At 68.2% G+C, this 57,671-nt stretch carries 48 protein-coding genes (2 of these 48 cut by a window edge); 23 read left to right on the top strand and 25 right to left on the bottom strand.

From position 1 onward, the window contains the following. On the bottom strand, positions 1 to 1,036 hold the 5' end (the start) of the coding sequence (gene gyrA, locus OHA21_RS39545) for a DNA gyrase subunit A (protein ID WP_442874971.1). The gene continues 1,478 nt to the left of window position 1, outside the view; the window shows 1,036 of its 2,514 coding nt (coding positions 1-1,036); it begins with the start codon at positions 1,034 to 1,036; its stop codon lies off the left edge, out of view. A gap of 108 nt (positions 1,037 to 1,144) precedes the next feature. Beyond that, positions 1,145 to 3,097, bottom strand: coding sequence for a DNA topoisomerase (ATP-hydrolyzing) subunit B (gyrB, locus tag OHA21_RS39540; protein WP_328464023.1), 1,953 nt, complete (start codon positions 3,095 to 3,097; stop codon positions 1,145 to 1,147). 534 nt (positions 3,098 to 3,631) lie between these two features. Between gyrB and OHA21_RS39535 the strand changes: the two genes are divergently transcribed. After that, positions 3,632 to 4,198 (top strand): hypothetical protein, encoded by a 567-nt coding sequence (locus tag OHA21_RS39535; RefSeq protein WP_328464021.1) that lies wholly within the window; start codon positions 3,632 to 3,634, stop codon positions 4,196 to 4,198. Between the two features lie 7 nt (positions 4,199 to 4,205). Here OHA21_RS39535 and OHA21_RS39530 read toward each other — a convergent pair whose 3' ends face one another. From OHA21_RS39530 to dnaA, 6 genes are all read right to left on the bottom strand, one after another. Beyond that, entirely contained in the window at positions 4,206 to 4,469 is a 264-nt protein-coding gene (locus tag OHA21_RS39530; protein WP_328464019.1) for a hypothetical protein, read from the bottom strand. Between the two features lie 33 nt (positions 4,470 to 4,502). Beyond that, the gene (locus tag OHA21_RS39525) at positions 4,503 to 5,117 is read right to left on the bottom strand and encodes a DUF721 domain-containing protein (protein WP_442874969.1); all 615 of its coding nucleotides are present in this window, start codon (positions 5,115 to 5,117) and stop codon (positions 4,503 to 4,505) included. Positions 5,118 to 5,145: 28 nt separating this feature from the next. Beyond that, the gene (gene recF, locus OHA21_RS39520; RefSeq protein ID WP_328464015.1) at positions 5,146 to 6,273 is read right to left on the bottom strand and encodes a DNA replication/repair protein RecF; all 1,128 of its coding nucleotides are present in this window, start codon (positions 6,271 to 6,273) and stop codon (positions 5,146 to 5,148) included. 3 nt (positions 6,274 to 6,276) lie between these two features. Beyond that, on the bottom strand, positions 6,277 to 7,149 hold the full coding sequence (gnd, locus tag OHA21_RS39515) for a phosphogluconate dehydrogenase (NAD(+)-dependent, decarboxylating) (protein WP_328464013.1): 873 nt from the start codon (positions 7,147 to 7,149) through the stop codon (positions 6,277 to 6,279). 39 nt (positions 7,150 to 7,188) lie between these two features. Next, positions 7,189 to 8,322: a DNA polymerase III subunit beta gene (gene dnaN, locus OHA21_RS39510; RefSeq protein WP_328464011.1), complete on the bottom strand. Its 1,134-nt coding sequence runs from the start codon at positions 8,320 to 8,322 to the stop codon at positions 7,189 to 7,191. 1,225 nt (positions 8,323 to 9,547) lie between these two features. Continuing rightward, positions 9,548 to 11,395, bottom strand: a complete 1,848-nt coding sequence (gene dnaA / locus OHA21_RS39505) for a chromosomal replication initiator protein DnaA (RefSeq protein WP_328464009.1) — start codon at positions 11,393 to 11,395, stop codon at positions 9,548 to 9,550. A 589-nt stretch (positions 11,396 to 11,984) separates the two neighbouring features. Here dnaA and rpmH point away from each other — a divergent pair. The 11 genes from rpmH to OHA21_RS39450 all read left to right on the top strand — a co-directional run bounded on the left by rpmH (position 11,985) and on the right by OHA21_RS39450 (position 27,871). Next, on the top strand, positions 11,985 to 12,122 hold the full coding sequence (gene rpmH / locus OHA21_RS39500; RefSeq protein ID WP_014695313.1) for a 50S ribosomal protein L34: 138 nt from the start codon (positions 11,985 to 11,987) through the stop codon (positions 12,120 to 12,122). Positions 12,123 to 12,158: 36 nt separating this feature from the next. Further along, positions 12,159 to 12,515: a ribonuclease P protein component gene (gene rnpA / locus OHA21_RS39495; RefSeq protein WP_328464005.1), complete on the top strand. Its 357-nt coding sequence runs from the start codon at positions 12,159 to 12,161 to the stop codon at positions 12,513 to 12,515. Continuing rightward, positions 12,512 to 12,769 carry a membrane protein insertion efficiency factor YidD gene (gene yidD / locus OHA21_RS39490; RefSeq protein WP_328464003.1) on the top strand — a complete coding sequence of 86 codons (258 nt, stop codon included), beginning with the start codon at positions 12,512 to 12,514 and terminating at the stop codon, positions 12,767 to 12,769. The genes rnpA and yidD overlap by 4 nt, the downstream gene beginning before the upstream one ends. Before the next feature lies 1 nt (position 12,770). Continuing rightward, positions 12,771 to 13,799: a membrane protein insertase YidC gene (gene yidC / locus OHA21_RS39485; RefSeq protein ID WP_328464001.1), complete on the top strand. Its 1,029-nt coding sequence runs from the start codon at positions 12,771 to 12,773 to the stop codon at positions 13,797 to 13,799. Positions 13,800 to 13,979: 180 nt separating this feature from the next. Beyond that, complete coding sequence (locus OHA21_RS39480) at positions 13,980 to 14,684, top strand: Jag family protein (RefSeq protein WP_328463999.1); 705 nt, start codon at positions 13,980 to 13,982, stop codon at positions 14,682 to 14,684. Between the two features lie 2 nt (positions 14,685 to 14,686). After that, positions 14,687 to 15,712 (top strand): 16S rRNA (guanine(527)-N(7))-methyltransferase RsmG, encoded by a 1,026-nt coding sequence (gene rsmG / locus OHA21_RS39475; RefSeq protein WP_328463997.1) that lies wholly within the window; start codon positions 14,687 to 14,689, stop codon positions 15,710 to 15,712. Between the two features lie 1,167 nt (positions 15,713 to 16,879). Further along, positions 16,880 to 18,277, top strand: coding sequence for an AAA family ATPase (locus OHA21_RS39470; protein ID WP_328463995.1), 1,398 nt, complete (start codon positions 16,880 to 16,882; stop codon positions 18,275 to 18,277). After that, positions 18,274 to 19,326: a ParB/RepB/Spo0J family partition protein gene (locus OHA21_RS39465; protein ID WP_328463993.1), complete on the top strand. Its 1,053-nt coding sequence runs from the start codon at positions 18,274 to 18,276 to the stop codon at positions 19,324 to 19,326. Before OHA21_RS39470 ends, OHA21_RS39465 begins: the two co-directional genes overlap by 4 nt. Positions 19,327 to 24,025: 4,699 nt before the next feature. Beyond that, positions 24,026 to 25,006: a hypothetical protein gene (locus tag OHA21_RS39460; protein WP_442874968.1), complete on the top strand. Its 981-nt coding sequence runs from the start codon at positions 24,026 to 24,028 to the stop codon at positions 25,004 to 25,006. A gap of 1,681 nt (positions 25,007 to 26,687) precedes the next feature. Next, on the top strand, positions 26,688 to 26,987 hold the full coding sequence (locus OHA21_RS39455; RefSeq protein ID WP_328463991.1) for a transposase: 300 nt from the start codon (positions 26,688 to 26,690) through the stop codon (positions 26,985 to 26,987). Positions 26,988 to 26,989: 2 nt separating this feature from the next. Then, a complete protein-coding gene (locus OHA21_RS39450) occupies positions 26,990 to 27,871 on the top strand; it encodes an IS3 family transposase (RefSeq protein WP_328463989.1) in 882 nt (293 codons plus the stop codon). A gap of 256 nt (positions 27,872 to 28,127) precedes the next feature. Here OHA21_RS39450 and OHA21_RS39445 read toward each other — a convergent pair whose 3' ends face one another. Next, a complete protein-coding gene (locus tag OHA21_RS39445) occupies positions 28,128 to 29,102 on the bottom strand; it encodes a D-alanine--D-alanine ligase family protein (protein ID WP_328463984.1) in 975 nt (324 codons plus the stop codon). After that, the gene (locus OHA21_RS39440; protein ID WP_328463982.1) at positions 29,099 to 30,409 is read right to left on the bottom strand and encodes an aminotransferase-like domain-containing protein; all 1,311 of its coding nucleotides are present in this window, start codon (positions 30,407 to 30,409) and stop codon (positions 29,099 to 29,101) included. The genes OHA21_RS39445 and OHA21_RS39440 overlap by 4 nt, the downstream gene beginning before the upstream one ends. Positions 30,410 to 30,619: 210 nt before the next feature. On the opposite strand from OHA21_RS39440, the gene OHA21_RS39435 reads away from it, so the two are divergent. Next, a complete protein-coding gene (locus OHA21_RS39435; RefSeq protein ID WP_328463980.1) occupies positions 30,620 to 31,294 on the top strand; it encodes a GNAT family N-acetyltransferase in 675 nt (224 codons plus the stop codon). Here the strand turns inward: OHA21_RS39435 and OHA21_RS39430 are convergent. The 8 genes from OHA21_RS39430 to OHA21_RS39395 all read right to left on the bottom strand — a co-directional run bounded on the left by OHA21_RS39430 (position 31,291) and on the right by OHA21_RS39395 (position 40,006). Next, entirely contained in the window at positions 31,291 to 32,442 is a 1,152-nt protein-coding gene (locus OHA21_RS39430) for an N-acetylmuramoyl-L-alanine amidase (protein WP_328463978.1), read from the bottom strand. The two genes, OHA21_RS39435 and OHA21_RS39430, sit on opposite strands and share 4 nt — an antisense overlap. Positions 32,443 to 32,538: 96 nt before the next feature. After that, a complete protein-coding gene (gene trxA / locus OHA21_RS39425; protein WP_328463976.1) occupies positions 32,539 to 32,862 on the bottom strand; it encodes a thioredoxin in 324 nt (107 codons plus the stop codon). Between the two features lie 16 nt (positions 32,863 to 32,878). After that, positions 32,879 to 33,838, bottom strand: coding sequence for a thioredoxin-disulfide reductase (gene trxB / locus OHA21_RS39420; RefSeq protein ID WP_328463974.1), 960 nt, complete (start codon positions 33,836 to 33,838; stop codon positions 32,879 to 32,881). 124 nt (positions 33,839 to 33,962) lie between these two features. Beyond that, the gene (locus OHA21_RS39415; protein ID WP_328463972.1) at positions 33,963 to 34,844 is read right to left on the bottom strand and encodes a hypothetical protein; all 882 of its coding nucleotides are present in this window, start codon (positions 34,842 to 34,844) and stop codon (positions 33,963 to 33,965) included. After that, positions 34,841 to 35,530 (bottom strand): RNA polymerase sigma factor SigM, encoded by a 690-nt coding sequence (gene sigM, locus OHA21_RS39410; RefSeq protein WP_328463970.1) that lies wholly within the window; start codon positions 35,528 to 35,530, stop codon positions 34,841 to 34,843. Before sigM ends, OHA21_RS39415 begins: the two co-directional genes overlap by 4 nt. 47 nt (positions 35,531 to 35,577) lie before the next feature. After that, positions 35,578 to 37,119 (bottom strand): protein kinase family protein, encoded by a 1,542-nt coding sequence (locus OHA21_RS39405; RefSeq protein ID WP_328463968.1) that lies wholly within the window; start codon positions 37,117 to 37,119, stop codon positions 35,578 to 35,580. Positions 37,120 to 37,333: 214 nt separating this feature from the next. Beyond that, positions 37,334 to 39,088: a murein biosynthesis integral membrane protein MurJ gene (gene murJ / locus OHA21_RS39400; RefSeq protein WP_328463966.1), complete on the bottom strand. Its 1,755-nt coding sequence runs from the start codon at positions 39,086 to 39,088 to the stop codon at positions 37,334 to 37,336. Between the two features lie 51 nt (positions 39,089 to 39,139). After that, a complete protein-coding gene (locus OHA21_RS39395) occupies positions 39,140 to 40,006 on the bottom strand; it encodes a hypothetical protein (protein ID WP_328463964.1) in 867 nt (288 codons plus the stop codon). A 57-nt stretch (positions 40,007 to 40,063) separates the two neighbouring features. On the opposite strand from OHA21_RS39395, the gene OHA21_RS39390 reads away from it, so the two are divergent. Then, complete coding sequence (locus tag OHA21_RS39390; protein WP_328463962.1) at positions 40,064 to 41,494, top strand: CCA tRNA nucleotidyltransferase; 1,431 nt, start codon at positions 40,064 to 40,066, stop codon at positions 41,492 to 41,494. On the opposite strand, the gene OHA21_RS39385 is transcribed toward OHA21_RS39390, so the two are convergent. Next, positions 41,491 to 42,594, bottom strand: a complete 1,104-nt coding sequence (locus tag OHA21_RS39385; protein WP_328463960.1) for a hypothetical protein — start codon at positions 42,592 to 42,594, stop codon at positions 41,491 to 41,493. The genes OHA21_RS39390 and OHA21_RS39385 overlap by 4 nt on opposite strands. Then, the gene (locus OHA21_RS39380) at positions 42,591 to 43,112 is read right to left on the bottom strand and encodes a SigE family RNA polymerase sigma factor (RefSeq protein ID WP_328463958.1); all 522 of its coding nucleotides are present in this window, start codon (positions 43,110 to 43,112) and stop codon (positions 42,591 to 42,593) included. Before OHA21_RS39380 ends, OHA21_RS39385 begins: the two co-directional genes overlap by 4 nt. 103 nt (positions 43,113 to 43,215) lie before the next feature. Here OHA21_RS39380 and OHA21_RS39375 point away from each other — a divergent pair, with 103 nt between their 5' ends. Continuing rightward, complete coding sequence (locus OHA21_RS39375; protein ID WP_328463956.1) at positions 43,216 to 43,671, top strand: methylated-DNA--[protein]-cysteine S-methyltransferase; 456 nt, start codon at positions 43,216 to 43,218, stop codon at positions 43,669 to 43,671. Positions 43,672 to 43,728: 57 nt separating this feature from the next. Here OHA21_RS39375 and OHA21_RS39370 read toward each other — a convergent pair whose 3' ends face one another. Continuing rightward, on the bottom strand, positions 43,729 to 44,808 hold the full coding sequence (locus tag OHA21_RS39370; protein ID WP_328463954.1) for an inositol-3-phosphate synthase: 1,080 nt from the start codon (positions 44,806 to 44,808) through the stop codon (positions 43,729 to 43,731). A 20-nt stretch (positions 44,809 to 44,828) separates the two neighbouring features. Then, positions 44,829 to 45,434 carry a PadR family transcriptional regulator gene (locus tag OHA21_RS39365; protein WP_328463952.1) on the bottom strand — a complete coding sequence of 202 codons (606 nt, stop codon included), beginning with the start codon at positions 45,432 to 45,434 and terminating at the stop codon, positions 44,829 to 44,831. A gap of 161 nt (positions 45,435 to 45,595) precedes the next feature. Here OHA21_RS39365 and OHA21_RS39360 point away from each other — a divergent pair, with 161 nt between their 5' ends. The 3 genes from OHA21_RS39360 (at position 45,596) to OHA21_RS39350 (ending at position 50,531) form a co-directional block, all read left to right on the top strand. Beyond that, complete coding sequence (locus OHA21_RS39360) at positions 45,596 to 46,018, top strand: DUF5318 domain-containing protein (protein ID WP_328463950.1); 423 nt, start codon at positions 45,596 to 45,598, stop codon at positions 46,016 to 46,018. Between the two features lie 409 nt (positions 46,019 to 46,427). Continuing rightward, positions 46,428 to 48,854, top strand: coding sequence for a transglycosylase domain-containing protein (locus OHA21_RS39355; protein ID WP_328463948.1), 2,427 nt, complete (start codon positions 46,428 to 46,430; stop codon positions 48,852 to 48,854). Between the two features lie 135 nt (positions 48,855 to 48,989). Then, on the top strand, positions 48,990 to 50,531 hold the full coding sequence (locus tag OHA21_RS39350) for a glycosyltransferase family 87 protein (protein ID WP_328463947.1): 1,542 nt from the start codon (positions 48,990 to 48,992) through the stop codon (positions 50,529 to 50,531). A 343-nt stretch (positions 50,532 to 50,874) separates the two neighbouring features. On the opposite strand, the gene OHA21_RS39345 is transcribed toward OHA21_RS39350, so the two are convergent. After that, positions 50,875 to 53,313 carry a hypothetical protein gene (locus OHA21_RS39345; RefSeq protein WP_328463945.1) on the bottom strand — a complete coding sequence of 813 codons (2,439 nt, stop codon included), beginning with the start codon at positions 53,311 to 53,313 and terminating at the stop codon, positions 50,875 to 50,877. A 22-nt stretch (positions 53,314 to 53,335) separates the two neighbouring features. Further along, the gene (locus tag OHA21_RS39340; RefSeq protein WP_328463943.1) at positions 53,336 to 54,112 is read right to left on the bottom strand and encodes a deoxyribonuclease IV; all 777 of its coding nucleotides are present in this window, start codon (positions 54,110 to 54,112) and stop codon (positions 53,336 to 53,338) included. A 128-nt stretch (positions 54,113 to 54,240) separates the two neighbouring features. Here OHA21_RS39340 and OHA21_RS39335 point away from each other — a divergent pair, with 128 nt between their 5' ends. From OHA21_RS39335 to rplI, 5 genes are all read left to right on the top strand, one after another. Next, the gene (locus OHA21_RS39335; RefSeq protein ID WP_328463941.1) at positions 54,241 to 55,224 is read left to right on the top strand and encodes a hypothetical protein; all 984 of its coding nucleotides are present in this window, start codon (positions 54,241 to 54,243) and stop codon (positions 55,222 to 55,224) included. A 299-nt stretch (positions 55,225 to 55,523) separates the two neighbouring features. Then, complete coding sequence (gene rpsF / locus OHA21_RS39330; RefSeq protein ID WP_014448192.1) at positions 55,524 to 55,814, top strand: 30S ribosomal protein S6; 291 nt, start codon at positions 55,524 to 55,526, stop codon at positions 55,812 to 55,814. Between the two features lie 65 nt (positions 55,815 to 55,879). Further along, positions 55,880 to 56,455, top strand: coding sequence for a single-stranded DNA-binding protein (locus OHA21_RS39325; protein WP_328463939.1), 576 nt, complete (start codon positions 55,880 to 55,882; stop codon positions 56,453 to 56,455). Positions 56,456 to 56,491: 36 nt separating this feature from the next. Next, on the top strand, positions 56,492 to 56,731 hold the full coding sequence (gene rpsR, locus OHA21_RS39320) for a 30S ribosomal protein S18 (RefSeq protein ID WP_007073789.1): 240 nt from the start codon (positions 56,492 to 56,494) through the stop codon (positions 56,729 to 56,731). A 14-nt stretch (positions 56,732 to 56,745) separates the two neighbouring features. Further along, complete coding sequence (rplI, locus tag OHA21_RS39315) at positions 56,746 to 57,195, top strand: 50S ribosomal protein L9 (RefSeq protein ID WP_328463937.1); 450 nt, start codon at positions 56,746 to 56,748, stop codon at positions 57,193 to 57,195. A 165-nt stretch (positions 57,196 to 57,360) separates the two neighbouring features. Here the strand turns inward: rplI and OHA21_RS39310 are convergent, their stop codons facing one another. After that, positions 57,361 to 57,671: the end of a hypothetical protein gene (locus tag OHA21_RS39310; protein WP_328463935.1), read on the bottom strand. It continues 3,847 nt past the right edge of the window; only the last 311 of its 4,158 coding nucleotides appear in the window; its start codon lies beyond the right edge, outside the window; the stop codon is at positions 57,361 to 57,363.

Here is a 57,671-nt window from a genome sequence, read left to right as displayed (position 1 = left end):
GGGTGTGCTTGTAGAGGTTGTTCAGCACGACCTTGGCGACCGCGTCGCGCTTCAGAACCAGGATCAACCGCATTCCGGTACGCCCGGACGACTCATCCCGGATGTCCGCGATGCCGGTGAGCTTGCCCTCCTTGACCAGCTCGGCGACCCGCTCGGCGAGGTTGTCCGGATTCACCTGGTACGGCAGCTCGGTGACCACGAGACACGGCCGGCCGCGCTGGTCCTCCTCGACCTCGACCACCGCGCGCATCCGGATGGACCCACGGCCCGTGCGGTAGGCGTCCGTGATCGCCGACTGACCGACGATCAGGCCCTTGGTCGGGAAGTCCGGCCCCTTGACGATCTCGAGCATCGCCTCGAGCGCGGTCGCCTCGTCCGACTCGGGGTTGTCGAGCTGCCACTGCACGGCAGCCGCGATCTCCCGCAGGTTGTGCGGTGGGATCTTGGTCGCCATCCCGACCGCAATGCCCTCGGAGCCGTTGACCAACAGGTTCGGGAACCGGGCCGGCAGGATCGTCGGCTCCTTGGTACGCCCGTCGTAGTTGTCCTGCATGTCGACGGTGTCCTCGTCGATGTCCCGCAGCATCTCCATGGCGAGCGGGGACAGCTTCGACTCGGTGTACCGCATGGCGGCCGGCGGGTCGTTACCCGGCGAACCGAAGTTGCCGTTGCCGTCGATCAACGGGTACCGCAGCGACCAGACCTGGCCCATCCGGACCAGGGCGTCGTAGATCGACGAGTCGCCGTGCGGGTGGTAGTTGCCCATCACGTCGCCGACGACACGGGCGCACTTGACGTAACCCCGGTCCGGGCGGAACCCGGCGTCGTACATCGCATACAGGATCTTGCGGTGTACGGGCTTGAGACCGTCACGGACGTCGGGCAGCGCACGGCCCACGATCACGCTCATCGCGTAGTCGAGGTAGGAGCGCTGCATCTCGACCTCGAGGCCGACCGGCTCGACGCGCTGGGTCACACCGCCGCCGGCCTCGTCCTGAGGTTCGTCGCCGTCCGGGGGTTCGGGAGTGTCAGTCACTTTTAACCCTTACTCAAGGTGAAACCAGACAAGTGCGTCCAAAGCACGCATTATGCTGTGGATAACGTTGTGGAAATAAGGTGCACGCTGTGGATACGGCGTGCCGGACTAGATGTCCAGGAAGCGAACGTCCTTCGCGTTGCGCTGGATGAACGACCGCCGGGCCTCGACGTCCTCACCCATCAGCACGCTGAACAGCTCGTCCGCGACGGCCGCGTCGTCCAGCGTGACCTGACGCAACGTCCGGGTGTCCGGGTTCATCGTGGTGTCCCACAGCTCGTGGAAGTTCATCTCGCCGAGACCCTTGAACCGCTGGATGTCGTCGGGCTTCGCGTTCGCCTTCTTCTGCTGGCGCAGCGCGATCAGCCCGTCCCGCTCGCGGTCCGAGTACGCGTACTGAGCGTCATCGCCGCGCTTGTTCCACTTGATCTTGTAGAGCGGCGGCGACGCCAGGTAGACGTGGCCCTGCTCGACGAGTGGCCGCATGAAGCGGAACAGCAGGGTGAGCAGCAGCGTCTGGATGTGCTGGCCGTCGACGTCGGCGTCGGCCATCAGGATGATCTTGTGGTATCGCAGCTTCGAGATGTCGAATTCGTCGTGGATACCGGTGCCCATCGCCGTGATCAGCGCCTGGACCTCGTTGTTCTTCAGCACCCGGTCGATCCGGGCCTTCTCCACGTTGAGGATCTTGCCGCGGATCGGCAGGATCGCCTGGATCCGGCTCTCCCGGCCGGACTTGGCCGAACCGCCGGCCGAGTCACCCTCGACGATGAACAGCTCGGTCTCGCGCGGGTCGGTGGACTGGCAGTCGGCCAGCTTGCCCGGCATCGAACCGGACTCCAGCAGCGACTTGCGCCGGGCCAGCTTGCGGGCCTGCTGCGCGGCGATCCGGGCCCGGGCGGCCTGCGAGGCCTTGGTGATGATGGTTTTCGCGTCGGCCGGGTTGCGGTCGAACCAGTCGGCCAGCTGCTCGTTGCAGACCTTCTGCACGAAGCTCTTCATGTCGGTGTTGCCGAGCTTCGTCTTGGTCTGGCCCTCGAACTGCGGGTTCGCCAGGGTCACCGAGATGATGGCGGCCAGGCCCTCACGGATGTCTTCGCCGGAGAGCTTCTCGTCGCTCTTGAGGAACTTCTTCTCGGTTCCGTACCGGTTGACGATGCTGGTCAGCGCGGCGCGGAAACCCTCCTCGTGAGTGCCGCCCTCGTGCGTGTTGATCCGGTTCGCGAAGGTGTAGACCGACTCCCCGTACGACTCGTTCCACTGCATGGCGATCTCGACCGCCATGCCCTCCTCGGGCGCCTCGGCGCCAAACTCCACGACCGTCTTGTGGATGGCGCTCTTGGTGGCGTTCAGGTGGCGGACGAAGTCGGAGATGCCGCCCGCGTACATGAACGAGACCTTGCGGGGCTCGCCGTTCTCCTCGGCCGAGACCGGCCGCTCGTCGGTGAAGTTGATGGTCAGGCCCCGGTTCAGGAAGGCCATCTCCTGGAGCCGGCGGTAGATCGTCTGGAAGTCGAACTCGATGGTCTCGAAAACGTCCGGGTCCGGCCAGAACTGGACGGTCGAGCCGGTCTTGTCGGTGCTCTCGCCCTTGATCAGCTCGGCCGGCTTGGAGGCGTTGTACTTCTGCCGCCAGACGAAACCGTCCTTGTGGATCTCCACGGCCATCCTGGTGGAGAGCGCGTTGACGACCGAGACGCCGACACCGTGCAGACCGCCGGAGACCTTGTAAGCCTGCCCGTCGAACTTGCCGCCCGCGTGCAGAACGGTCAGCGCGACCTCGACACCCGGCTTCTTCAGCTTCGGGTGGAGGTCGACCGGGAAACCACGGCCGTTGTCGGTGACCGAGACCCCGCCGTCAGCGAACAGGATCACGTCGATGGTGTCGCAGTAGCCGGCCAGTGCCTCGTCGACCGCGTTGTCCACAACCTCCCAGACCAGGTGGTGCAGACCGCGCTCACCGGTGGAGCCGATGTACATACCGGGACGCTTGCGGACCGCTTCGAGGCCTTCGAGCACGGTGATGGAGCCGGCACCGTATTCCTGCTGTTTCTCTGACACCCTCGGCCACTTTCTCGCGCCGGGCCGGTGAGGCCCCGCAACGGGGTTGGCGGGCCCGCCAGGCAGCAGCCCAGGCGCGCACGAAGGACCAGAGATGACACCGCGGGAGAGCAGCGGACCACCGGTGGAACCGAGCGCGCCGGTCGCCGCGGACGGCCCGCGGATCGTGATCGGCTGGAAAAACCGCACAGCGTGACGATGATGGCTGGACGCCACCGTCGAGACAGTTTTCCCGGTCGCTGTCGATTCTACTCCGCCGAAGCGAGTTGGCGAGGGTGCGGCACCCCTTCCGGGTGCCTGAGAGTCCCGTAGCGCGATTTGAGCCGCTACCCACGTGTTCCCCTACACGGAACCGCCCGCCACCGCAACGACAAGTGCTGCGGCTGTCACCGGAGTCGGGCGCGCCTGCCGAGCGCGACCGGCACTCACTGCGACACTGCTCGACAGCCGCCCGCACCGGTGTCGTAACCTCGCCCGCGCGGGCCGGTGATGACTGGACCGCGTAGCCAGGTCTGAGGAGGGGTGGGTCCGCCGATGGCGCATGACAAGGGCCTGGACAACGTCGCGGTGCACTGGCCGCGGACCAATCAGTACTACGACCCGGTGGCGCCCGCCGAGTTCGTCGACTTCGGAGCGATCGCCGACCGGCCGGAGATCGCCGCGCCGACCGGAGCATTGGCGCTGCACATCGCCAAGACCGGCACCGTGCGCGCGACCGCCTACACCGAACTGGTCGACCTCCTGCTCGGCCTGGAAGGTGTGCTCTACGCCACCGACGCGGCCGCCGAGGACGAGGACCCGGTGATCGATCCGGACGGTTGCGCCTGGATCGCCGGCGGCCTGGAGCGCTTCGTCGAGGGCCACGATCAATTCGGTGACCTGGTCACTTTCGACACCGTTGCGGCGGTCATGCGGACCGCGATCACCGGCGGCCGCCTGGCCGAGCAGCAGCTGCGCTGGCTCGACCACCGGCTCGCCGCGCTGCGCGACGACGCCGGCAACGCTCCGCACTGGAGCTTCGCCCGCACGGAACTCGCCGTTCTGGCCGGCTTCTACCGCCGCTGCGCCGAGCGCGGCTTCGCGATCTTCGCCGATTACTGACAAAACCCTATCTTGTACGGGTAATCGACCGTCCCGCCGAAACCACCCCGTCCCGCCTGTTCCGCGCAGCCACCGGCCCACTCACGGCCGCAACGCGGCCGCCGGGAAAATGCAGCACCCAGGCGAGACCCCCGGCGACCGCCAGCAGGATCAGCCCGGTCCCGGTCCAGAAGACCAGCGCCCGGTATGCGGAGATCCACTCGGCCACGGCTGCAGCCGGTAGTGGCGTCAGCACCAGGAGCAACAGCGCGAGCAGGCGGCGAAGGCTCATACCCTTCTAGACGCTTGACGAGGCGAATCGGTTTCAGCCGTAGGTGTCGCGTGGTCCCCGGCCCTGCACCCGGCGCGGTCCACGGCTCCACGACGGGGCGGCCGGTCCGTGAATGTTGAGCCGGGTGACGACGTTGTGGCCCACCTCGGCAGCGATCTTCTTCAGCAGCGTGCCGGCCAGCAGCCGCAGCTGGGTGGCCCAGGCGGTGGACTCCGCCTCGACGGTCAGCACGCCCGACTCGAGTTTGATCGGGCGGCTGTGCGCGGCGATGTCCGGCCCGACCACCTTCTCCCAGGAGCCGAAGACGGTGGCCTCGGCCTTCGGCTTCTCCCAGCCCCGGGCCTTCATCAGGCGCTCCAGCATCACCCCGAAGAGCTGGGGATCGCGGGGGTCCGGGCCGGGACCGGAGTAGCCACGCAGGCGCTTCTCGCCGCTTCCGGTGCTGCGCCGGCGCGGTTTGCGAGCCGCTTCGCGCCGTTTGGCCAAGGCCGCGTCGAGCACCGCGCGGGCCAGTTCCGGACCGGCCAGATCGCCCGCGCCCTCCACACCCTGTGGATAACTTTGACCATCGCCCTCAGCGGCCCTGTCCCGGCCTGCGTGGCCTGAACCCTGCCCCCGACCCGCGCCGGGGCCTTCTGAGTCGCTCACGGGGCGCTCAGGCGGGGTCTCGTCAGGATCAGACACGGATCACCGACCCGGTAGTGACGTCGAACCGGGCACCGGCCAGCGCGGCAGGCACGTCCTCGGCCACCGCACAGGTCACCAGGAGCTGGGCCGCATCGGACACCAGCGCGGCCAGCCGGTCCCGGCGGCCCGAGTCCAGCTCGGCGAAGACGTCGTCGAGCACGAGCACCGGTTCGATTCCCTCCGCGCGCAGCAGGTCGTAGGCGGCGAGCCGCAGCGCCAGGGCGAACGACCAGGACTCGCCGTGGCTCGCATACCCCTTGACGGGCAGGTCCCCCAGGGTCAACGCCAGCTCGTCGCGGTGCGGGCCGACCAGGGTGGTGCCGCGTTCGATCTCCGCGGCCCGGCGCTCCTGCAGGGACTCGAGCAGAGCCGCCTCCAACGCAGGACGGTCCGGGGTCAACGATTCGCCGAGACGGGACGCGTACGCGATGGCGGCCGATCCCCGTCCGGCGGCGACGGCGTCGTAGGCCTTGGTCAGGTGCGGACCGAGCGCGGCGGCCAGCTCGATCCGGCCGGCCAGCAGCTCCGCGCCGTGGTGGGCGAGGTGCTGATCCCACACTGCCAGGGTGGACAGGTCCTGGCCCCGGTTGCCGCCGACCTTGCGGGTCAGGTACGCGGTTCGCAGCAGGGCGTTGCGCTGCTTCACCACCCGGTCGTAGTCGGCGCGCACCCCGGCATACCGGGGCTGGCGGGCGACCAGCAGGTCGTCGAGGTAGCGGCGGCGCTCGGACGGGTCGCCGCGGACCAGCTCCAGATCCTCCGGTGCGAACAGCACCATCCGCAGGGCGCCGAGCACCTCACGCGGGCGGCGAACCGGTGAGCGGTTGAGCCGGGCCCGGTTCGCCTTACCGGGAACGATCTCGAGTTCGACCAGCAGCTCGCGTCCATCGTGGACGACAGCGCAGCGGATCACTGCCGAGCTCGCGCCGGCCCGGACCAGCGGGGCGTCGGTGGCCACCCGGTGACTGTCCAGAGTGGCCACGTACCCGAGCGCCTCGATCAGGTTGGTCTTGCCCATGCCGTTCTGGCCGACCAGCACGGACACGCCGGGGTCGAGATCCACGGCCACCCGCTCATAGGAACGGAAGTCGGTGAGCTCGACCCGGCGTACGTGCATGGATCAGCGCTTGACGGCGTGGCCACCGAACTGCTGGCGCAGTGCGGCGACGGCCTTCATGGCGGGCGAGTCGTCCTGGCGGGACTGGAACCGCGCGAACAGCGACGCGGCGATGACGTGGGCCGGCACAGCGAGGCGGACCGCCTCGTCGACCGTCCAGCGGCCCTCGCCGGTGTCGTCCGCGTAGCCCTTCAGAGCCGACAGCTCCGGGTCCTCGTCGAGCGCCCGGTCCAGCAGGTCGAGAAGCCACGACTTCACGACGCTGCCCTCCCGCCAGCTCTTGATCACGGCGGGCACGTCGTGGATGTACTCGGACGCCTTGAGGATCTCGTAACCCTCGGCGTACGCGTGCATCAACCCGTACTCGATGCCGTTGTGCACCATCTTCGCGTAGTGGCCGGCGCCGTGCGTCCCGGCGTGCGCGAAGCCGAACTCGCCGGCCGGCTTGAGTGCCTCGAAGATCGGCTTGCAGTGCTCCACCTGAGGAGCGTCGCCGCCGACCATCAGCGCGTAGCCGTTCTTGATGCCCCACACGCCGCCGGAGACGCCGACGTCGAGGTAGTGGATCCCCTTGACGGCCAGGCGCTCGGCCCGCGGAGCATCGTCGGTGAACTTGGAGTTGCCACCGTCGATGATGATGTCGCCCGCCTCGAGCACCTCGGCGAGCTGATTGATGGTGTCTTCAGTGATCTTGCCCGACGGCACCATGGTCCACACGACCCGCGGCGCGGCCAGCTTCTCGGCCAACTCGGCCAGGCTGGCGGCGTCGCTTACATCCAGGTTCTGGTCGTATCCGACGACTTCGTGCCCGGCGGCACGGAGTCGTTCCCGCATGTTGCCACCCATTCGGCCGAGACCGATCAGGCCGAGTTGCATGGTGATCTCCCTAGATGAGCGATTGGTTCATGCTCAGTATCAGCGAGTTACCCGGATCGGCATGATCAGATAGCGGTAACCCGGGATGATTTCGCCACTTTCGCCAGCGGGGGAGATCACAGCGGGCTTGAACGCGTCGACGAACGAGAAGACGGCGGTCGGCGCCCCGAGGTTCTGCAGACCGTCGATCAAATACTGCGGGTTGAAGCCGATGGTCAGCGGCTCACCGGTGAAAGCGGCCTCCATCGCCTCGCTGGCGCGCGCTTCCTCGGTGGTGCCGGCCTCCACCACCAGACCGTCCTCGCTGAAGCTCAGCAGCACCGGAGTGGTCCGCTCGGCCACCAGGGCCACACGGCGGACGACCTCGACCAGGGCGGAGACGGCAATGCGTGCCTCGGCGTTGTGCGCGGTCGGGAAGAGTGAGCGCACCGGCGGGTAGTTGGCGCCGTCCAGCAGCCGGCTCGTGGTCCGCCGGGTCCCGCCCGCGAAGCCGATCATGCCTTCGCCGGCACTGCCCTGCGCCAGGGCCAGGGTCACCGAGCCGCCGATCGGGCCGAGCGCCTTGGCGGTGTCGTTCAGAGTCTTCGCCGGGACCAGCGCGTTGAGGCTGATCTCCGGGTCGTCCGGCGTCCACTCGATCTCGCGCATGGCCAACCGGTAGCGGTCGGTGGCGAGCATGGCCATCGTCGACCCGTTCAGCTCCACGCGCACGCCGGTCATCATCGGCAGCGTCTCGTCACGCCCGGCCGCGATCGCGACCTGCGAGACCGCGGAGGCGAAGACGGCCGCGTCGACGGTGCCCGCACTGGAGGGCATCTCCGGAAGCGTTGGGTAGTCCTCGACCGGCATCGTCGGCAGCGTGAAGCGGGCACTGCCGCACACCAGCTCGAGATGCGCACCGACCGCCGCGATGTCCACCGGCTTGCCGGGCAGCGCCTTCGTGATCTCGGCCAGCAGGCGGCCGGACACCAGGGCCGCACCGTCGGCGTCGGCCTGCACCTCGACGGTCACCTGACTGGAGACCTCGTAGTCGAAACCGGAGACCTGCAACCGGCCGTCGGTGACTCGCAGCAGGACGCCGGCCAGCACCGGCACCGACGGCCGGCTGGGCAGGCTCTTGGCTGTCCAGGCCACGGCGTCGGCGAGTGCGTCTCGCTCCACCCGGAACTTCATGCTGTCCTCCGCGATGCTTCCTCTTCAGGGGTGTGGACCCCACTGAAACTCTATGGCTCCGGCGGTTTCGGCGCGTGCCCGACCCTAGCCGGACATCCGCCTGCCGAACCTGCCGGGACGGCGGTGCTGTGGAGACGACCGGGAAGGGGCCGTAGCGGACCCACCGATCGGGCTGCCTGCCGAGGGTGCCGGCAGGGACGAGACGTACCGGCCTCTGCTTCCGGTGCTGATCCTGCGGGACCGCTCCGAGCCGCGAGCGGCCCATCCACACCTTCCACAACGCTGATGATTGGTTTTTGTTTTCTATAGAAGAAATATCTAGTCGTCTTCATCGGTGCTGTGCATAGTGTGGAGAACTTACGTTTCCGCTGGTGAGAGGGTTATCCACCGGTGATTCACATGTGGGCAACCGGGGTACAAACCCGGGTCTGCGTCCACAGTTGCCGACGTGACGGGCGTTGTCCACCGTTGTCCACCGGCTATCCACCGGCTATCCACCGGTTTTATCCCCCGTCCTGTGGAAATCGTTGGGACGCTACCGACACGTCGTCCCCAGAACCTTCAACAGGTAATCCACACGTTTCCACAGGCGGTGGACAGAGATATCACCGTCTGTGATTGTCCACATCGATTTCCCCAGGGTCTGTCCACATCTGTGGGGTGTGGTGTCGGCAGATGTCCACCGTCTGGGGAGAACGCCTGTGGACGCCTGTGGATTGGTGTGGACAACGTTGGCACGAAACTGTCACGTCGCGACGTTGACAAGTCGTCGTTCGGTGCCCTCAGGTACAGACGTTGACGGCCTTCAATTTGACGTCTGGCCTGCGATGATCTGGGCATAACCTGTGGACAACCCGGTGCATAGCCGGTGGATAACCGGTGTGCAAAAGACGTTGCCGCAGCTCAAGGCGGTGTGCCGTGGCTAGGTCGAGCCTGTGGGGTGCCCGGATTCGAGCTGGCCGGTCTGCCCAGCCGGCCCACCTGGACCGCCCGGCCCAGCCGGTCCAACCCGCCTGGACCGCTCGGCCCGGCCGGTCCAACCCGCCTGGACGGCTCGGCCGGCCCTGCCCATCTTGCGCAGCTTGCCGAAGAGTGCTCACCGTCGCTCGAAGGCGTCGGGGTTGCCTGTGGGGTGATGGGGCAGCACAGCCCGGCGGTTGACCGCCGGCGTGACCCACTGCCCGGCCGTCAGACCGGTGGCGGCGGGCGGGCGTAGGCGTACCCCTCAGGTGTTTTGTTTGATCCTGTTGGTCAGCTCGGCGATCTGGTTGTAGAGCGACCGGCGCTCGGCCATGTGCTGGCGGATCTTGCGGTCGGCGTGCATGACCGTGGTGTGGTCGCGGCCGCCGAAGGCCTGGCCGATCCGCGGCAGCGAGAGGTCGGTGAGTTCGCGGCAGAGGTACATGGCGACCTGGCGTGCGTTGACCAGGACCCGGCTGCGGGAATGGCCGCGCAGATCCTCGAGGCTGACACCGAAGTAGTCGGCGGTGGAGACCATGATCTGGTCGGCGGTGATCTCCGGGCCGGCGCCGTCCGGCATGAAGTCGCGCAGGACCTCCTCGGCCACCGAGAGCTGGACCGGTGATCGGGTGAGGCTGGCGAACGCGGTCACCCGGATGAGGGCGCCCTCGAGTTCGCGGATCGAGTTGGACACGCGCGACGCGATGAACTCGAGGACGTCGTCGGGCGCGTACATCCGCTCCTGGGCGGCCTTCTTCTGGAGGATCGCGATACGCGTCTCCAGGTCGGGCGGCTGGATGTCGGCGAGCAGGCCCCACTCGAAGCGGGTGCGCATGCGGTCCTCGAGCGTGGCCAGCTGCCGCGGCGAGCGGTCCGAGCTGATCACGATCTGCTTGTTGGCGTTGTGCAGCGTGTTGAACGTGTGGAAGAACTCCTCCTGCGTCCGCTCGCGGTTCTCCAGGAACTGGATGTCGTCGATCAGCAGGATGTCGACGTCGCGGTAGCGGCGCTGGAACGCCTGGGTCTTGTCGTCCCGCAGGCTGTTGATGAAATCGTTGGTGAACTCCTCGGTCGACACGTAGCGGACCGAGCGCGCGTGGCCCAGGGTGGTGGCGTAGTGGCCGATCGCGTGCAGGAGGTGCGTCTTTCCCAACCCGGAACTGCCGTAGATGAAGAGCGGGTTGTACGCCTTCGCCGGCGATTCCGCGACCGCCACCGAGGCGGCGTGCGCGAAGCGGTTGGACGAGCCGATGACGAACGTCTCGAACATGTACTTCGGATTGAGCCGGTTGCCGTCGTTGCCGCCCGGCCGCGGGGACGTGCCCGGGCCGCGCAGGTCGATCGGCGGGCGGCCGGGACCGTTGTCGCCGCGCGTGGGCATCGTGTCGTCACGGCGATCGTTCGGGTGACGCTGGTTGTCCCGTAGATGCGACTGCTCGGCGGCCATCCGGTGGGCGACCGAGTCGTTCTGCGGGTCCGGGCCCTTCGTGGTCGACGGGCGGTTCATCGGCGGGGGCGGCGGGACCTGCGGCGGCATCGGCATGGGCATCGGCTCGGCGAAGAGCGCTTCCTGGCCGTCGCGGGCGGTGGGCACACCGCGGGCGTACGGGGAAGCCTGCGCCGAACCGGTCGGATAGGGCTCGGGCGCGTGCTCCGGGTGCCCGAATGCCGGCTGCTGATACTGCTGCTCCGGCGGCCGCGGCTGTCCCGGGTACCCCGGCAGCTCAGGCTGGTACGGCCCGGACTCGGTGTAGCGGGGCGGCTCGGCGTAATGGCGGGGCTGCGGCTCCATCGGCGGCTGATTGGCCTCCACCGGTGTGCCGTAGACCGTGCCCGGCATGCCGGAACCGTCCTCCGGAGGGCGGACCGTGACCGCCACCTGTATGGGTCGGTTCAGCCGCCGGGTGAGCACGTCGGTGATCGCCGCACGCATCCGGGACTCGATCACGTCCCGGCTGAAAGTGTCCGGAACCGACAGGAGGGCGGTGTCTTCGACTATCGCCCGGAGCCGGACCAGCTGAAGATAGGCGCGCTGCTGCGGCGAGGCGATCTCGTCAGACAACTCGCTCAGAGTTGCCTTCCACACCTCGCTCAGGTCGACCTGATCGGCCACCGCCGCGCCACCCCCATCGCCACCGACCCCCGGTGGGCCTTGTGTCCGGCCTTCCGCCTGTGCCTGTCGGCGCCCATGCAGGCACCGATCGGCCCCCCAACCCAGCACAGTTAAACGTGCTGAACACGCACGGCGCCACCGGCTATCCACAGGTTATCCACAACCTGTGGTGTTGCCAGTGGCCGCTCCCGGCCGGACTGGTCGGCAGATGTACCGGAGCCTGTAGTGGCGCGGGCTGAAAACAGGCTCACCGTGGCGAACGATCCACCTGCTTGTCCGGTTTTGGCCGCCGCTTCGCGGTCTGCGAACGGCCGGTGAGACCAGCAACCGCGCACGCTAACAGCGGTGACAGGTGGACTACAACCGCAGCGGTGACCATCCCCTGCCCGTCAGCGGGAAAAGATTCACTTTGTGCGTGGAAAGACCAGGTAGCAGCGGTAGAGGCCGGCCTGTCGGCGTGCCGACCAAGGATATGGTTGACCACCAAAGACGCTCTCCGTAGGGTTGGGCGGTTGCTCCGCCGCGCTCTGCTAGAGTGGCGTCTTGCAGCGGATGCCCCCTGGACGTAGTACGAAGACGGAGTTTTCACGTGAGCAAGCGCACCTACCAGCCGAACAACCGCCGGCGTGCCAAGACCCACGGCTTCCGGCTGCGCATGCGCACCCGTGCCGGCCGCGCCATCCTGTCTGCCCGCCGTGGCAAGGGCCGCGACAAGCTGTCGGCCTGAGCCGACGGTTAGTCGGGCCGGAATGCCCAGGTAGTCGTGCTGGCCGCGGTGCAACGACTGCGGCGTGGTACGGACTTCGCCGCAGCGATTCGTGGTGGCCGCCGAGCCGGCCGCGGAACCTTGGTCGTTCACCTGCTTGTTGATGAGCCGGCGCACGCCTCCATGGCGCGCGCCGGCTTCGTCGTGTCCAAGGCAGTCGGCAATGCTGTGGTGCGCAACAAGGTTCGGCGACGCCTGCGGCACCTGGTCCGGCCGTTGCTGGACGAGCTGCCCGCCGGCACGTTGTTGGTGGTCCGGGCGCTGCCGCCGGCCGCCGACGCGTCGTACGCCGTGCTCGGCGCCGACCTGGAGGGGGCCCTGGCAGCAGCACGCCGGCCCCGTCGGCCCCGATGAGCGTCGCCGCCCGGCTCCTGACGTCGGCGGTCGTCGCGTACCGTCGATACTTGAGTCCGGCGCTGCCGGCCCGCTGTCGGTTCTACCCCTCGTGCAGTGCGTACGCCCAAGAGGCGCTGGCACGGCACGGTGCGCTACGGGGGACCGGTCTGGCGATCTGGCGGCTCCTTCGTTGCCACCCTTTCCACCCTGGCGGGTACGACCCGGTGCCTGACCCGATCCGTCACCGTCCTGCCGATGTGACTGGAGCTTAGATTGAGTCTCGACTGGATCTACTACGCCATTTCGTGGATCCTCCTGCGCTGGCATGAAATGTGGGAGGCGATCGGCGTACCCGACGATCGCGTTCTCGGCACGAACTGGGCCTGGATCCTCGCGATCATCTTCCTCGTGGTGACCCTGCGCATCATCCTGTTCCCGGTCTTCGTCAAGCAGATCAAGAGCCAGCGGGCCATGCAGGCGCTGCAGCCGAAGGTCAAGGCGCTCCAGGAGAAGCACAAGGGCGACAAGGAGACGCTCCAGAAGGAAATGATGGAGCTGTACCGGACGGAGAAGGCCAACCCGTTGATGGGCTGCCTTCCGATGTTCCTGCAGATCCCTGTCTTCTTCGGTCTATTCCACGTGCTTCAGCACCTGGACCCGTCGATCTCCGACTACTACAAGCAGCTGTACGGCTGGTCGCTGGAGCAGTTCAACAGCGCCGCCGACGCGCACCTGTTCAACGCGCCGATCAGCGCGAAGTTCGGCTCGTCCGCCGCTGAGCTGGCCGCTCTGGGCGCCAACGGCACCACGGTCAAGGTCCTCGCCGGCATCCTGGTGCTGATCATGATGGGGACGACGTTCCTCACCAGCCGCCAGATGATCCTCAAGACCGGCTGGGCCGAGGACCCGCAGCAGAAGATGATCCAGCGGCTGATGCTCTACGGCATCCCGTTCTCGCTGCTCATCTCCGGTGCGCTGTTCCCGATCGGCGTGGTCATCTACTGGGTCACGAACAACCTGTTCACCCTGGCCCAGCAGCAGTGGGTGCTGCGGAAGTTCCCGCCGATCCAGATGGCCGGCGCGAAGAACGCGTCCTCCGCCCGTCCGTCCGGTGCCGGTGCTCGTACCGGCAAGTCGGCCAACCCGGTGCAGCCGGCCCGCACCGGCGGCCTCTTCGGCAAGAAGCCGGCCCCCGAGCCGGTCAGCCCGGTCGTGGACACCAAGGCGCTCGCCCCGAAGCCGGGCGCCAAACCGGTGAATCCGAAGAAGGGCGCCCGGCCGGCGAACAAACCCAAGGGATGATCGCAGCTCGGGCATCCAACCACCCCGCCCACCGCCCGAGATCGGGCTGACGGCCAACATGGTTGGGGCCCGAGCGCTCCTCTTGGCTCAGACCTCCCCGCCCCTTTCGGGTAAGCACCTCGGCGGCGGGAAACAGCGGACCGACTTCGGTCCGGCCCGAGTGACAACGGAGATGAGACCGTGACCGACACCAGCACTCCCCCTTCCGCCGAGTCGTCAGCAGAGGTCGAGGAGGCGGTCGGCGCCTCTGGCTCGACTTCTGCCGCGGACCCGGCTTCGGCCTCGAGTTCGGATTCGGGCTCGGCCGCGGGCTCTTCGGCTGCGGGCGCTTCCGCTGCGGGCTCTTCGGCTGCCGGCTCTTCGGCTGCCGGCTCTTCGGCTGCCGGCTCGAGTGAGGCCAAGAAGTCGGAGAGCGTCGCTTCGGACGGCGACCTGTTCCGCCAGAGCGAGATCGCGGCGGACTATGTCGAGGGCCTGCTGGACATCCTCGACTACGACGGTGACATCGACGAGCTGGTCTCGGCCGGCCGGCCGATGGTCGAGGTCGTCGGCGGCCGGCTGCAGCCGCTCGTCGGCCAGCGTGGCGCCACGCTGGAAGCCCTGCAGGAGCTCACCCGCCTGGCGATCTTCCGGGCCACCGGCTCGCCGAGCCGGCTGCTGCTCGACATCGGCGGCTACCGCGCGGCCCGCCGCAAGGAACTCGCCGCGGTTGCCCGCAACGCGGTCGAGAAGGTCAAGGAGCACGGCGACGCGGTGCGCCTGGAGCCGATGTCGGCCTTCGAGCGCAAGTGCGTGCACGACGTGGTCAACGCGATCCCCGGCGTGCAGAGCGAGTCCGAGGGCGTGGAGCCCAACCGTCGCATCGTGGTGCGCGCGGCGGACTGATCATGACGAACCCACGCTTCGGCGCGGGAGACCTCGGCCCGGGCGGCAATACGCCCGGGCCGTCGTCTTTCCCGCGCGACCTTCCCGGTTTCTCGCGCGACCTTCCCGGTTTCTTCCGCGACCTTCCCGGACAGGATGCCGGCGCGCTTGATCCTGCTTCGCCTGCGCCTTCGTCCCATGCGATTCGCTCGGCCGCAGCTTTTCCTGATGCGGGTCCCTCTGCTTCCGGCTTCCCTGCTGCGGGCTCGCCGCACTCGGAATCTCCGCTCGCCGGCCCCTCGCTTGCTCTTCCCCCGACGGAGATCGCTGCTGCCGCCGCTCAGGTCTTCAAGGAGCGACTTTCGTTGGCCGGGCGGTATGCGGAGCTGCTCGGGACGGAAGGCGTCGTCCGGGGCCTCATCGGCCCGCGGGAGACGCCCCGGCTCTGGGAGCGTCACCTGGTCAACTGCGGGGTTATGTCCGAGATAATCCCGTTCGGCGCTTCAGTGGTTGACGTGGGGTCTGGTGCCGGTTTGCCCGGTATCGTGCTGGCAGTGGCTCGACCGGATCTTGCAATAACGCTGGTCGAGCCGCTGGCCCGACGGACTGCCTTCCTCGAGGAGGCGGTCAGCACGCTCGGCCTGGACGGCAACGTCACGGTCGTACGTGGCCGGGCTGAAGAAGTCGCCGCACACCTGCCCGGCGCCGACATCGTGACGGCCCGGGCGGTAGCGGCACTCGACAAGCTTGCCGGCTGGTGTTTGCCGTTGGCGCGTACCGATGGTCGCCTGCTGGCGCTCAAGGGCGCCTCGGCGGCCGACGAGATCGCCACTCACGGCGAGGCGGTGGCGGCACTCGGCGGCGGCGAGCCGGTGGTGCGGCTCTGCGGAGTCGGCCTCATCGACCCGCCGGCAACGGTGGTCGACATCGTCAAGGAACGGCATGTCGTTCCGGGACGGGCCCGGGCCGCCGGTGGCTCGGCTCCCGGCGCGGCGAAGGCGGGAAGCGCACGCCGAGATGGCGGGCGAAGGAGATCGCGGAGGGGATAGATGGCCAGGCGGGGTGGACGCAAAAGGAACGGCCGAAAGCCCCACCCCGCCTCGTGTGCCCCTCCGGCTGAGCACCTCTCACCCGCAATGGTTGACGAGCCGCCATCTGTTTGCGCCGCCGCTGGTCCTTGCGCTGGTTCCGGACCGCTCGCAGCAGCTACGCCACCTGCTGCTTCCGGTTCGTCCGCAGAGCCCACGCCACCTCCTGCTTCAGGCCCGTCCGCAGGGACACCGTCGCCTGATGCATCCCGTCCGTCTGCGACTAGCGCGCCGTCTGTGGCCTCCGGAGCCTCTGTTGCTTCCTCGGCTTCCGGTTCCCGGGCCGCCTGCGCTCCTTCAACGCGGGCGTTCGAGACGCGGACCGGATCGCTCGTGGCGGCTTCTCCCACTGCCTCCGTCGGCTCTTCCGGTCCTATCGCCCCGGCCGCGGAGAGACTGCTTGGCCCGCCAGCGGTCGCTGAGGCTGCGAATCGGCCCGCGAATGCTTCTCCCGCGGCGTCGGAGGGGGCTGACGGTCAGGCTGGCTATGGTCGGCCTTCTGCGGCACTGGCCGACACCATGGAACGGATCTCTCCGGCATCGGCGGACGCCGCCGGCCGAGCTGCGGGCACGGTTTGCGATTCACACGTACGGCTAGAGCCAGCTCCGCCGGCACTCGATGCTGGACGACCCGATGTCGTCGCCTGGTCGTTGTGGCGACAGGAGTCGGCATCTGATTCAGCTTGTGGGCCGGTTTTGGTCCCGTTGAGTCCGGCGGCTGGACGGCCTGTGGAGCCGGAGTCAGCGGGCGGTGTAGGTGCTGAAGGGCCGGGTGGGTCGACGGCGGCCGCTTTGGAGCTCACTTTGTCGTACCCGGCTCCGAGGATTCACGGGATTCCGGAACTGGCCTACTGCTGCCTGCAAACCCTGCCGTGGCCAGCGGGCTTGGTGGCCTCTCGAGGCGTTGCCGGCGCGGAGTCGTCGATCCTGACGTGGCCGGCCGCAGCGGTTGGACGCTTGCTGTCGGGTGACGGACGTTCGGCAGTTCGGGGTGGCGCCACTGTGCGGCGGAGCCTCCTCGCAGGCCTCACGGGCGCTGGACTGAAGCGGACAAAGGCTGCCGAAGGGCGTACAGATGAGGGCCTTGATTTTGAATCTTCTCGGGGGTTTGGGGGATGGTTGCGTTTGGTGCCGGGCGTCATGGTCTTTGTGTCGGCGTTGCGCTCGACTCATCGGACATCGGGCCATGGCGGCGCATGCCCGACGCCCGTAGGCTGGCTGGGCGTCGATAGTGTGGACCGGATCTCCTCCGCCGGAACGCACGTTTCGCCGGCCGACCCGTTCCTAGCCAACAGGGATAAAGCGGTGCATGAGTACGGTGTTTCACGTGAAACCGAGTCGCCTCTCGACAGGCCGTCGGGAATGAGCGTGGGCGGACTGCACGCGGGCGAGCAGAACGTGCCGCAGCCTCGGGCTGGCGGCGGGTACGGATCGCCACCGCAGTACGGCTACGGCAGCTCGCAGCAGGCCGCCGACGAGTTCCGGGGCCCAGCTCCGGCGCCCCGATCGGGCCCACCCTCGACGTCGGTTCCCTCGGCGTCAGGTTCGTCCGCGGCGAGCCCAATCTCGGCCGCTCCGGCGTCGGGCGCACCCTCGGTAGGGGCATCTGTTCAGCCGACCGAGCATGTTTCACGTGAAACGCCGAGCCCGGATGAGGACGATCCGCCCCTTGCCATGGAAGCGTTGCGAGCTGTGCAGATCCTCAACCCGAGCGGCGAGATCATCATGCCGCGACCGGACCACCCGAGGGTGATTTGCGTCGCCAACCAGAAGGGTGGCGTCGGAAAAACGACCACCACGGTGAACCTGGCGGTTGCGCTGGCGCTTCACGGTAACCGTGTACTGGTTGTCGACCTGGACCCGCAGGGCAACGCCTCCACCGGCCTCAACGTGCCGCACCATGCCGGAGTGCCGGACGTCTACGACTGCCTGATCGACAACGTGCCCCTGGCCGAAGTCGCGCAGGCCGTCGAGGGTATTCCGAACCTCTACTGCGTGCCGGCCACGATCGACCTGGCCGGTGCGGAGATCGAGCTCGTGTCGGTGGTGGCACGTGAGTCGAGGCTGGCGCGGGCGATTGCTGGACACCCGGAGAAGTTCGACTATGTGTTCATCGACTGCCCGCCGTCGCTCGGTCTGCTGACCGTCAACGCGCTCTGCGCGGCGCAGGAGGTTCTGATCCCCATTCAGTGCGAGTACTACGCACTGGAAGGGCTCAACCAGCTGATCAACAACATCAACCTGGTACGCCAGCACCTGAACCCGACTCTCGACGTCTCCACGATTCTTCTGACCATGTACGACCGTCGTACCCGCCTGGCGGACGCGGTGGAACAGGACGTACGGAACCACTTCGGAGCTAAGGTTCTGAACGCCGTCATTCCCCGAAACGTGCGGGTTTCGGAGGCTCCCAGCTACGGCCAGTCTGTGATGACCTACGATCCGGGATCACGGGGTGCTACCAGCTATTTCGAGGCGGCCCTGGAGATTGCGGTGCGTGGGGTCAACACAGGAGGCACGGAATGAAGAACCGTCCGCGGGGGGGCTTGGGCCGCGGCCTGGGCGCATTGATCCCCACGGCACCGGCCGCTGAGTCGGCGGTCGCCGTCGAGACGGTTCCCGAGCCGGCGGCCGTACCTGCGCTGCCACCGACGATCAGCCCGGCGCCGGCGCCCCCGGCTGCTGCACCGGCGCCTGCGCCGTCTGCGGTGGCCGTTGAAGATGAACTGGCGCCTGTGCCCGGCGCCCGGTTTGCGGAGCTGCCCGTCGGTGCCATCGAGCCGAACGCCAAGCAGCCTCGTCACGTCTTTGACGAAGAGGCCCTGGAAGAGCTCAAGACGTCCATCCAGGAGGTCGGCTTCCTTCAGCCGATCGTCGTGCGGGAGATGGGCGACGGCCGGTACGAGCTCGTCATGGGTGAGCGCCGGTGGCGAGCTGCTCAGGCTGTCGGCAGGGAGACGATCCCCGCGATCGTTCGGGACACCCCGGACGATGCGATGCTGCGCGATGCTCTCCTGGAGAACATTCATCGGGCGAACCTGAACCCGCTTGAAGAGGCGGCTGCTTATCAGCAGTTGCTTGAGGAGTTCGGCGCAACGCACGAAGAGCTCGCGCGGCGGATCGGTCGTAGCCGTCCGCAGATCTCCAACACGATACGGCTGATGAACCTGCCGGCGCCGGTGCAGCGTCGGGTGGCGGCTGGTGTGCTTTCGGCTGGGCATGCTCGGGCGCTGCTCGGGCTCGATGACAGCCAGGCGCAGGATGATCTGGCCAAGAGGATCGTGGCCGAGGGCCTTTCGGTACGGGCTACCGAGGAAATCGTGGCGCTGGCGATCGCGGACGGGCCGGTGAAGAAGGCCGCGCCGACGCGGCGTGCGAAGGTGCACGCGCCGGCGTTGAACGATCTCGCGGAAAGGTTGTCGGATCGGTTCGATACCCGGGTGAAGGTCGACATCGGCCGCAACAAGGGGAAGATCACGATCGAGTTCGCTACCGTCGATGATCTCGAGCGGATAGTCGGCATGATCGGTGTGGAAGAGGAAGGCTCGGCTCGGGGCGGCGACGCCGAGGAGTGAGTGGCGGGTTTCTCGGGAAGGGCGTGTGGACTGTGGTCCACGCGCCTTTTTGTTTCTGTTCGAGGGTGCAGGCGGCAGCGCTTCCTGGACTCAGAGGACTAGCAGGGTGTGATTTCCGGTTCTGTCAGAACGTTTCTCCTGAGATTTGTGTTCGGCCGCCGAACGCCGTTCATGGTCTTCAGAAAGCGAGTCTCGATCACCTATGGCCTGTTTGCCCAATTGTGCCGTTAGTTGTTGCAGCAACAATCGGAGTCGGGCGGTCGGCGGCGTTCGGGTGAGTGCTTGGAGCGTAAGTGTCGAGCCAGGCTTCAGCGGCGCTTTCAACAGTGCATACTTGCCGCATCGTTGAGATTGTGTCCTGACATGGCACCGGTCGCAGCGGGCTCGATTGAGGGCGAACGGCAGCATGAGCCGGCTCAAGCATGACCCCGTCATTCTCGGTTGAAGGTGAGGCCGGCCAGTGCTGGGTCCAAGACCTCCGGCTGTTGCGACCGATCCTGACTCAGCGAAAGCAAGTAGCTGTGCCGGCTGGCAATGTTCAATCCCGCTTCATCGCAGACGAAGCGTTGCGTGCTCTGCTTAGGCGCAGCACCGCCACGGGTTGGAGGAAGCCTTCATCCTCCATGCGGAATCGGCGGCTGTCCGTCCGCACGTAAAGCGGGGCCTTCTGTAGATCGAACGTTGCGCCGCGATGTAATCGACCATGCACGTCCGATGGGCCAGCACTAGATATGGCTGCTCCGAGTCAGTGAAGCCCGACGCCGTTAGTCCGTCGAATTCGGATCGGCAGACGACTCGCGCTGGCCCCCGCGGCGATTCTTGGATTTTGGCTCCGGCCGCACCCGAACGCTCGCCGAAGACCAATGCGGAGAAGATCCGTTGACTCCGTGGCCGAGTCTTGAGGTGACACTCGCAGGCCGTGGCGTCGCGTCGGGCGGTGGAGGCGGAGGCGGCGACACTTGACGCTTCGCGTGACTCGGCGATGCGTTCCATGAGGGCATCGACTCCTAGGGCCGCGGGGCTGCTCGGGCGCCGGGCACCAAGCCGCCGGATTCGGCCTGGGGGGATTCTCAATTTCGGCACCGACGGTGTCCGAGTCCTACCTTCGGCTCTGGCTTGATGCTTGTTCGTAGAACCGCCCGGATTTGACGTCGGCGAGTACAGGGTCGGGACCACGAACCTAGACGAAGGGTTCCCGTGCCTGATCTTGACAAGCTTGTGGAGGGTTATGGGGCGCGCGTGGAAGAGGTCGCCCCCGCTGCTCTTCTTGCACGCCAAGGGTTGATCGGGAGGACGCCCGTCGTGGCGCTGCGAGGCGGCTGGCCTTGTCGTTTCACGTGAAACGCTGCGGACCGCTCTCACCTTGCGGATCCAGCGCGATCGCCGGCGTTGAGGTACCGCTTGCGGGGAATTGGCGGATCGGATCCCGCGCCCGCAATCGCAGCTCGGTTAGTAGAGCCGATCGGGTCGTCTTCGGTGGACATCAGCTCGACCTAGGTGTCTGAGCCCAGGCGGTGGGCTTGCGGGGTTCTCGGTGTACTCGATTCCTAGCGCACACCCGTGCCGGGATGCGGCGTTTCCGCTCTCGGTCCAAGGGCTCAGGACTAAGCAATTGGTTCCCTGGTCGTTGAGGAGCAGAGTTCCGATCCTCGGATGGCCGGCATCTTGAAGAATTCTGTTTGTTTGCCTTGCTAGCCGAGTTCACGTGCATCGTGTGGTTTCCACTGCGACAGCAACAACATCGCGCTCAGAGTTAGCTGGGCAAACTAGCTTTGGCGTGCGCTTCCGCCTCGCCTGTACAGCAGACCCGCGGTCCGAGGTCTTGGCGGGCCGGCAGAACCCTGGTGCCGGGCCACTGGTGCGGGCCTCCGGTGTTGCAGGAGCTGGCGGGGGACAGACAGCATCGTCGCGGGATAGGAGGCTCGTCCGGCCCGAGGCCTGTTCCCCCGAGAGCGCAATGGCTGGTTCGAGGAGTTCTAGCGAATACAAGGCCGGCTAACGTTGGCTCGCCTCGTACTCGCCCCTCGGGCCGCTGATCGACCGAACGGAAGACGATGAGTCTGTTGATCGCGGGAAACGAGGGAGACGCCTTGAGTGGCGGTGCATCGGTGAGTTCGTCGACCAGGCGAGCTACCTGAAACCGGTGGTGTGAGCGCTGCGGGCTGTTGGCGCCGGTTTCTACTCAACCAACCGCTTCAAGAGCTCAACCAACCGCTTCAAGAGCGCAGTGGCCTTGAGCCCCACGCGGGATGCAGAAGGCGGGTTTCACGTGAAACATTGCAACGGCCGTACCCCTTCATGCCGCGTCGGTATTTGTGTTTTCGCGCCCCGGATCGTTGCATGTCGGTGCTCCGTCATCGAAGGGAGGAAGAGACCAGCGCTCTGACGTATCCGCCTTCCATGTGGCGCTGGCGTGTGTGCTACTCCGCCGGAGCCCATGCACGACGCCAGGCCCCTGGACTGGCTCGCAGCCCGGGCCGGGCGAGGTCGTCCAGGCGCCGGATCGGCTACAGCGACCAGTGTGTCCTTCTCGGCGTTAGCAACGCTAAGTCGTCAGCCCTTCAAGGTGATCCCCACGAGGATCTTTGCGGCCGAGGCTTGACGCATGATCATTTTTGTCCTGAAGGGGCACCTCTCGCCAAGGCAGGAACCCGACACCAAAGTGGCAGCGAATAAGCGGCCATGCATCCCGACACGTGGCTTGTGGGACAGCGGCGTGCAGCCTTGAGTACTTGCGTGGCTGTCGCCGAATTGCGACCCGAAGGCATGCGATGAGCGCCTCAAATCTTGTCGGGGTCGACGCCAGACGTGGCCGGCAGCCACCCGGCTCTGCCCTCATTGTGCGTTGCCTAGTTGCAGCCAAACACGAACGTGGTCGCGCCGAAGCCAAGCACAAGATCGCTGGCGCGCGGATCCGCACATGGGCCTGTTGCCCCTTCAGTGAGTGCGGCGCCGGCAGAGCAAGAAACGGGGTCGGGATTTGGCAGTGGCGTGGTTTCTCGACGACTCCTATGGGGGTTGCCTTTCGCGTGGACTCCGGATGTGCCGTGGTATGCGATGACGGCCGGAGAACAGTCCAGCGCACCGGTTCGGGCCAAGCGACGGTGATGCGACGGGATAGCTCGGTGTCGAACGAGCTTGGTGGAAGGGCGGTTGTCGGGCTAGCACGGGAAGTACCCCCTCCCGGCATCATTACCCGGACAGCGCGCAGGGCGGTGTGCGGTGCGGACTGGCTGAATGTCATCTGCGATCCAGCGCGACGTTGGTGGGCACCGTCTTTCGCGTATGCAGCACGGCCAACCTGCTAGCGGCAGGCGGCGACATTCGGCCCGTGCACCAATCGGCGTTGCACCGAGGCAGCTAACTAGAGCCGCCTTGGCAAGCCCTCTGACGTGCCATCGTTTGGGGTTGCAGGCGTAACGAATTTTCCTTCCCTACAGGCCTGACGCCTGGGTCGCGGCCTTGAGATTCACGGCAGCTGGTAGGAGCGGCTTGCTGAAGTTGTAGCGACTTGAGACGACGCCACGAGCCCCGAGTTCTGAACCGGTCAGTGGAGGCTCCTGGCGCAATTGTCATCGACTCGAGGTGGGTGGCGGTGTTCCGTAGACCGGAACATCTGGTGCTTCGCAGGCACTGCTCAATGGTCGGCCGCATCAAAGCCAAGCAGTTTTGCGGACAAGACAGCCCCACCCTTGCGGAACTGAATGAGACTATGGCCGCGTGATGTAGATCACTTAGCTGTTTCACGTGAAACAGGTCCACTGGCCGGGAGCCGGGAGCCGGGAGCCGGGAGCCGGGAGCCGGGAGCCGGGAGCCGGGAGCCGGGAGCCGGGAGCCGGGAGCCGGGAGCCGGGAGTCGGGAGTCGGGAGCCGGGAGCCGGGAGTCGGGAGTCGGGAGTCGGGAGTCGGGAGTCGGGAGCCGGGAGCGCGTTTCACGTGAAACATGTGCAGCGGATGCCGACGGTCGACGCTTAGATCTTGCCCGATGCTCACAAGTGTCGGGCTGCAAAGCCATGCCATGGCGAAAGCGTCAGCTCGAAAGGGATACGCGGTCCTACGACCGGAACCTGCGCTGGCATCCAACTATGGGATGCGCTGTAAGCAGCGGTAGATGGTCGACCGACGTGGGCTCGACGCTTGCCGCCTGATAACCGGACGACCCAGCGGTCTGACGGCCGCGGCGGCGCTCGCCAGTTGAACATCCCGCCGGCTTGTGCAGGCGGCGTTCGGGCCCCGATCCCTGCATCAGGCCGACTCGCAAGACGAACAACAACCACGCGTGAAGCCGGCAGCTCCAGGCGGACGGACCATCGAAGTCCACAACCTCGAACCCAGATGACAAGTTGAACGCCGCCACTGGAACAACGCGACCACACATGCGCCAACGCCACTATCCACATCCTGTGCGTTGCACCTGTGCACGACCCAACCCGCCACGTTTCACGTGAAACGCTGCCGATGAAGCGCGAGTCATCCACCGCTCTATCCACAGGCTCCACAAGCGTTCTACGTCGCGTTTTCACGTGAAACCCCGCGCCCTGTGGATAACTTCTGTGGATAACTTGGGGACGGTCACGCGAAGACTGGGACGCTTATCACCATCAACACCTGGGCCGCTCAAAGACGGCCCACAAGCCATCCCCCACCCGTGCGAAATTGACCCGGGACAGCCCGTCCTGACCTGGGCTAAGGTCACGTCGTGTCCGAGAACACCGCCCCCCTCCCTGACTTCACCCGCTGGCCCTCGTTCCCCTTCGAAGGCGACATGCGGGTCAAGAAGCTCGCCCCGCCAGTCGAAGTCGAACCGCCCCGCAGTGGCGAAGACGCCTCCGACTGCGTAGCCTGCGGAACGCCCGATGACGCGTACATCTGGGTCAGCGAACGCTGGCGGGTCCGTGCGATGGACCGCCCGACCGGCCTCCCGATGGTCTTGATCCTGGAGTGCCGCTCCCACCTCGACCTGGGCGATCTACCCAACCTGCTGGCCGCCGAACTCGGCGTCATGACCGTCCGCCTGGAACGCGCGATTCGCTCCCTCGATGGCGTCGCCCGAGTGCACGTCAACCGATGGGGTGACGGCTCCGCCCACCTACACATGTGGTTCCTGGCGCGGCCACACGGCCGGCTACAGCTGCGCGGCACCTTCCTCTCGCTCTGGGACGACATCCTGCCGGTCATCCCGGAAGCACAATGGCGCGAAAACCTCGCACTCGTCGCCGCCTGGCTAGCCGACTTCGGTGGCAAAGCGATCGCCGAACCGGCCCACATCCAGTGGGAGTCGCCGGCCACGTTCAGCCCGCCGGCCGAGTCGGCTGTGGACACCGAGTCCGACGACAGCCGCCGCCCGGCCACGCTGGGCGACATCGAAGCAGCCGAAACGCAGCCCGAGCCTGAGCCCGCCAAGCACACCGAAAGCCCAGGCGTGCTCGCGCACCCACAGAACCTCCCGGCCGATGCGATGCCAGCAACAGCCCAAAACCAAGCAGGGGTACGCCCTACCGACGCGATCCCTCCAGCAACCTCAAAGGCGTCGCCGATCGAGAACGGCTCCACACCGACATCGCCAGGATCCAGCCCCGATCCCGAGCCGCACTCAATCACCCCGGCGGCCGCGCTCAACGGCCACTCGCCGAACGCCGCGATCCCACCCACCCAGCCGACTAAGCCCGGGGTGCACTGACACAGGCGCGAAGAGAGCCAGGGACATCCGCCGCGCAAGAAGACGGAGCCGTCGCCAACTCCGACCGCCAGTAGGCCCTCCGTCCTCCGTTCCGGACCATAGGCAGTCCAGACCACCGGCATCCCCGGCACTCGACGACCTGGGATGGCTGGCGAATCGGACCACCGTCACGCGGCCACCCAGGTGGCTGGCGAGTCCGGACCACCCGGCGATTTCCAGGATCCGACGACCTGGACTGCTGGCAAATCCGGATCACCCCTAACTCCTGGCAACCGGTCACCGGCATCCGGGGCTTGGCGCCGGCCGCTTGGCAGGGTCGCCTGGCGATCCCGCTTGGCGGACCGTCCCGCAGGACTTCTGGCAGGATCGTCCGGCAAGACCCGCTTGGCAGAACCCCGCTTGCGAGGACCGTCCAGCAGGACCCGCTTGGCAGGACCCGCTTGGCAGGACTGTCCGGCAGGAACCCCGCAGGGCCGTTTGGCACCCGGCGACCGGACCCGTAGCCATCCGGACCGACAGCGCTTTCGGCATCGAGCGTTTGGAACGTAGGCACCTTGGACTGCGCTTCCTGTGCCCGACACCGCCGGACTGCCAGGCAATCCGGACTGTCGATATGTCGGCGGCAGCCCATCCCGACCTTGGGTAACTCGGACGGCGGGCGACGGCAGGCGACGGCAGGCGACGGCGGGCGACCGCGGCCTTGGTGTTCGGTCTGACGGCAAGTCGGGTTAGCGGGCATCCTGACGCCCGGCCGCTTGGGCCGCGGGGAAAGCCAGACAGATCCTGGAGGCCCGGCAACGTGGACGGCCTGCAAGATCGTGGCAACCCCGGAACACCGGGTGGCGGTTCCGGCTCCGTCTCGGACAGCGGATGCGGACTTCCGCTAAGACGGCTCGGCCGTAGGAGAACGCTGCCAAGCCGCAGGAACGCTGGCCAGGAAGAGTTGGCCGGGCGACCGTCGGCCGGCGGAGTCGGGCCAATGGAAGTTGGCGACGCAACGTCCTGTGAAGACGGCGATGGGGGCCGCGAAAGCAAGATCGTCGGTAGGCGACGTGTGGCCCGCCGCAACTTGTCTTCGGCGACGGGCCCGGCTGCACAGGGCCGTGCCCTTAGGCGCCGGGCACCCTTGATAGGGGTGTGGCGAAACGCATCATCTGCTGGCTCGCCTCAACGAGCTAACCCGCCGCGATCTTGGAACGTGGGGCTCGTTCTCGGCGGGCGGTGCAGTCATTCGGTGCCGGTACAAAGTGCGGAGTATCCAGTGATGGCGTGGCGGGACGGCTGAGGGGTGCCGAATGGAGGAGTAGCGGCGCACCTTTGGACCGCCGGATGGTTGCGGCTACTGGGGTGAGCTGAGAGGCCTGTGGCACCTAAGAACCGTGGGCTGGGCGAAATCCGCCGCCGACATGGGGTTCGCAAGAGTGGGGAAGGCGGGACCGGTGAGATCCGGTGGCTGGAGAAGCCATCCGATTTGCACAGAACCATGACCGCGAGAATTACTAGGGCGGCGCCACGGGCGCGATCTGGTCAGGCTGCGTGGCTCGTGAGATTGGCGTGGGCCGCAAACCAGCCGAGCGCGGGCGGCCTAATGGGCGGGAGGCTGGTCGACGGATGATGTGGCACAGGAGTGAGCTTCCCCTCGTAACGTGGAGACATCGCCTTAAGGGATTGGTGACTGGCGATGGCAGAGACACGACGAAGGTTCGAGCAAGACTTCCGAGATGGTGCGGTGCGGCTGGTCCGGGAGACCGGTAAGCCGATCGCGCAGGTGGCCCGGGATCTGGGGATCAAGGACGGCACCCTGGCGAACTGGGTGAACATAGACCGGCGGCGCCGCCAGGACGGCGCCGACGACGGGCTTGGTGAGGACGAGAAGGCCGAGCTGGCCCGGCTGCGCCGGGAGAACGCCGAGCTGCGGATGCGGTGTGACGTGCTCAAGCGCAGTCTGGCCCTCTGGGTCGAGGACTCGATGGGCCGGTAGCCATGGCCGGGTTCATCGCCGCCCAGAGGGCACAGCACGGCATCCCGTACGCGGTCTCGTGCCGGGCACTCGGTGTGTCACCGGCCTGGCTGTACAAATGGCTGCCCGGCGACACGTCGCTGCGCCGGGCCCGCCGGCAGGCGTTGACCACGCTGGTCGTCACGCTGTTCCACCGGCACAAAGGGCGCTACGGGTCCCCGCGGATCACCGATGATCTACGGGCGATGGGCTGGAAGGTCAGCGTGAACACCATCGCGCAGATCATGGCCGAGCAGCATCTGGTCGCCCGCCCGAAACGCCGCCGCCGGAACCTCACCCAGCCGGACAAGTCCGCGCGCAAGGCACCGGACCTGCTCCACCGCGACTTCACGCCGCCGCCCGAGCCGAACGTGGCGTGGGTCGGCGATCTCACCGAGATCCCCTGCGATGAGGGCAAGTTCTACCTCGCAGCCGTGCTGGATCTGCACTCGCGCCGGGCGGTCGGCTTCGCCATGGGCGCCCACCACGACGCCGCCCTCGCGATCGCCGCGTTGCAGGTCGCGATCGCGGTCCGCGGTGGTGACGTGGCCGGGGTGATCTTCCACTCCGACCAAGGCGGGGAATACACCGGCAACCTGTTCCGCGCGGCGTGCGATCGGGCGAAGGTGCGCCAGTCGATGGGCCGCACCGGCTCCGGGCTGGACAACGCGGTCGCCGAGTCGTTCAACTCGACCCTCGAGTTCGAACTGCTGGCCGACGCCGGCCGCTACGGCACCCGGGCCCAGGCCCGGACCGCGGTCGCCGCCTTCATCGACGAGTACAACCACGAGCGGCGGCACTCGACCGCGGGCCGGCTGCCGCCGGTGGTCTACGAGGCCCGGGTCCGCGCCGAACAGGCGGCTTGAGGATCTGGAGACGGAGGCGGCTACGCCGCCGCTTCCCCACCTATCAAGATCCAAAAACCACAAGATCAAAGTCTCTACGGTTTCAGGGGATTGCCAGGAGGACGGCTCGGCGGCGTTCGGGTAGTCGTCCTGGAACGGCTTAGGTACAGAGTGGGCCGCTTCTGGAAAGCAGAAAGGGACACTCCGGAAGCACGAAGACGCGGCGCCGGAAGGTGGAAGGCCCGGCACTGGGAGTGCCGGGCCTTCCGCTACGACATCAAGCGGTCTTACGCGACACCGCCCGCTCAACCAGCGCGCTCAACACCGCGCCCAGATCGACTCCGGCGGCCTGCACGGCCAGTGGCAGCAAGGAAGTCTCCGTCAAGCCGGGCGACACATTGCAACCCAGCACCTGCGGCTCCCCATCCGCGCCGACGATCACGTCGATGCGGGAAAGGTCGCGCAAACCAAGCGCCTTGTACGCCGCCAGCGCAGTCTCGGAAACCCGGGCCGCCACCGACGGGTCGAGGCGGGCCGGCACATGCCACGTCGTCAAACCAGCCGTGTAGCGGGCCGCATAGTCATACACACCGTCCCGAGGAACGATCTCGACGATCGGCAAAGCCTCCGGCCCGGTGCCCAAGTCGATGATCGAGACCGCGACGTTGGTACCGGTCACGTACTGCTCGACCAACGCCGTCGAGTCGTATGCGAAACAGCCCACCATCGCCGCCGGCAGATCCGCGGCGTCCCGGACCACCGCGGCGCCCAAACCCGACCCGCCCTGCGCCGGCTTGACCATCAACGGCAGACCAAGACGTTCCACGATCCGATCGAGCACCGCCACCGCACCCAGCTCCGAGAACCGGTCATGCGGCAGCGCCACCCAGTCGGGAGTCGGGATACCGGCTTCGCGCAGCATCGACTTCGCCGACGGCTTGTCCCACGCCAGCCGGGCGGTCCGGGCGTCGGCCCCCACATACGGAATCCCGCACAGGTCCAGCACCCCGCGCAGCGAACCGTCCTCCCCGGTGGCGCCGTGCAGGGCGATGACCACCGCGTCTGGCGGGTCGGCCTGCAGGGCCGGCAGGAGCGAAACGTCCGCGTCGTGCTGCTCGGCGCTCAGGCCTGCGGACCGCAGCGCGTCCAGCACCCGGCGGCCGGAACGCAAAGACACGTCCCGCTCGTAGGACAGCCCACCGGCGAGCACCAGAACTCGAATGTCGTCACGCGTACCCATGGTGGTGATCATGCCAAGTCGGGGCCGGGAGCGTCGGCAGCGGCCGGACCACGACGGCGCTGGTGTCCCAGGGCGGCAGAGCCGCCGAAGACCGCGCGCATCGCCAAGTCCTGCTCCATCACCCCAGCGAGGCGCCGCACGCCCTCACGAAGCCGCTCCGGGGCGGAGAACGAGAAGTTGAGCCGCATGTTCCCCCGCCCGGTCCCATCGGCGTAGAAGCCCGTTCCAGGGACGTAGGCGACGCGCGCGGCGATGGCCCGCGGCATCATCGCTTTCGAGTCGAGGCCTTCCGGCAGGGTGGCCCAGACGAACAGGCCACCGGTCGGGCGGGTCCACGTGGTGCCGGCCGGCATCAGGTCGTGCAGTGCGGCGAGCAGTGCGTCCCGGCGCTCCCGGTAGATCTCCCGGTAGACCTTGATCTGCTCCTGCCACGGCATCGCGGTCAGGTACTGCGTGACGGCGCCCTGGGCGAACGCGCTCGGGCACAGCACGTTGGCCTCGCTCATCATGACCAGCTTCTCCCGCACGGCGTGCGGTGCGAGGATCCAGCCGACCCGCAGACCCGGCGCGAAGGTCTTGGAGAACGTGCTGACATAGAAGACACCGTCACGGCGGCGGGCCCGCAGCGGCAGCGGGGCGTCACCCTCGAAAGAGAGCATTCCGTACGGATCGTCCTCGATCACCAGCAGTCCGGCGCGCTCGCAGATGTCCAGAATCTGCTCGCGTCGTTCCTCCGACAGGGTGACGCCGGCCGGGTTCTGGAATGTGGGAATGGTGTACAGGAACTTGGCGCGCCGGCCGGCCCGCGCGGTGGCCTCGATGGCCTCCTCGAGTGCTGCCGGGATGAGACCGTCTGCGTCCATTGCCACGTGCCGTACCTGTGCCTGGGCGGCCTGGAAGACGCCGAGTGCGCCGACGTAGGTCGGCCCCTCGGCGAGCACCACGTCGCCCGGGTCGAGGAACAGCCGGGCAAGCAGGTCGAGGGCCTGCTGTCCACCGACGGTGACCACGACGTCGTCCGGTGAGGCGTTGTTGATGCCGGACAGGGTCATCACGTCACAGATGCGTTCGCGCAGGTCGATGGTGCCCTGACCGATGCCGTACTGCAGGCTGCTGGCGCCCTGCTCGGAGGCGAGGCGGTCGAGCATCTCACCGACCGCGTCGAGCGGGAGCGCGGCGATGTACGGCGAGCCGCCGGCCAGCGAGACCACCTCGGGGCGGCTCGCCACGGCGAACAGCGCGCGGATCTCGGAGGTGGTCATTCCGCGCACTCGTCGCGCGTACAAATCGGTGTAATCGTCCTGGGTTGTGCCGGACATGCGGCTCTCCTTGTCGCATCGGTTGTCGACAGACTTCGTCGATCCTAGTCGCCAGGCGCACGGACCGGCGTTGATGAAGAGGAGGCTGTTGCCCGACCTGGTCCCGTTCATGGCGATTCCGACGTAAGATTCGGCGGGGGCGCGGCGAAGCACGTGGAGGCGACCGTGCTTCGATACCGGTCACGTCCGTGTCTGAAGTAGGGGTCCGCCATGTCGCGACGCCTGGTCAATCTCACCCTCGACACCCTCGAGGATTTGCCCCGGCCCTGCCGTCAGTGTGTGTATTGGGAGCTCGACCCGGTCTCGGCCGAGCGGGCCTGCGCCACCGGCGACCCCGGGCTGGAGAAGGAGGCCTGGGTCTCCCAGACACTGCTGGAGTGGGGTTCCTGCGGCAAGTTGGCGTACGTGGACGGCATGCCGGCCGGTTTCGTGATGTACGCGCCACCCGCCTACGTCCCGCGCTCGATGGCGTTCCCGACGTCCCCGGTGAGCGCGGACGCCGCCCTGCTGACGACCGCCAAGGTGGTGCCGGCCTTCGTCGGCGGCGGCCTCGGCCGGATGCTGGTCCAGGGCGTGGCCCGGGATCTCACCAAGCGGGGGATCAAGGCGATCGAGGCGTTCGGTGACGCCAAGGCGGGCGAGGCCGACGAGGACGACGAGCGGGCCGGCACCTGTGTCGCCCCGGTCGACTTCTTCCTGTCGGTGGGGTTCAAGACGATCCGGCCGCACCCGCGTTACCCGCGGCTGCGGCTGGAGTTGCGCACGGCGTTGTCCTGGAAGTCCGACGTCGAGTACGCGTTGGAGAAGCTTCTCGGCTCGATGAGCCCGGAGACGTTGCTGCGCCCGGTCCGCCCCGTGACGGCGACCCGGTCGGTGGACAACTAGGCGCGATCCGCCAGCGCCATGCGCAGCTGGCGGACGTCGATCGACCCGGTCGGGACGTCGCGCTCGACCGGGAAGTACATCCGCTGGACGGCGGCGAGCATCGCCTCGACGATCTGCTCGCGGAACATCGGGTCGATGAGCCGCTCCCGATCGGCCGGCGAAGTCAGGTAACCGAGATCCACCCGTACCGTGGGCATCCGGGTGAGCCGGAGCAGGTCCCAGGTCTTGGCGTGGGTCCGGCAGTCGTGCATCCCGGTCCGCACCACGATCTCGCGCTGCACCAGGTTGGCCAGGCGCTCGCCGACGGTGGAGCTCAGCCCGTTGCCGGTGCCGTAGTGATAAGTCGCGACGCCCTCGGCCGCGGTGCTGGAGTGCCCGTCCAGGTGCAGGGAGATCAGCAGGTCGGCGCCGAGGCTGTTGGCCAGCGCGGCGCGCTCGGCGCCACTCAGCGGGGTCGTCGGTGACGGGCCGCGGGTCAGGTGCACCCGCATCCCGGCCGCGGCGAGCCGGCCCTCGAGCCGGGCGGCCAGGTCGAAGACCAGATCCGCCTCGTTCCACCGGAGCGGGCCGTCGGGCACCATGACGCCGGTGTCGTCACCACCGCCGTGTCCAGGATCGATCACGATGGTCTTGCCCACCAGGTTGGGTCCGGACTGCCGGAACGCCTCGGCCTCACGCAGCCACTGCGGGCGGCCGCCGACCACCTTGCGGCCGAGCCGGCGCAGCGCCTTCATGGTCTGCGGGCCGCACGAGCCGTCCGGAACCAGGCCGACCTCGCGCTGGAACTGTGCCACCGCCCGCGCGGTCCGGGCGCCGTAGATCGCATCCGGCCGGCCGGTGTCGAACCCCATCTCGAGCAGCCGCTCCTGCAGGGTCCGCACGTCCTCGCCGACCAGCGCGTCGGGCACCGAGTGAAAGAGGGTCCGGGAGCCGAGCCGCCAGCGGGCCGCGTCCAGCGCGCCCCAGGTCTCGTCGCCGACCATGCCGTCGACGCCGAGCCCCCGGTCCTGCTGGAAGGCGCGGACCGCGGTCTCCAGCGCGTCGTCGAAGACGTCCGGCTCGGCCGCGCCCAGCAGCTCCAGGCCGACCAGGATCGACCGGATCTCGGAAACGGCTGGACCGGTGTCTCCGCGTCGGATGGACCGCACTCAGGACTCCCTAGGGGCGAGAAAGGGGCGAGAAAGGACGACCTCGACGAGCGTACGCCCCGCACCCCAAAAGGGCGCGGGGCGCACGCGTGGACGTCAGAGCGCCGACTCGATGAAGTTGACCAGGAAGCTCTTCGGCTTCGCGCCGTGCACCGAGTTGACCCGCTCGCCGTCCTTGAACAGCGTCAGCGTCGGGACGGTCATCACCTGGTAGGCCAGGGCGGTCTGCGGATTCTCGTCGATGTTGACCTTGACGATCTCCACCTTGTCGCCCAGCTCGCCGGCGATCTCGGCCAGCAGCGGGTCGACCTTCTTGCAGGGCACGCACCACTCGGCCCAGAAGTCCACCAGAACCAGCTTGTCGGACTTCAGCACGTCAGTGTCGAAGGTGGCGTCGGTGACCACCTTGTTTGCTCCCACCAGGACCTCCCGGGTCTTACAGCTCTACGAATGAAGCGATGAAGCGCTCGGCGTCCAGCGCCGCTGCACAGCCGGTGCCGGAGGCGGTGATGGCCTGCCGGTACGTGTGGTCGACCAGGTCACCCGCGGCGAACACGCCGGGGACGTTGGTCCGGGTGCTGGGCGAGTCGACCTTCACGTAGCCCTCGTCGTCCAGCTCGATCTGGCCCTTGAAGAGCTCGCTGCGCGGGTCGTGGCCGATCGCCACGAACACGCCGGTGACGTCCAGCTCCTTGGTCTCGCCGGACTGCACGTTGCGCAACCGGACACCGGAGACCTTGCCGTCGGCGCCGAGGATCTCCTCGACCACCGAGTTCCACTCGACCTTGATCTTCGGGTTGTCGAAGGCCCGCTTCTGCATGACCTTGCTGGCCCGGAAGGTGTCGCGACGGTGCACGATCGTCACCGTCTCGGCGAAGCGGGTGAGGAAGGTGGCCTCCTCCATCGCCGAGTCGCCGCCGCCGACCACCACGATGTGCTGGTTGCGGAAGAAGAACCCGTCACAGGTGGCACACGACGAGACGCCGTGGCCGAGCAGCTCCTGCTCACCGGGGACACCGATCGGCCGCCACGCGGAACCGGTGGCCAGGATCACGGCGCGGGCGAAGAACTGCTGCTCACCGACCCAGACGGTCTTGAGACCCTCGGTGCCCGGCTCGGTCGGCTTGTCGCCCAGCTCGACCCGGGTGACGTCGTCGGTCAGGAACTCGGCGCCGAACCGCTCCGCCTGGGCACGCATGTTGTCCATCAGCTCGGGACCCATGATGCCGTCCCGGTGGCCCGGGAAGTTCTCCACCTCGGTGGTCGTCATCAGCGCGCCGCCGGACTGGACGCCCTCGATCACCAGGGGCTTCAGGTTCGCTCGAGCCGCATACAAAGCCGCCGTGTATCCGGACGGTCCGGAACCGATGATGATCAGATTGCGGACTTCGTCCACTGCCGACTCCTCAGTCTGTCTGTCGCCGCACGGATAGGTCGGCAACACTGCACGCTAGAACGTCAAGCTAGGCATTCACCATTCCCCGGACCGGCTCGTGTCCGACCTCACGCCCGGGGTGCGGTCAGCGTACCGGGACTTTGGCCAGCTCCGCCGCGCCTGCCGCGGGCGTGCCGCAGTCCGGGCCGACCGCCCAGCTCCAGCCGCCGTTGGCGGCGGTGAACCGGACGATCAGTGCCGGGGCGCCCTCGAAGCTGGCGTAGTCGACGAAGAGCACCGACAGTGGCCCGCCGGCGTTCTCCGCGGCGATCTTCTCGAGGCAGGAGAGCAGCAGGTCCGGCGCCAAGAGGCGGGCCAGCGCGCTGCCTGTCGCGCTCTGACCGTTGACGGCGTCGGAACTGATAAAGGTCCGGGGCTCCTTTGCGGCACTGTCCAGCGTTGCTGATGTGCCCAGTGAGGCCCAGTTGTAATCAGTGCCGCTCTGCAGGACCTGGTCGGGCATCGCCGCGACCATGGTGGCCGCCTCGGCGTCCGGAGCGGCCCCGGCGGCCGTCGATTGCGCCTCGTCGTAGGCCGGACTGCTGAGCTGGTTCAGGCCGAACCCGGCGAAGGCCACCAGGCCGGCGGCCACAGCGACCGGTTTGGCCCAGCGCGGCGCCCGACGCCGCCCGGTCCGTGCGGCGCGATCGCGCCGGCCTTTCTCCAGATCCAGAACCCTGGCGGGTACGGGCTCCGCGGACTCGCCTGCCGACACGTCCGGAGTCGTGCGGAACATCTCGTCCAGCCGCGCGGCGAGGTCCTCGGGCATCGGCTCCGGCGGCAGGTCCAGCAGTGACGCGCCGACCGCTGCCATGGCCGGGGCCAGCTCCTGATAGGCCGCCTGCCAGGCCGGATCCTCGGCGACCAGCGTGGCCACCCGCTCCTCCTCGGGGGTGCCGAGCAGGGCGCCGCCGACGTAGTCAGCGAGCAGATCGAGGTCGACTCCCTCGAACTCGGCGCCCGTCACCGCTGGTCCCTCCGATCGTGTCCGTTGGGCAGCGGAGCAACCGCTGCCGACCCGGATGGGACGTTCCCACGACCCGTATGGTTCCCGTCCCGGCCGCGCAGAAAGCCGAGAGTGGTGGCCATCCGGGCCCGGCCGCGGGCGCAGCGGCTCTTCACCGTGCCCTCGGCCACGCCGAGCATCTCGGCTGCCTCGGCCACCGGATAACCCTGGACGTCCACCAGAACGATCGCGGCGCGCTGCTCGACGGGCAGGGCGGCCAGCGCGTCGCGGACCACCAGAACGGTGTCCTGGTCGGGTGCCGGCGCGGCCGGCTCGGGGCCGGTGGGCCGGTCGTCCGGGTGGCTGCCGTCCGGCAGCGGCACGGTGGGGTGTGCCTGACGCCGCCGGATCCGGTCCAGGCAGGCGTTCACCACGATCCGGTGCAGCCAGGTGGTGACCGCCGAGTCGCCGCGGAACCGGGCGGCGTTGCGATGCGCGTTCAGCAGGGCGTCCTGGACGGCGTCGGCGGCCTCCTCGCGGTCGCCCACGGTCCGCAACGCAACCGCCCAGAGCCGGTCCCGATGCCGGCGGACCAGCTCGGCGAAGGCCTCGGGATCGCCGTCGACGTGGGCACGGATCAGCTCGGCGTCGGTCGGCGCGGAATCCCCCGCACCGGGCGCGCCGGCTGAAACGTCCCGGAAAGTCACGCCAGCAATGTAGTCCACCGCGACTATCTGTCGTGCACCGTTCGGACTCAGTATCCGTACAGCTCGATCTCGTTTACGGCGATCTTGAAGCGGTCACCGTCGTCGGCGCGCGGCAGGCCGGTCAGGAACACGAGCACGTACTGGTACTTCTGGTTCGGGTCGAAGCCGGTGAACCGGAAGTTGGTGCCCTCGTTCTTGTTCTGCACCTCGTCGTTGAGCGGCGTGAACTCCTTGAGGAGCTTCTCGTCGCCCTTCGAGTTGTCGCCGGGATCGCGGCTGCCGACCCGGACGTCCATCGTCACGCCCGGCGCCGAGGTCGAGACGCTGACCTCGGAGAGGTTGCGGGCGGTGTCCAGCGAGATCAGGACGCCCATGCCGTCCTTGAGCCCACCGAAGTCCGAGGTGTTGTAGCGCGAGGTCTCCCACGCGGTCTCAGCGTCGCCGTCCACCACGTTCGGCGCCTGGTCGCTGTCCTTGCGCTGGCCGTCCGGAGGGTCGACGATGCGGACCATGTCGGCGTCGAGCGGGAGTTTCGTCGGGTCCGGCGCGGGGGTCTGCACGTTGTCGCCCGGGCCCTGACCGGCGCCCGCGTTGACCGGCGCGGTGGCCTGGGTGTTCGGCTGGGTGGAGTTGCTGATCGCGCGGATCCCGAAGACCAGGCCGATGATCGCGATCACCACCAGCGCGCCGACCCCGATGAGGATCTTGGGTGTGCTGCGGATCTGCTCGGTCGAGGCCGACGAGCTCTGCACGAACCGCAGCGGCCCGACGTCCTCGAACTCCTCGTCCTCGGACGCGGCGTCGAGCCGGCCCAGCTCCGCGGTGAGCGCGTCGGCGGCCGGAGCGGCCACGCGGCCGTCCAGCAGGTCCATGGTGAGATCGTCGAGGTACGCCGGGACACCGGCCCGGACCTGCCGAGGCGCAGCCGGGTTGCCGGAACTGTCACGATTCGCATCGGGCAGGGCGGAGTCGCCCACCTCGGCGTGCGGCCAGTGGCCGGTGAGCGCGAAGTAGAGGACGCCACCGACGGCGCGGATGTCCGACTCGAAGCTGTCCGCCTCGTCGGCCCGGGCGTCGGCGAGCACGACCCGGCCGTCGTCGGCGATCAGGGTGCTGCCCGCGTGCACGTTGCCGTGCACCATGCCGGTGGCGTGCACCGCGGTCAGCGCGTCGGCCACGGCGTGCGCGATCGCGATCGCGCGGGACGGATCCAGCGGGCCCTCCGCGCCGACCATGTCACGCAGCGACTCGCCGTCCACCCACTCGCGGACCACGTAGGCCCGGTCCTCCTCGTCGATCGCGTCGTAGACGCCGACCAGGTTGGGGTGGATGACGCGGCTCGCGGCGACCGCGGCCTGCAGCATCTCGGTGGCCGAATTACCGCCGGGGTGCCGGAGCACGACGGCGACCGGGCGGCGCAGCACCACGTCGATGCCCCGCCAGACCTGCCGGCCCGCACTGTCGTTGTTGACGTGCTGCTCCAGCTGGTAACGCTCGGCCAGGATCTCACCGACGGTGGGCGCACCGAAGGTCAAGACCGGTCCGGCCTCGTCGGCCGCGGTCTCGTGGCCTTCGCCGACCTGGGTCACCAGTCCTCCCTCGGTGGTGCATACCTCGGTGGTGCATGACTCGGTGCTCAGGACAGGGTGCTCCCGCGCACATGCCGACACCGACCATACCCGCACCAGGCCATGGTCTGGCAGGTCGTCCCCCCGGCGCGGCATCGGTACCCGAGGGTACGAACCGGGTCAATCATGTCCGATTCCGGCGGGAAAGACCTGATCGGGAAGGGGCAGAGGCGCCTCAGCGGCCGAGTTTGCGGCGTACCATCCCGACCACCTGGCTGATCTCGTGGACACGCAGGGCGAGCGCGGCGGCCAGGTAGGCGACGAGAATCACCGCGCCGCCGACGATCACCTGGACCAGGGCCTCGACCTTGCCGTCCGGCTGACCGGTTCCGGGCAGCAGCTTCAGCACCAGGAAACCGAGCCCGGCGGCGATCGCGGCGGCCAACGCCACCTTGATCAGCGACATCAGCACCGTGCCCAGGTTCAGCCGGCCGATCCGGCGCCGCAGCACAGCCAGCGAGATCAAGGCCGAGACCAGGTACGACAGCGCGTTCGCGGCGGTCATACCGGCTGCCGAGAGGGTCTCGTCCAGCACCGCGGCGAGCAGGAAGTACGCCCCGATCCGGACCGCCACCACCGGCAGGTTGATCAGCGCGACCGTCCGGTTGCCCTGCAGGGAGTAGAAGGCGTACGTGCAGAGGTAGCTGATCGACAGGGGGAGCACGGCGAACGCGGCCACCGTCAGGACCACACCGGTGTCCAGGGCGGCGTCGTTGCTGTAGTTACCGCCCTGGAACAGCACGACGGCGATCGGCGTGCCGAGCACCGCGTACACCACGGCGATCGGGGCGAGCGCCGCGGAGGTGAGCTTGATGCCCCGGCTCAGATCGGCGCTGACCTCGGCGTACCGGCCATCGGAGGCGGCCGCGCTCATCTTCGGCAGCAGCGCGGTCATCACCGACACGCCGACGATGCCGTGCGCCATCATGGTCAGCAGGAAGACGTTGTTGAAGGCCAGCACGCTGGCGTCGCCCTTGTCGGCCACCTGGTTGAGGATGCGGACCACGACGAAGACGGCGACTTGGTTCGCCGCCACGTAGAGCAGCATCCAGCCGGCCAGGCTGCCGATCTCGCGCAGGCCGAGCGCGCGCGGGTCCCACCGCCACTTCCACCGGAAGCCGACCTTGCGCAGCGCGGGCAGCAGGCCGATCGACTGCACGACGATGCCGAGCAGGGTGCCGCCGCCGATCAGGGCGATCTGAGCGGCGGTGACCGTCTCCGGGCTCAGGCCCTCGTCGGTGCCGAAGACCAGCAGGAAGACACCGCAGGTCGCGATGATGACCAGGTTGTTCAGGATCGGCGCCCACATCGGCGCGGCGAAGTGCCCGCGGACGTTGAGCACCGCGCCGATCAGCGCGGAGAGGCCGGTGAAGAAGATGATCGGCAGGATCAGGTACGCGAAGCTGGTGACCAGGTCCCGGTAGGCCGGGGTGTTCTCCCTGCCGGCCTGGATCGCGGTGATCAGCGGGGCGGCCGCCACCACCAGGAGGGTGGCGATCCCGAGCGCGGTGACCGCGAAGGTGAGCAGCTTCTGGGTGAACTCCTGGCCGCCGTCACTGTCCGCCTTGCGCCGGCGGGCCAGCAGCGGAACCAGCACGCTGGAGAGGATGCCGCCGAGCAGCAGCTCATAGATCTGGTTCGGGAGGAACTGGGCGCTCGTGTAGGCGTTGCCGACGCCCGCGCCGAGAGCCATGCCGATCAGCGCGTTCCGGACGAAGCCGATCACCCGGCTCACCAGGCTGCCGACCGCCATGATCGCGCTCTGCCCGGTGGTGTTCGTGTCGTTCTTACCGGCCGGCAGGTTCTCGGGGGGCAGCGCCTGGTCGCCGCCGGGCACCTGGGCGTCCACCGAGACCACGGTCACGCCGTCCTGGTGCGGCGGCTGACCGTCAGGTGCCGCGTGCGTGCTGCGGTAGAGACCGCCGTTCACCCCGAGCCACCTCCAGACGTGCCGATGTCCGACCCACCATAAAGGGGAAGGTCACACGTGGTGACGCAGGAGGGTGCCGGGTTCGGCGCCGGCCAGGGTTTCCACCATCCAGCATGCCTCCAGCGGCACCAGAGGCTCACTCAGCGCATCCAGAACTGTCGGATGATCACAGCCGGCCTCGGTCAGCGCGCCGAGCAGAGCCGGTACCGAGACCAGGTCGCCCGAGGCGGCGATCCTGGTGGCCAACGAGCGCGTTTGCGCGTACCAATCCTGGTTGGGAAGTTGGTGCAGATGGGCCGCGGCCCGGCGGGCCAGATCGGCCATCTGCTCGTGCGGGAAGCGCTTGTCCCAGCGGACCGTGATCGTCGCCGTGTGCGGCGCGCTCAATGCCGCGATCGCGGCCTCGTCCAGCACCTGCGGCGACGGCGCTGCGGGCGCCGGCCACCACTGCTCGTCGCGGAAGAGCGGAAGCGGGGTCTGCTCCGGCCCGGCCGGAGCGACCGCGGGCACCTCCCGGCGCAGCGACCGGTACGCCGCCTCGCGCACCGCCGCCACCGCGGTCGTGTCGTCCTCCGGCCCGGCCGGGGCGAACGGGGAAAGAAGAGCCACCACGATCCCGGGATGCGGCAGCATCGGATCGGCCAGGGCGATCACCCGTGCGCAGGATTCGAGTTCCCACCACTGCAGCGCTGCCGGGTACGGCCCGTCGGCCGGCGCCCAGCCGAGCTGCACCGGTTCGCTGGAGGCGGGACAGCGCAGACCGAGCGTGCGCTCACCCGACGGCGGGTCGATGTCGAGGATCAGCCCATAGCCGCCCACCACCGGAAACGACACGCGGAGAGGCTCTTCTTCGCTGAACTCGCCGGCCCAGAACCCGGGGTCCTGGATCAGGCGCAGCAGTCGCTCGGGTAGGGGCACCCTGTCATCCTGCCCGGCGACGGCGCTGACTGCCACAGAAGATACGCTGGTCACCCCATGTCTGTGTTGAACACTGCCCAGCAGAAAGCGGTAGCCGAGCTGCTCCGCGTCTCGCCCGTCGCTGACGAACTAGGCCGCCGGTTCGCCACCGCGGGCCACGAGTTGCACCTGGTCGGGGGTTCGGTACGCGACGCGCTGCTCGGCAGCCTCGGCGATGACCTCGACTTCTGCACCGATGCCCGGCCGGAGCAGACGCTCGCCGTGGTGAACGGCTGGGCCGACGCGATCTGGGAGACCGGCCGCGAGTTCGGCACGATCGGCATCCAGAAGAACGGTCTGCGGATCGAGATCACCACGTTCCGGGCCGAGGCCTATGACGGGGTGACCCGCAATCCGGTCGTCTCCTACGGGACGTCGCTGCTGGAGGACCTGTCCCGGCGCGACTTCACGATCAACGCGATGGCCGTCTCGGTGCCGGGGCACGAGTTCACGGACCCGTTCGGTGGGCTGACCGACCTGGCTTCGCGGACGATCCGGACCCCCGCGGCGCCGGCGATCTCGTTCGGCGATGATCCACTTCGGATGCTGCGGGCGGCCCGGTTCGCCGCGAAGCTCCAGTTCACAGTGGATCCCGCGGTAATCACCGCCATGACGGAAATGTCCGCTGATCTCGACCGGATCACCGCGGAACGCATCCGGGACGAGTTCACCAAGCTGATGAGCGCGGCCGACCCGATCGCCGGGCTGCGCCTGCTGGTCGACACCGGCCTGGGCGACCGCTTCCTTCCCGAGGTCTCCGGGCTGAAGCTGGAGATTGACGAGCACGCCCAGCACAAGGACGTCTACGAGCACACGCTGATCGTCGTGCAGAACGCGATGCGGCTGGAGGGCGACGACGCCCCCGACTTCATCCTGCGGATGGCCGCACTGATGCACGACGTCGGCAAGCCGGCCACCAAGGCGGTCGGGCGGGACGGCCGGGTCAGCTTCCACCACCACGAGGTGGTCGGCGCCCGGCTCACCAAGCAGCGGATGCGGGCCCTCAAATACCCCAAGGACGTGACCTCCGAGGTGGTCGGGCTGGTCGCGCTGCACCTGAGGTTCTACGGGTACGGGCGCGGCGAGTGGACCGATTCCGCGGTGCGCCGCTACGTCACCGACGCCGGCCCGCTGCTCGACCGTCTGCACAAGCTGACCCGCTCCGACGTCACCACGCGGAACCGGCGCAAGGCCGCCCAGCTGGCCGCCGACTACGACGCGCTGGAGGAGCGGATCGCCCGGATCGCGGCCGAGGAAGACCTGGCCAAGGTCCGCCCCGACCTGGACGGCAACGCGATCATGGAGCTGCTCGGGGTGCCGCCGGGCCCGATCGTCGGGCAGGCGTGGCGCTTCCTGAAGGAGCTCCGCCTGGACCGGGGGCCGCTGGATCGCGACGAGGCCGAGGCGGAGCTCTTCAAGTGGGCCCGCGATCAGGGGCACATCAGCTAGAGGCGGCCCACGCTGATCCGGCGGCCGGAGAACTCCGGCGGCATCGAAGTGCTCTGCAGTTCGTTGCCGGCGAGGTCGTAGAGGACTGCCGCTTTGCTGCCGACGACCAGGATCTGGTCGTCCGCGACGAAGTGCGCCGGGCCGATCCCGCGGAAGGTGCCGACGGTTCGGCCGGAGCGGACGTCAATGAACTCGCGGGCGTACATGTCGTTGCGGTCCGGATCGATCAGCATGTGCCGGCCGTCCGGGGAGACCGCGTTCTGGCCGCTGACCGGGGTGCGCACGAGCGGAACGGTACGGAGCAGCGCGCCGTTCCCGGTCGAGAAGACGTGCATGGCGGCGACGGCCTGACTCGAGGCCTGACGCTGCGGCAGGCTGACCTCGGTCGGCGACAACCAGGCGAAGAAGCACTGGTCGGCACAGTTCGACAGGCCGCCGGGCGTGTCCCGGTCCTGATGCTCGCCGGTCGCCGGGTCCAGGATCCGGAATCCGTTCTCCCGGGTGAGCAGCAGCCGGGTGCCGTCCGGGGACCACTGGGCGCCGAACGACGTGGCCGGGCCGAAGTCGAACTGTCGTACCTGGCCGGTGGTGCTGTCGGCGATGCCGAGGTCCTGGCCTCGGTAGACGATGGCGTATTTGCCGGCCGGAGCGCCGATGACGGTCGAGAATTCGCCGTCCAGGACCCGGTACCGGCCGGTCGACCGGTCCAGGACCACGTTGCCGGTCTGCGGGGTGGAGCCACCGCTCTTACCCTGGCCCAGACGTTTCCCGGGCTGGCTCAGCGCGGTGATGACGAAGCCGCCGGGGAGGCGTACCGGCTCCTTCCACCACTGCTCGCTGATCACCGGGGCCGGCGCAAGCTCGGTGGGCGAGGGGCTGGGCGCGATCGGCACCGGGGCGGCCTGACGTCCGTCCAGGATGGCGTACGGGGTGACCACCGCCCCGACCAGCAGAACTGCTGCCAAGCCGACGGCCATCTGCTGACGTCGCCGGATCCGCCGGCCCCGGGAACGCGCGACGGTGGCCAGGTCGTGCGAGTACGGCGCGGAGGCGGCCAACTCCTCGACGGCGACCCGCACCGATTCCTCCAGATATTTCATCGCGAACCTCCCGTCGAATGCGTCCACACGTCGGCGTCGCCGACCAGATCACGAAGTTTGGCCAGGGCCCGCGAGGTCTGACTGGCCACCGTTCCGGGCCGGCAGCCGAGCACCTCGGCGGTCTCCTCGACGCTGCGGTCCTCCAGATAGCGCAGGACCAGCACGGCACGCTGACGGGCGGGCAGGGTGAGCAGCGCCTCCCGGACCGCCAGCCGGTTGGTGACCTCCTGATCCGGGCGGCTCCCGTACGGGCGGTCCGGCGGCTCGGCCATCGAGACCTCACGCTGGCGGGCGGGTCGCCGCCAGAACGACGCCCGGTCGTTGTAGATGATCCTCCGGACGTAGGCCTCGGCGTCACCGTGGATCCGCGGCCACCGGGCGTACGCCTTGGCCAGCGCCCCCTGCACCAGATCCTCCGCGGTGGCCCGCTCCCCGGTCAGGGCATGCGCGATCCGGAGCAGCGCCTGCCCCCGATCCGCGACGAAGGCGGTGAACTCCGCCTCCAGCGATTCCTTCATGCCACTCCGTTCGCTGTCTCCGGACAGTCAGACGCGGCGTCGATCGGGAATCTTGCATATGGCTTCGAAGGAACTTGTCGTACCCCTGGCGCAGAATCGGAGCATGTTCGTCGTCGAGTCACCGATCGGGCCGCTCGGCGTCGCCGTCGAGGGCGACGTCGTGGTGGGGGTGCGCTTCGGCGTGCCGTCCGGGCCGGTCGCCGAGCATCCAGCGGCCGAGCAGTTGCGGGCCTACTTCGCCGGGGAGATCACCGACTTCGACGTGCCGTTCGAGTTGCGGGGCGGCTCGGAGTTCGAGCGGGCGGTGTGGGGCGAGATCGCTCGGATTCCTTACGGCGAGATGATCACCTATGGGGCGATCGCCACCGCGCTGGGCGACCCCGGTGCGGCCCGGGCCGTCGGCACGGCCTGCAACCACAATCCGATTCCGGTGATCGTGCCATGTCATCGGGTGGTCGGCGCCGGCGGCAAGATGGTCGGCTTCGGTGGTGGGCTGGAGCGCAAACGCAAGCTGCTGGAGCTGGAGGCCCGAGTGGCGCTGACCCGGGCCTGGGGCTGAATACCAGAGGCCGGCCCACGGCTGTGGACCGGCCTCTGGTATTCAGAGCGAGCTGATTCAGCGCTCGATGTCACCCTTGATGAAGGCCTCGACGGCCGCGTGGGCGTCGTGGTCGCTGTACTGCACCGGCGGGGACTTCATGAAGTAGGACGACGCCGACAGGATCGGGCCGCCGATACCGCGGTCCTTGGCGATCTTCGCCGCGCGGACCGCGTCGATGATCACACCGGCCGAGTTCGGGGAGTCCCACACCTCGAGCTTGAGCTCGGCGTTGAGCGGGGTGTCACCGAAGGAGCGGCCCTCCAGGCGGATGTACGCCCACTTGCGGTCGTCCAGCCACGGCACGTGGTCCGACGGGCCGATGTGCACGTCGCTCTTGACCATCTCGTGCGGGATCTGGGACGTCACCGACTGGGTCTTCGAGATCTTCTTCGAGACCAGGCGGTTGCGCTCCAGCATGTTCATGAAGTCCATGTTGCCGCCGAAGTTGAGCTGGTACGTGCGCAGCAGCTCGACACCGCGGTCTTCGAAGAGCTTGGCGAGCGCGCGGTGCACGATCGTCGCGCCGACCTGGCTCTTGATGTCGTCACCGACGATCGGCAGACCGGCATCGGTGAACTTCTGTGCCCACGCCGGGTCCGAGGCGATGAAGACCGGCAGGGCGTTCACGAACGCGCAGCCGGCGTCGATCGCGGCCTGGGCGTAGAACTTGTCGGCCTCCTCGGAACCCACCGGGAGGTAGGAGACGACCACGTCGACCTCGGCGTCCCGCAGAGCCTGCGCGACGTCGACGGCCTCGGCCGACGACTCTTCGATGATCTCGCGGTAGTACGTACCGAGACCGTCGAAGGTCGGTCCACGCTGGACGGTGACGCCGCTCGGCGGCACGTCGGTCAGCTTGATGGTGTTGTTCTCGCTGGCGACGATCGCTTCGCTCAGGTCCATGCCGACCTTCTTGGCGTCCACATCGAACGCCGCGACGAACTTCACGTCGGATACGTGGTAGTCGCCGAAGGTCACGTGCATGAGACCCGGGACGCGGTCGTTGGGGTCGGCGTTCTTGTAATACTCCACGCCCTGCACGAGGGACGAGGCGCAGTTACCCACACCGACGATGGCGACGCGGACGGAGCCCATCGCGTTTGCCTCCTTGTTCATCACGGCCGGTCCGATTGCGGACGCGGTGGTTCTGGGGTGATTTCCGCACGATTGCGGAAAGCGGGGGTACGACCGGAGCGTTCGTTGGTGATCAGTTCTTCCAGCCACCGGACCTCGCGCTCACAGGCGTCGAGACCGTGTCGCTGCAGCTCCAGGGTGTAGGCGTCGAGGCGGTCGGCAGCCCGGGACAGCACCTCGCGCAAACCCTCGCGGCGCTCCTCGACACGGCGCCGCCGGCCCTCCAGGATGCGAAGCCGGGTCGCCCGGTCGGTGCGCGAGAAGAAGGTGAAGTGCACCCCGAAGCCGGCGTCGTCGTACGTCTCCGGGCCGGTCTGGGTGAGCAGTTCAGCGAACCGCTCCTTGCCCTCCGCCGTGATCTTGTAGACAACCCTGCCCCGTTTGCTGGTCATCGGGGGAATGATGTCGCTGCTGGTCTCGGCCTCGCTGATCCAGCCGGCCAGCTTGAGTCGCTTCAACGTCGGGTAGAGAGTCCCGTAACTGATCGCGGCGCGCAGAGTGCCCAGCTTGGTGGCGAGCTCCTTGCGAAGCTCGTACCCGTGCATCGGGGCCTCCTGCAGGAGGCCGAGGATCGCCAGTTCCAGCACCGGCCCTCCTCTACTGAACGTTGTCCCGATGTATCGGCCCGATACATCGCAACCGTAGATCGGCGTACGCCGGTGCGCAACTCGGACATGCTCCGGAGTCGCCACGCCACGCTCCGTGATGACTATCGCCGGGCTCGCGCTGACCGCGTACTCTTCTCGCCATGCGCACGCAGCGGCAGATCGTCGACTACTCGCTACAGAGGCGGGCGGTTCTGCGTGACGTTCGGAACGGCCGAATCGGCACGCTCGAAGTGTGCGACGCGTCTCCTTACTTGAGAAACGCGGCGACCTTCCACGGCGAGCCGACCGACGAGCGCTGTCCGATCTGCCGCCGGGACAACCTGACGCTGGTGCACTACGTGTATGGCGAGGAGCTGAAACAGTCCGCCGGACAGGCCAGGAAGCTGGCTGAGCTGCCGGTGCTGGCGATGACGCTCCGTGAGTTTCAGGTCTTCGTGGTGGAGGTCTGCCGCTCCTGCGCGTGGAACCACTTGATCGAGCGCTATGTGCTCGGCCGCGACGGCCTCTCCGCTGAGGACTCAGTGGCGGGTTCCGTGTCACACCGCGGGGAGGTCCGACGGTGAACCCGATCGATCTCGCTAACGTGTACAGGATTGTGACTGATGAGGGCAGCCATTGCTCATCTCGGTCTTTTGACAAGGCGGTTGCGCGGGGCGCAGCCGAAAACGTCCGCTCGTGGCGCTTCAACGGAACGGCATCCGGCCGCCCGCCCGCGCCCCCGCGACCGGTAGGTGTGAAGAAATGAACGCGTACGGCGATCCGCAGTCCGCACGAGCCCGGGCCCGAGTGCCCGGGCCGTCCGCTGCTTCCACGCCTGACGACGAGCCATACGGGGGCCGGCCGGCTCCGGACGCGTACCGGCGTCCGTCCGGTGCCGCCTCCGTACCCGGCTCGGCCGGGCGTGCGTCTGTGGGCGGCGCCTCAGCCGGGCGGGCATCCGTCGGTGCGGGCGCGGCCCGTGCCGCAGCCGCGGTGGCGCCACCGTCGGGTGGGCGTGCCTCGGTGGCCCGCGCGGCCGTCCGTCCGGTGCCGCCGGGTGGCCCCGGAGGTCCGGGTGGCCCGGGAGGTCCGGGTGGTCCCGGCGGTCCGGGCGGCCCTGGCGGTGGCGGGCTGGGCGGGGGTAAGGGCCGGAGCAAGGCGGACAAGAAGTACCGCCGGGCCAACATCCTCACCGCGGCCGCTGCTGTGCTGGTCATCATGCTCGGCGTCGGCATCGTCGGCGGCACCTACTTCTTCGATGACGTCGAACTGCCCACGCCGGAGGCGGAGGCGCAGATGAACGTCATCTACAACGCCAAGAACCAGGTGCTGGCGCGGGAGGGGGAGCCGCGCATCAACGTCCCCTACCAGAACATCAGCGACGTGATGCAGAAGGCCGTCGCTGGTGCCGAGGACAAGAACTTCTACCGGCACAGCGGTATCGATATGAAGGGCATCGCCCGTGCCGCGTGGAACAACTTTACCGGTGGCGACAAGCAGGGTGCCTCGACGATCACCCAGCAGTACGCCCGGCACGTCGCTGACCTGAAAGAGATCAGCTACAGCCGGAAGCTGCGTGAGGCGGTCATCGCCCGCAAGCTCGAGTCGAAGTACGACAAGGACGAGATCATGGGTCTCTACTTGAACTACATCGATCTCGGGCAGGGGCGGCTCGGTGTCGAGGCGGCCGCGAACGGCTACTTCGGCAAATCGGTGATCAAGGGCAGCAAGAACGAGATCAACGTCTACGAGGCCGCGGTGATCGCCTCGATCATCAAGCAGCCCTACAAGACGGCGACACATGCGGGCTACGACCCGACGGTGAACCTCGTGGACGCCAAGGCGCGCTGGGAGTACACCCTCAAGAACATGCTCGAGGAGAAGTGGATCACCCCCGAGCAGTACGCCGCCCGTAAGTATCCGGAGGCCAAGGCTAAGAGCACGAAGTGCAAGACCTGCGCCGACGGCAAGCCGGTCGGGATGATCATGCGGCATGTGGACTACGAACTGAAGCAGATGGGCGTCACCGAGGACGACATCACAAAGGGTGGCCTCCAGATCGTCACCACGATCAACCCCGAGGTGCAGAAGGCGGCCGAGAAGGCCGGTTCGCGCAAGAGCGACAGCTCGCCGATGAAGAACAAGCCGAAGAGCTACCAGGCCGCGGTCATTGGTATCGACCCGAAGACCGGTGAGGTGCTCGGCTACTACGGTGGCGACGACCCCAACGGCACCGACTACGGCGGCTATCTGTCCGGCGACGGCAAGGGCATCGTGGAGTGGGGCGGTCAGTCGCCCGGCTCGACGTTCAAGATCTACACGCTGATGGCCGGCCTCCAGAAGGGCCTCTCCTTCGATTCTCGCTGGAACGGCAACCTGAAGCCCGAAGGCCGCGACGAGATCAGTAACGCCGGCGCCGAGGACGCGAACGTCTGTAGAGGCAGCGGGGATATCGAGTACTGCCAGCTGGAGCGGGCGACGATCAAGTCGTACAACTTCCCGTTCTACTGGATCGCCGACAAGATCGGGCACGAGAACGTCATCGCGGCCGCCAAGGCCGCCGGCGTCGAGCACATGTGGACCAACGGCTCGAAGAAGTACCCGTCCGGCAAGATGATCGACTTCACCACCACCAAGGAAGCCACCTGGAAGGCGAACTTCTCGAACGAGGTCGCGTTCGGGCAGTTCCGAGTCATCCCGCTGGAGCACGCGGCCGGTGTCGCCACCATCCTCAACGGCGGTGTTCGGCAGAACGCCCACTTCATCAAGACGGTGAAGCGGCTCGACCCGACCACCGGTAAGTACGTGGCCTGGAAGAGCGCGAAGACCAAGGGCACCCAGGTCTTCCCTGCTGCGGAAACCTCGAACCTCCTCGGAGTCATGGGCCAGATCCCGGGCGACCAGGGCAACACCCTGCGTAACGGCCGGCCCGCCGTCTCCAAGAGTGGTACCTGGGAGTTCGGCGACGGCAACGGTGACACCTGGTACGTCGGTGGCATCCCGCAGTTGGCCGCGACCGTCTGGGTGGGTGGCGCCAAGGACAAGGTCCAGCTGAAGGACGGCAACCGGGACATGTTCGGTTCCGGCACGCCGGCTGACATCTGGAAAGAGTTCATCAACACCGTGACCGAGGAACTCGACTGGGACGTCGAACGGTTCCCGGAGCGGATCAAGACCGGTGACCCGGCGGCCATGGGCAACGGCATCGAGCCCCCGCAGCAGCCGCAGGTCGACCCCAACCTGCTCGCCCTCTGCCAGAACGCGCCGCAACTGCAGATCTGCCAGGAAGTGAACAACCAGGGCGGCAATCAGGGTGGCAACAACAACCAGGGCGGTAACAACAACCAGGGCGGCAACAACAACCAGGGCGGCAACAACAACCAGGGTCCTGGTCAGGGCGACAACGACGACGGCGATTGACGCCCGCTGAACTCATGAAGCGGCGCCCACCTCGACTCGAGGTGGGCGCCGCTTTTTCGCACTGTCCTGTGAAGATCGGTTTCGCACCGTGGCCTGTCCCCGCTGAAGACGCCGGATGGGGCATGATGCCAAGTCATGAGCGCGCAACCGTCCACCGACCGGCCCGACGTCTCGCAGGCGACCGAGGACGGTTTCGTGCGGGGACTGTCCCAGTTCATCGGCGGGCCACTCGGCTCGCACGCCGTGCCGCCGGAGAAGCGAACCGGCCGGTTCTGGACCGCCCCACGGATCGTGCTCGCGCTGACCTGCCTGGTCCTGGCGCTCTCCTGGGTGCAGAAGTCACCCTGCATGGACGGGAACTGGCAGAAGAACGCCCAGTACACGCGGTACTGCTACACCGACGTGCTCGCGCTCTACTTCGCCGAGGGCATCAACGAGGGCAAAGTGCCTTACGTCGACCATCCGGTCGAATATCCGGTGGTCACCGGATACTTCATGGGTGCGCTCGGGCTGCCGGTGCATGCGTACGGGGAAAGCCACCCGGACATCAACCAGGGCAGCTGGTTCTACAACGCCAACGCCCTGGTGCTCTCGCTCTTCGCGGTCGCCACGGTCGCGGCCATCCTCGCGCTGCGGCGCCGCCGGCCCTGGGACGCGGCGATCTTCGCGGTGTCGCCGATCGTCCTGCTCACCGCCACGATCAACTGGGACTTCCTGGCGATCGGGCTCGCCGCGATCGGCCTCTACCTGTGGGTCCAGCGCAAGCCGGTGTGGGCGGGCATCTTCCTCGGGTTGGGCGCGGCCGCGAAACTCTGGCCGATCTTCATCCTCGGGCCGATCCTGGTCCTCGCCCTGCGCACCGGCCGGCTACGACCGTTCTTCAGCGCATTCGTGGCGAGCGCCGCGACCTGGGCCGTGGTCAACTTCCCGGTCTACTACTGGCATCACGAGAGTTGGCTGCGGTTCTTCCGGCTCAACTCGGAGCGGCCCATCGACTGGGGGACGTTCTGGTACATCGGGCGCTACCTGGACGGAAAATGGAACACCGGCGCCGACGGTGACCAGGGCCCGTTCCAGTGGTTGAGCAACCACATTCCAACACTCAACCTTCTTTCGTACGCGTTGTTCGCCCTCGCCTGCCTGGGCATCCTGCTCCTCGGCCTGCTCGCACCGCGCCGCCCCCGCATCTCCCAGCTGGCCTTCCTGGTGGTGGCCGCGTTCCTGCTGTTCAGCAAGGTGTGGTCGCAGCAGTACGTGCTCTGGCTCCTCCCGCTCATCGTGCTGGCCCGCCCGAAGTGGGGCGCGATCATCGCGTGGACGGTCGCCGAGGTCGGCTACCTCGCGGCCTTCTACGCCGAGCTCATCGGCGCGGGCGGCAAGACCGTCATCCCAGAGGGCACTTTCGTGCTGGCGTCAACGGCCAGGTTCGTGACCGTCGCCCTGCTCTTCTACCTGGTGGCGCGCGAGGTCTGGCGCCCCGAGCTGGACGTGGTCCGGCAGTCCTACGACGGCGCCGACCCGGATGCGGGCCCCCTCGACGGCCCAGAGGCCGGCTGGGTCACCGGCTTCCGCCGCATGTTCGGCGTCGGCCCCTCCAAGGAGGCCGCCGTCACCGAGCCGCCAACCACTGCCGAGCCGCCCACCGCCCCCGAGCCGCCCGTCGCCGTCAAGGCCTGAGCACCCTGGCTCAGCTCCCACCCACCCCCGTCTCAGCTCGGCCCCGAGCTGCCCGGCTCGGTTCGGCTCAGCCCTGGGCCGGGCTTGCTCGTCGTCCTCAGGCCTCAGCCCTCAGCCAGCCCTCAGCCCCCAGCCGGCCGGCCTCAGGCCCCAGCCGACCTCAGGCCCCAGCCGGCCGGCCTCAGGCCCCAGCCGACCTCAGGCCCCAGCCGGCCGGCCTCAGGCCCCAGCCGACCTCAGGCCCCAGCCGGCCCCCAGCCCTCAGCCCCCAAGCCGCAAGCGGGCCCTACCGGGTCCGGTGAGGTGTGGGGTCCGGCCTTGAAGCGGCCATGCATGCACGCCACTACGGGCCTACGCCAAGGCTTCCCTGCTGGCCGGTGGTAACCGTGCCGAGGGTGCCGGGCGGCGTTGTCGGCGTCACCGTCCCCAAGTTCGGCGGCACCGTTTCCAAGCCAGGCACCGTCCCCAAGCCAGGCGGCACCGTTCCCAAGCCGGGCGGCACCGTCCCCAAGCCGGACGGAAGGCTGGTGCTCACCGTCGGGCTGGGCACCTGACCCGGCGGCGCATTCGGATCCGACGGCTGCGGCGACGGCGTCGCCGGACGCAACCGGAACACCACCGCGTCCGGCAGATCCTCCCGCTGGATACCGAGCCCATCCACCGGGATCTCACCGGAGCGTTCCCACCGCGTGCCGGCCACCTCGTTGCGAAGCAGCACCACCGTGGTGACACCGATGGACCGCAAATACTCGATGCTCGCCTGGTCCGGGAACGAAGCAACCTTGCTGCGCAATTCGTTCTGCCGCGCACCGGCGAAGGTGCCGCCACCGTTGGCCATCGATTCGAAGCGGGACGTGGACCAGAGCTGAACCATCTGATCGGAGAGCTCGCCAGTCGGTAGCACCAGCATGGGGCCGGTGACCGTACGCATCGCGGCGGGCTGCGGGGGCACCACCGGGTGCGCCGTCGCGTTCCAGCCCTCCAGCGCGACCAGGACCAGCGGCGCCAGCATCGCCGTCCGCATCCAGGGGCCGGGCCAGGGTGGCACCCGCTGGGCGGCCAGGTGCTCGGCCCGGCGGACGAAGTCGTCGACCGCGCCCGCGGCGAGGATGGCCAGGATCAGCGTCACCCAGAGCATCAGGCGCCCGGGGATGCGCAGGTCGAACGAGGCCGGGAACGATCCGAAGAGCGGCAGGTAGGTCCAGCGGCCGCCGAAGAACGTCGTACCCAAGGTCAGCACGACCGCGACGACCAGGCCCAGGAACAGCAGGAGCCGGTGCCGGAGCCGCCAGACCGAGAAGATCAGGCCGGCCAGGGCGAGCGCGTAGAGCGCGAAGCCCGGCAGCAGGGACATCTCGCCGGCCCAGCCGAGCGTCGACCGGGGCACGACGTGGGACGCGCCCCAGATGCGTGACTCGGCCGGCCCGATCAGCAGGCTGCGCAGCGGTGGCGAGAAGAACCGGATCTCTTGAAGGCGCGAGCTGGAATCCGGAACCAACGCATACGGCACGGCGATCAGCAGCGCGACGCCGGTGAAGATCGTGGCCCCGAGCGTGTCCGTCGCGACGAGGCGCCAGCCGAGCAGTGAATCGTGCTTGCCGCGCAGGAAGCGATGCAGCGCTGTCTTGCCGTTGTGCCGCACGCCGTGCACGACCGAGGCGACCAGCAGAACGATCAGGATGATGGCGAGCACATAGGCGAAGGGAACACCGAGCGAGAAGCCGAGACTGATCTGCCACGTGGCCGCCGCCCAGCCGGCCGCGGCCCAGCCCGCGTGACGGCGTGCTGGCCGGAACCCGTACCGCATCGAGTAGCCGTGGCCGCGAGCCAGCATGGCCAGGGCGAGCGGGATGGCGCCGGCGGAGATGACGTCCAGGTGCCCTTCCTGGGCGAGCCGCCACGGCGCGTACGCAAAAGCGACGGCCGCCACCGATGCGCCGATCGGCCGGGCGCCGAGCTGGCGCACCAGGGCGTAGGCGCCGATCGCCAGCAGGGCGTGTGCGGCCACGAAGAGCAGGTTGTATCGCAGCACCGCAGCGGCCGGCCCGTCACCAACCAGCGCGAACGGCGCATAGCCGAGCAGACTGTCGCCGAACCCGAAGCTGAGCGCTTCCGGGTAGTAGGCGTTGGAGTGCCACAGCCGGATCGGATCGGTGGCGAGGATGTGGCCGGCCCAGGAGATCTGCCAGGCCTGCCGGGCCGGGTCGCCGAGGTCCTGCGGGAGGGTGTGCAGCGGGTACCGCAGGGTGGGCCAGGTCATCAGGACGGCCAGCACCGAACCGGCGTAGATGACGAGCGCGTACTCGTGGACCAGAGCCCGGCGCACGGTCCGAGTAGCGCGCCGGACGCGACCGGGTGACTGCTCCGGGATGGTGGCGAAGGCCGTCCACGGGTCCGGCGGGGCGCCGGGCGGTCGGGTCGTCGGCAGCGCCTTGCGCTGCCGTGGAAGCGCGCCGGCGGGCCGGGTCTGTTGTGGAGCAGCGGGCGGCGCAGCGGGAGCCGACTCCGCGCCGGTGTCCGGCTTGCTGACCGGAGACGGTGTGGTGGTGCTCGGCGATCGCCTCGCAGCGAAGATGCCGAATCGTCTCCGGCGTTTGGGCGCGGCGGGGTGATCGTCCGGTGCCTTCTCGGCGGCCTGCCCGAAGCGGGCACTCCGCTCGACCTCGCTGAGCGGCAGGGACGAACCGCTCTTCTCGGGAACCGTGGCGGTGGGCGCCGGTGAGCGCGACCCGTCCGGGCCGCTGGCCGGCCCAGGTGGGGCCGGTTTCGGCTGCTCGGTCATGACCCTCCCGTGCCGCTCGGCGTCAGCTGCCCGCCCGCTCCCGCAGAAGGGCGATGTCGGCGGTCTGGCCCTCCACGCCACCCGGGGTCTCCACAATGGCCGGCGCCCCGGAGGCGCGGATCGCCGCCACCACCAACTCGGGATCGATCTTCCCACTCCCGAGGTTGTCGTGCCGGTCCTGGCCGGAGTCGAATCCACCCTTCGAATCGTTGGCGTGGATCAGGTCGATCCGCCCGGTGATGGATTTGACCCGGTCGACGATGCCGACGAGGTCTTCCCCACCGGCGTAGGCATGGCAGGTGTCCAGGCAGAACCCGGCGCCATAGGGCCCGACGGCCTCCCAGAGGCGGGCGAGAGCATCGAACCGCCGGGCACAGGCGTTGTCACCACCGGCCGTGTTCTCGATCAGCACTGGGAGTGGCAGTCCGCCGTCGCTCTCCGCGTACTCAAATGCCTTTTTCCAGTTTGCGAACCCGGCGGCGAGGTCGGCGCCGGCGCCGACGTGCCCACCGTGCACGATCAGGCCTTTCGCGCCGAGCTCGGCGGCGGCCTTGGCGTGCGCCATCAGCAGCTTGCGGCTGGGGATGCGGATCCGGTTGTTCAGCGTGGCGACATTGATGATGTATGGCGCGTGAATGTAGATGTCCACCTCGGACGCCCGTAGTTGTTCCGCGTCCTCGCGCGGTTTGGGCGTCTTGTATCCCTGTGGGTCGGTGAGGAAGAACTGCACCGCCTCCGCGCCGCGGGCAGCGGCCTCGGCCAGCGGGTCAGCAGGGTCGACATGGGCTCCGATGCGCATGGGACGAGCCTACGACGCGGGTACGACGCTTTCCTCACGCGTCACCGTGCTCTGCGGCTCCTCGTTAGCTGCATTGATCAGGCTTGACGGGATGCCGGCGCGGCCGGCGGTGGACTGGGGGATGGTGCATGTCGCGGCAGTTCCGATACCGGGTGGCGGCGCTGATGCTGAGCGGGTTGATCTTCGGCGCGCCGCTGCTCACGAACGGGACGGCGAGCGCCGAGCAGGTCGACGAGAGCGACCGCCAGGTGACCTTCGACGGCGGGGTGCTCGGTCTCTCCTGCGAGTCGCGCCCGAACGTGGAGTCGCTGACCGTGCCGGCCGAATCCGTGGTCAAGGTGCACAACCGGACCGGCCACGACGCCCGGCTCCGGCTCGGCGGCACGTCGAAGGGCACCGTTCCGGAGAACGGCTCGGCCGAGGTCGTGTTCCGCCGCGGCACCACGTCGGTGCTGCTCACGCCGGATTGCGCGGTCGGCGGCGACGTGACGCCGGTGCTGGTCACCGCCGAGCCGTCGAATCCGTCGACGCCTGACCCGGTGCCCGCTCCGTCCGGTGGGAAGGCGGCCACGATGATGTCCCGGCCGGCCGGTTCGCCGACGGATTCCCGGGCCGGCTCGGCGCTGCCGGACTCGGCCTCTCCGGCTCAGCGCCCGGCACGCACCGCCGCCGGTTCGTCCCGGCCGGGGACGCGGAAGGCCGCCGGGTCCCCTCCGGCGAGCGCGACCAGCGCGGCGCAGGTCAGCCCGCGTCTCAAGATCAAGAGCATGCGGGGTACGGCCGGAGTGGGCGCACCCGCTTTCGCCGGCATGCCGCCGGGTGAACGCAAGACGATCCTGCCCACGACGTCGGCCTCGGCTGCGGCCGCCGATGTTCCCGCTGTGCACCACGCGCAGACTGCGACGCCCACTGCCGAGGGCGTGCCGGTTCCGGAGACCACCGTGCCGGTCAGCGGAACCGTCGCCGAGCCGGTCGCAGCGGTCGGGCCGATCCGGGAGGGCCGCCCGATCGGCCTGCTCGGGCTGACCGCCCTGGTGTGCGTCATCGGTGTCTCAACCGCCGCGATTCGGGCAATCGTGTCGCAACGTGCATCTCGCACAAACATCGCGTAAGCTCCTCGGTGAAAGCTCCGCGGGGCGGACGCGTCCAACCTCATCGGTGTGGTCGTTCCTCCCCAGGTCCCACCCAACGAATCGGGCCGGACGCCCCGCGGCTCTTCCTCCCGACGACCTCGTCCCCGGACGGGGTCGTCGTTTTTGGGCCCAGCGCCCGACCTGGGTATGCTGGCTCGGTTCGCAGTGTGTTCGCCGTGGGCGCTCTTGAAGATCCCACGGCTTTCTGCTGCGTTCGACACAAGACCTCCTGCCACGGAGAGACCGTGGCCGCATAGCCCACAGGAGGTGAGAACGTCTTGCGTCATTACGAACTCATGGTGATCCTCGACCCTTCGCTCGAGGAGCGCACCGTTGCTCCGTCGCTCGACCAGTACCTGAACGTGATCAGGACCGCGGGTGGCTCGGTGGAGAAGCTCGACGTCTGGGGCCGTCGCCGGCTCTCGTTCGAGATCAACAAGAAGGCTGAAGGCATCTACGCGGTCGTCGACCTGCAGGCGACGCCCGAGGCCGTGGCCGAGCTGGACCGTCAGCTCCGGCTCAACGAGTCCATCCTGCGTACCAAGGTCATCCGTCCCGAGACCCGCTGAGGCGTTTTTGTCAGAGGGTCCTGAGACCCTTTGCCTCAACGACTGAAGCGGCGAGGAGAAGTTTCATGGCAGGAGAAACCACCATCACGGTCGTCGGCAACCTGACCGACGACCCCGTGCTGCGCTTCACCCCGTCGGGTGCGGCGGTCGCCAATTTCCGCATCGCTTCCACGCCGCGGACGTTGGATCGCCAATCGGGCGAGTGGAAAGACGGCGAGCCACTCTTCCTCGCCTGCAACATCTGGCGTGACGCCGCCGAGCACGTCGCCGAGTCGCTGCAGCGTGGCGCTCGAGTGATCGTGCAGGGTCGGCTGCGCCAGCGGTCTTACGAGACCAAAGAGGGAGAGAAGCGCACCGTCATCGAGCTCGAGGTCGACGAGATCGGCCCATCCCTGCGCTACGCCACGGCGAAGGTGCAGAAGATGAGCCGCTCCGGCGGCGGAGGGGGCGGCTTCGGCGCCTCCGGCGGCGGTGGTGGCGGCAACCGGCAGTTCAGTGGCGGCGGCAACCGGGGCGGCGGCGGCAACAGCGGCGGCGGCTTCGACGACGACCCCTGGGCCTCGGCGGCACCGGCCTCCAGCGGCAACCGCTCCGGCGGTGGCGGCGGCAACTCCTCGTTCGACGACGAGCCTCCCTTCTAAGCCCTTCGGGCTTTCTTGAGTTCAGGAGTAAGAGCAATGGCTAAGGCTGCGGCGCTTCGCAAGCCGAAGAAGAAGGTGAACCCGCTCGACAAGGACGGGATCACCTACATCGACTACAAGGACACCGCGCTCCTGCGCAAGTTCATCTCCGACCGCGGCAAGATCCGTGCCCGCCGCGTCACCGGTGTGACCTCGCAGCAGCAGCGGCAGATCGCCCGCGCGGTCAAGAACGCCCGCGAGATGGCGCTCCTGCCGTACACGGCCACGGCGCGCTGAGGAGGGTCACCGAAATGAAGATCATCCTCACGCAGGAGGTGTCGGGCCTCGGCACCCCCGGCGACATCGTCGAGGTGAAGAACGGCTACGGCCGCAACTACCTGCTCCCGCAGGGCTTCGCCATCCAGTGGACCAAGGGCGCCGAGAAGCAGGTCGTCGTCATCAAGCGGGCCCGTGAGGCCCGTGAGATCCGCGACCTGGGTCAGGCCAACGAGGTCAAGGGCCAGCTCGCCGGCCTCAAGGTCACGCTGTCGGCGCGTTCCGGCAACGGCGGCCGCCTCTTCGGCTCGATCACCCCGGCCGAGATCGTCGACGCGGTCAAGGCCGCCGGCGGCCCGGCCCTCGACCGTCGCCGTCTCGAGCTGCCGGGTCACATCAAGACCACCGGCTCGTACACGGTTCAGGTCAAGCTGCACCCCGAGGTGACCGCGACGTTCCCGGTGAACGTGGTGGCCGCCAAGTAACAAGGCCTCACCGAAACAGCGCCCCAGGCTTACCTCGGGGCGCTGTTTTGCATCTTCCGCCGGGCAGCCCAGGCATTTCGCCGGCCCACGCGCCTCTTTCCTGGCCACCAGCCGGGCGCTGCCGATTCGGTGGCCCCGATGCCGGGACGGCGGTGGTGGATGGCCTCAGCTGAGGCTGTTGCCGGTGATGGCGGAGCTCAGCACGGTGGCCAGGCCGCCACCGACCACCGCGGCAGCCAGGCCGACGCTGGCGGACTTCCAGGCGGAGGTGGCCCAGCGCAGGCAGATCGCCACCAGCATGCTCAGCGCGAGCGAGACGCCGAACTCGGGGGCTGCGCCGGCGAGGGTGTCCAGAGCATGGTTGCGCTGGCCGCTGTTGAGTAGGAACATGCCGGCGACGAAGAGGATCACGGGCACGCCGTACCAGACGACTGTGTAACCGACGGCGGCCAGCGGACCGCCGGTGGTCTCCTCGT

The sequence above is a fragment of the Actinoplanes sp. NBC_00393 genome (assembly GCF_036053395.1).
Taxonomy (GTDB): domain Bacteria; phylum Actinomycetota; class Actinomycetes; order Mycobacteriales; family Micromonosporaceae; genus Actinoplanes.
This window is presented reverse-complemented; position numbering and strand designations above follow the sequence as displayed.

Excerpts from the sequence above, each read along its gene's own strand:
- gnd (WP_328464013.1), bottom strand. The coding sequence starts at position 7,149 with ATGCAACTCGGCCTGATCGGTCTCGGCCGAATGGGTGGCAACATGCGG.
- OHA21_RS39435 (WP_328463980.1), top strand. The coding sequence starts at position 30,620 with ATGTCGCGACGCCTGGTCAATCTCACCCTCGACACCCTCGAGGATTTG.
- OHA21_RS39340 (WP_328463943.1), bottom strand. The coding sequence starts at position 54,112 with ATGCGCATCGGAGCCCATGTCGACCCTGCTGACCCGCTGGCCGAGGCC.
- OHA21_RS39335 (WP_328463941.1), top strand. The coding sequence starts at position 54,241 with ATGTCGCGGCAGTTCCGATACCGGGTGGCGGCGCTGATGCTGAGCGGG.
- OHA21_RS39535 (WP_328464021.1), top strand. The coding sequence starts at position 3,632 with ATGGCGCATGACAAGGGCCTGGACAACGTCGCGGTGCACTGGCCGCGG.
- OHA21_RS39440 (WP_328463982.1), bottom strand. The coding sequence starts at position 30,409 with ATGTCCGGCACAACCCAGGACGATTACACCGATTTGTACGCGCGACGA.
- OHA21_RS39465 (WP_328463993.1), top strand. The coding sequence starts at position 18,274 with ATGAAGAACCGTCCGCGGGGGGGCTTGGGCCGCGGCCTGGGCGCATTG.
- yidD (WP_328464003.1), top strand. The coding sequence starts at position 12,512 with ATGAGCGTCGCCGCCCGGCTCCTGACGTCGGCGGTCGTCGCGTACCGT.
- OHA21_RS39390 (WP_328463962.1), top strand. The coding sequence starts at position 40,064 with ATGTCTGTGTTGAACACTGCCCAGCAGAAAGCGGTAGCCGAGCTGCTC.
- recF (WP_328464015.1), bottom strand. The coding sequence starts at position 6,273 with ATGCACGTACGCCGGGTCGAGCTCACCGACTTCCGTTCCTATGAGCGG.
- OHA21_RS39370 (WP_328463954.1), bottom strand. The coding sequence starts at position 44,808 with ATGGGCTCCGTCCGCGTCGCCATCGTCGGTGTGGGTAACTGCGCCTCG.
- OHA21_RS39455 (WP_328463991.1), top strand. The coding sequence starts at position 26,688 with ATGGCAGAGACACGACGAAGGTTCGAGCAAGACTTCCGAGATGGTGCG.
- OHA21_RS39350 (WP_328463947.1), top strand. The coding sequence starts at position 48,990 with ATGAGCGCGCAACCGTCCACCGACCGGCCCGACGTCTCGCAGGCGACC.
- OHA21_RS39380 (WP_328463958.1), bottom strand. The coding sequence starts at position 43,112 with ATGAAGGAATCGCTGGAGGCGGAGTTCACCGCCTTCGTCGCGGATCGG.
- OHA21_RS39385 (WP_328463960.1), bottom strand. The coding sequence starts at position 42,594 with ATGAAATATCTGGAGGAATCGGTGCGGGTCGCCGTCGAGGAGTTGGCC.
- rsmG (WP_328463997.1), top strand. The coding sequence starts at position 14,687 with ATGACGAACCCACGCTTCGGCGCGGGAGACCTCGGCCCGGGCGGCAAT.
- rplI (WP_328463937.1), top strand. The coding sequence starts at position 56,746 with ATGAAGATCATCCTCACGCAGGAGGTGTCGGGCCTCGGCACCCCCGGC.
- rpsR (WP_007073789.1), top strand. The coding sequence starts at position 56,492 with ATGGCTAAGGCTGCGGCGCTTCGCAAGCCGAAGAAGAAGGTGAACCCG.
- OHA21_RS39360 (WP_328463950.1), top strand. The coding sequence starts at position 45,596 with ATGCGCACGCAGCGGCAGATCGTCGACTACTCGCTACAGAGGCGGGCG.
- OHA21_RS39450 (WP_328463989.1), top strand. The coding sequence starts at position 26,990 with ATGGCCGGGTTCATCGCCGCCCAGAGGGCACAGCACGGCATCCCGTAC.
- OHA21_RS39375 (WP_328463956.1), top strand. The coding sequence starts at position 43,216 with ATGTTCGTCGTCGAGTCACCGATCGGGCCGCTCGGCGTCGCCGTCGAG.
- OHA21_RS39530 (WP_328464019.1), bottom strand. The coding sequence starts at position 4,469 with ATGAGCCTTCGCCGCCTGCTCGCGCTGTTGCTCCTGGTGCTGACGCCA.
- dnaN (WP_328464011.1), bottom strand. The coding sequence starts at position 8,322 with ATGAAGTTCCGGGTGGAGCGAGACGCACTCGCCGACGCCGTGGCCTGG.
- OHA21_RS39345 (WP_328463945.1), bottom strand. The coding sequence starts at position 53,313 with ATGACCGAGCAGCCGAAACCGGCCCCACCTGGGCCGGCCAGCGGCCCG.
- OHA21_RS39445 (WP_328463984.1), bottom strand. The coding sequence starts at position 29,102 with ATGATCACCACCATGGGTACGCGTGACGACATTCGAGTTCTGGTGCTC.
- OHA21_RS39325 (WP_328463939.1), top strand. The coding sequence starts at position 55,880 with ATGGCAGGAGAAACCACCATCACGGTCGTCGGCAACCTGACCGACGAC.